This is a genomic window from Bradyrhizobium sp. UBA2491 (assembly GCF_002341725.1).
Lineage (GTDB): Bacteria > Pseudomonadota > Alphaproteobacteria > Rhizobiales > Xanthobacteraceae > Bradyrhizobium.
In genome coordinates, this window is sequence record NZ_DDOP01000015.1 from 156,709 (window position 1) to 211,823 (window position 55,115).

The window sequence follows — 55,115 nt, forward strand, 5'->3', positions numbered from 1 at the left end:
TCCCAAGGGAGAGGTGAACCTCCGACGCCGTTCCAGCTCAACCTAATTTCATCAGGCCTTAGCCTGGCGGCACGCCGTCGACGAAAATCAGCCGGCGGTCCAGTGCGGTCCGTCGATGCCTGAGCGCCTCGGCATATTCGGGTGACGCATACCATTCGCGCAGACGCGCCATCGACGGAAATTCGACGACGATGATGTTCTTGGGCGGTGGTCCGCCTTCGACCGCCTCAGCAGCACCGCCGCGCACCAGATAGCGCCCGCCATATTGCGCGATCGCCTTGGCGGCGATCGTGCGATAGGCCTCGAAACCTGCGGCATCCTTCACATCGACCTCTGAAATCACATAGGCTGACATGGCCACAACTCACGCGATCGTATTGACGATGCCGCCCTCGGCGCGCAAGGCGGCGCCGTTGGTGGCGGAGGCCTGCTTCGAGCAGGCATAGACCACGAGGTTGGCGATCTCCTCGGTGCTGGCGAAACGTTGCAGCAACGAGGTCGGCCGGTGCTGCTTGACGAAATTGGCAGCCGCCTCCTCGACCGACTGGCCGTTCTGCCTGGCGAGATCCTTGACGAAGGCCTCGACGCCCTCGGACATGGTTGGTCCGGGCAACACGGAATTGACGGTGACGGCGGTGCCCTTGGTCAGCTCCGCGAGCCCGCGCGCGATCGCAAGCTGCGCGGTCTTGGTCATGCCGTAATGGATCATCTCGGTCGGGATGTTGAGCCCGGATTCCGAGGAGATGAAAACGATGCGGCCCCAATTGCGCTTCAGCATGCCCTGCATGTAGCCGCGCGACAGGCGCACGCCCGACATCACGTTGACCTCGAAGAAGCGACTCCAGTCTTCGTCGGGAATGTCGAAGAAGCCCTTCGGCTCGAAGATGCCGGCATTGTTGACGAGGATGTCGACCTCGGGCAGCGCAGCGAGCAGCGCCCTGCAACCTTCCGCGCTCGATACGTCGGCGGCAATGCCGCGAACCTTCGCACCCGGTACTGCCTGCTCGATCGCGGCAACCGCTGCATCGACCTTGGCCTGACCGCGGCCGTTGACAACGACCTCGGCGCCGGTCGCGGCGAGCCCCTTTGCAATGGCATTGCCGATACCCGCGGTCGAGCCAGTCACCAGCGCAGTCTTTCCGGAAAGGTCGATCTTCATGAGATGTCTCCTGTCAGCCAATCGGTCATATTTCGATGCGCGCTCGTGGATGCAACCGGGGTTCGGGCAGGCACATGCGCAAATTGCAAGCAATGCAGACCGGCATCTCAGCACCTCTCGTGGCCGGCGGCAACCATGTCGCGCTGATGACGCGGCGGGCACAGTGCGCATTTTCGCCGCGAGTCAAATTGCCACGCGCGATCTTGGTTGATGCATCGTCTCGCCAGCCTTCATGCAATCTTCATATGAAACATCGCGCCCACGGCGATGGCTTTCACACATTGTCAATTCGCCGCCGATAAGCGTCCCGCGAAACGGCTCGTGCGAGTTCGAGCCGTTGTCTCGGCAACCGGACGCAGCCTTCCTCCGATAACGACGTCCGGAGCCAGCGCGACTGACAGGAATGCATCAGATGTTCGTCACTTCCAGGATCAAGCCGTTCGCTGCGCTTGTCCTGAAACGATTTCGTCCCAGCCTCAAAAGCCAGATCGCGATGCTCGGGATTGGCGGCGTCGCCATCGTCAGCGTCACCTGTCTCGGCGGCCTCGACTACGCGGCGCATGTCCAGCGTGAGTCGGATGACAGCATGCGCTTCAGGGCACAGCTGTCCGAACTCTCCGATGGCTTCCTGGAGACGCAGCAGATCGCGGCACGTTTCCTGAAGTCGCGTGACGACGCGCTGGCGAGGAATCTCGCCGGCCGCGTTGCCGAAGAAATCGCCCTGCTCGACAGGCTCGAAGCCTTCGCAGCCACCGCGCCGGAAGGCGATCCGATCCGGCAGGTCGCCTCGCTGCGAAGCGGAATCAACCTCTATGCGACCCGGTTCCAGAACATCGTCGGCGCCCAGCGCATCCTCGGCATGAACCCGAACGACGGCTTGCAGGGCAAGCTGCGCAGCGCGGTTCAACAGTTCGAAGCCAGGGTCGGACAGCTCGATCAGCCGCGTCTCACCGTCCTGCTGCTGACGATGCGCCGTCTCGAAAAGGACTTCGCGCTGAGCGGCGAAGAGCGATTTGGCGACCAGCTCAACGAGCGCGAGGCCGATTTCGAGACTGCGCTCGCGGCCGCCGCGCTCCCCGCGGATGTGAAGACCGAGCTGCTCGGTCTTGCCCGCGCCTACAAGCTTGCCTTCGCCGGCTTCCTGGTCTCGCGCCAGACACTCGACGATCAGCTCGACGACCTCTCGCAGATCTTCGATCGTACCCGGCCGGCGCTGATCAAGGTCGCGGATGCGGCCCACAGCCGCGCCGAACTCGCGCAGCGCAGGGCCGACGCCTTCAGGCAGACGTTCAGCTGGCTGATCGGGATCGTCGCATTCGCGCTGACGCTGTTCGCCATCCTGTTCGGCCGGCGGGTCGCAGGCCTGATCAGCCGGATGAGCGCGGCGATGCGGCAGCTCGCCGAAGGACAATTCGACGTCGTGCTGCCCGGCCTCGATCGGACCGACGAGATCGGCGGCATGGCGCGGGCCGTCGAAAGTTTCAAGACCAGGGCACAGCAGAAGGCACGCGCCGAGCTCGACGCTCGGCGCGAGGAAGACCGCCGGGCGGCGAATCGACACAAGGCCGAATTGGCCCGGCTCGCGGCGGCGTTCGAGGCGAGCGCCGGCAACGTCATCGCGACGGTGTCGGCGGCATCAGAAGAGCTCGCGGCCTCGGCACACGATCTGAGCGACACCGCCCATCACACGCAGGACCTGTCCGCCAATGTCGCGGCGGCGTCAGAAGAGGCCTCCGACAATGTCCGGCGGGTTGCCGCGGCGACCGAGCAGATGATCGTCTCGGCCTCCGAGATCGGACGCCAGGTCGGCGAATCGGCCAGCTTCGCCAGCGCCGCTGTCGCCCAGGCGCAGCAGACCGACGCGCGGATGGCGCAACTCGCCTCCGCCGCCGACCGCATCGGCAATGTGGTGCAGCTGATCGCTGCGATCGCACGGCAGACCAACCTGCTCTCGCTCAACGCGACGATCGAGGCGGCGCGAGCCGGCAAGACCGGCGCCGGCTTTGCCGTGGTCGCGCAGGAGGTGAAGACGCTCGCCAGGCAGACCGCGGAGGCGACCGAAGACATTCGCGCCCAGATCGCGGACATCCAGGCGGCAACACGGGAGTCTGCCGGCGCGATCAGCGACATCGCCGGGATCATCCAGCGGATCTCGCAGATCGCCTCTCACGTGGCCGGGGCGATCGAGGAGCAAGGCCGGGCGACGCGAAGCATCGCGGAGAACGTTCAGGTCGCCTCGGAGCGGACTTCGCAGGTGGCGGTCAGCATCGGACAGGTGGCAAGCGGCGCCTCCAGGACCGGCACCGCGTCGTCGCAGGTGCTGACCTCGTCGCGGCTGCTGTCGGACGGCAACGGCCGCCTGAAGCAGGAGCTCGACAATTTCATCGCCACGATCCGGGCGGGATGACGAAGTCAAGTCGAACCGCGAGCGCGCGACGGCACTGAGCCCCCTCGCCCCGTTGTTAAGGAGCGAGGTGCAGCGGAGCCCGCTTGCCCGGTTCGAAGTAAGTTCATCGTGCCCTGGCCGGACAAACAAAAACGGCGCCCGAAGGCGCCGCTTTCAAAACCTGGCTCGATACCGGCTTACGCCGCCTCGGCTTCCTTGTCCTGGACCGGACCGGAGTCCTGGCCCTTGGCATCGACGTCGCGATCGACGAACTCGATCACGGCCATCGCCGCGTTGTCGCCGTAGCGGAAGCCGGCCTTGATGATGCGGGTGTAGCCGCCCTGGCGGTCCTTGTAGCGGGTCGCCAGCGTGTCGAACAGCTTCTTGACCTGATCCTGGTCGCGCAGCTCGGAGATCGCCTGGCGGCGCAGGGCGAGGCCGCCCTTCTTGCCGAGGGTGACGAGCTTCTCGACGATCGGCCGCAGCTCCTTGGCCTTCGGCAGCGTGGTGACGATCTGCTCGTGCTTGATCAGGGCTGCCGCCATGTTGGCGAACATCGCACGCCGGTGTTCGGCGGTGCGATTGAGCTTCCGATGAACCTTGCCGTGACGCATTGTCTTATTCCTTCTTCAATTCTGTCGCGGTGGTTCAGCGACAAGTGCAGGTGGGCATCCTGCGTTCGCCCAACTAGCGAGTAGCGAATGGTGAATAGCGAATAGTCTTCCATTCGCTATTCGCTACTCCCTATTCGCTCAGTAGTGATCCTCGAAGCGCTTGGCGAGCTCGTCGATGTTCTCCGGCGGCCAGCCCGGCACTTCCATGCCGAGGTGCAGACCCATCTGGGCCAGCACTTCCTTGATCTCGTTCAGCGACTTGCGGCCGAAGTTCGGGGTGCGGAGCATTTCCGCTTCCGACTTCTGCACCAGGTCGCCGATGTAGACGATGTTGTCGTTCTTCAGGCAGTTTGCCGAACGCACCGACAGTTCGAGCTCGTCGACCTTCTTGAGGAACGCCGGGTTGAACGCCAGATCGGGGATGATCTCCTGCGTGACTTCCTTGCGCGGCTCTTCGAAGTTGACGAACACGTTGAGCTGATCCTGCAGGATGCGCGCGGCATAGGCCACGGCGTCCTCCGGCGTGATCGCGCCGTTGGTCTCGATCGTCATGGTCAGCTTGTCGTAATCGAGGATCTGGCCCTCACGGGTGTTCTCGACCTTGTAGGAGACCTTGCGGACCGGCGAGAACAGGCTGTCGACCGGGATCAGGCCGATCGGGGCGTCCTCGGGACGGTTGCGCTCGGCGGCGACATAGCCCTTGCCGGTGGTGACCGTGAACTCCATGCGGATCTCGGCGCCGTCGTCCAGCGTGCAGAGCTGCAAATCGGGGTTGAGCACGGTGACGTCGCCGACGGTCTGGATGTCGCCGGCGGTGACGGCACCCGGGCCCTGCTTCTTCACGACCATGCGCTTCGGGCCTTCGCCCTGCATCTTGATCGAGATGTCCTTGATGTTGAGCACGATGTCGGTGACGTCCTCGCGGACGCCAGCGATCGAGGAGAACTCATGCAGCACGCCGTCGATGTGCACCGACTGCACCGCGGCGCCCTGCAACGAGGACAGCAGGATGCGGCGCAGCGCGTTGCCGAGCGTCTGGCCGAAGCCGCGCTCGAGCGGCTCGGCGACGACGGTGGCGAACCGGCTCGCGTCCGAGCCCGGCGTGACCTGGAGCTTGTTCGGTCGAATGAGTTCTTGCCAATTTTTCTGGATCGTCACTTTTTCACCCTTTGCCGGTCACAGGGCCACACGAGAGGCCGTACCTGGCGTTGGAGATCGCGGAAGCGTCCGCGCGGTCAATTCCAAAAACCATCGCAGGGCGGCCAGGGGCCGCCCGCGACTTACAGATCAAACGCGCCGACGCTTGCGCGGACGGCAGCCATTGTGCGGGATCGTGGTCACGTCGCGGATCGAGGTGACGGTGAAGCCCGCGGCCTGCAGCGCGCGCAGCGCCGACTCACGGCCCGAACCCGGGCCAGCCACTTCGACCTCCAGCGTGCGCATGCCGTGTTCCTGCGCCTTCTTGGAGACGTCTTCCGCCGCGACCTGCGCGGCATAAGGGGTCGACTTGCGCGAACCCTTGAAGCCCATCGTGCCGGCCGACGACCAAGCGATGGTGTTGCCCTGCGCGTCGGTGATGGTGATGGTCGTGTTGTTGAACGACGAATTCACGTGCGCGATGCCGGAGGCGATGTTCTTGCGTTCGCGGCGACGTACGCGGGTGGCTTCCTTGCCCATTTCTAACCTTTCCTGTGATCTCAACGCCGCCGTAGTGCCAGCGGCTACACCTCAAAACGCAAATGGCGAGCAGCGAATGTCGATTCGCTGCTCCCCATCGGCAATTCGCAAAACTTACTTCTTCTTGCCGGCGATCGCCTTGGCCGGACCCTTGCGCGTGCGCGCATTGGTGTGGGTACGCTGGCCGCGCACCGGCAGACCGCGGCGATGACGCAGGCCGCGATAGCAGCCGAGGTCCATCAGACGCTTGATGTTGATGCCGACCTCGCGGCGGAGGTCGCCCTCGACCAGATAGTCGCGGTCGATGACTTCGCGGATCTGGAGGACCTCCTGGTCGGTCAACTGGTTGACGCGACGATCCACCGGGATCTTCACCTTCTCCATGATGTCGGCAGCGTTCTTCTGGCCGATGCCATGGATGTACTGAAGCGCGATCAGCACGCGCTTGTTGGTCGGAATGTTGACGCCGGCAATACGGGCCACGGACTTCTCTCCTGTCGCCGCTCCATCACGGATACGGGCTTCTCAAGTTCTTGCTACTTGCGGGCTTGTGTCCACAAACGCGAACACGACGCCCACCCCTCGTGTCCTTTGGGGCCCGGCATCGTCATAAAACTATCCAACTTGGATGCGGGGCTTATTAAAGGATTCATGTCGGTTTCGTCAACCGCTCCTAGCGCTTAGCTCGCTGTTTCGTGAGCTTTTTTGCCGCCTTTTTGGCGGTCTTTGCACCCTTCCGGGCATTGGCGGCGCGGGTTGCCTTCTTTCCGGCCTTCGCCGGCTTCCTGGCAGCCTTCTTCGTCGCCTTTTTGGCCTTGGCAACCGCCTTGGCGGCCTTTTTGGCCGATTTCACAGCGGTCTTGGCCGGCTTTTTGGCAGCCTTGGAGCTCTTTTTGGTGCCCTTGGACCCCTTCTTGGCAGCCTTTGAAGCCGCCTTGGGCTCCTCATGCTCCCTCGGCTCCAGCGCGCCGAGCGCGGCCAGGATCCGGTTGATGTCGCGGGTGACGTGCTCGATGGCCATCATGCCATCGACGGTCAGCAGCTTGCGCCGCTCCGAATAATAGTGAATCAGCGGTTCCGTCATCGAGCGGTACTGCGCCAGGCGCTTGGTCAGCACTTCCGGCGTGTCGTCCAGGCGCACGTCCTCGCCGCGCGCACGGGTCTCCTCGGCGCGCTTCTCAACGCGGGCGAGCAGCGCGCTCTCGTTGACGCGCAGCTCGACCACGGCGTCGATCTTGAGATGCCGCTTCCGGAGCAGCTCGTCGAGCGCCTCCGCCTGCGGCACGGTGCGCGGGAAGCCGTCGAGAATGAATCCCTTCTTGGCGTCGGGCTGCTCGATTCGGTCGGCGATGATGCCGACCACGACCTCGTCGGGAACCAGGCCGCCATTGGCCATGATCTCCTTGGCCTGCAAACCGATCGGCGTGCCCGCGGCAACCGCTGCGCGCAGCATCTCGCCGGTCGAGAGCTGCACGATGCCGTGCCTGTGCACCAGCCGCTGCGCCTGGGTTCCCTTGCCCGAGCCCGGCGGCCCCAAAAGGATCAATCTCATCGCTGTTTCGCCCCCCGGCTAGGTGGGCGAGGTCCGCACACCTGTGTTTTGACTTTGGAGCCGCGCCGCGATCAGCGGCGGCGGCCTCCCCTGAGCTTCGACTTCCTGATCAACCCTTCATATTGATGGGCGAGCAGATAGCCCTGCACTTGCGACACCGTATCCATCGTTACGCTGACGACGATCAGGAGCGAAGTGCCACCAAAGTAGAACGGGACCGAGGCGTAGGAAATCAGAATTTCAGGAATCAAGCAGACGATCGCCAGATAGATCGCGCCGAGCACCGTGATGCGCGACAGCACGTAGTCGATATATTCCGCCGTGCGCTCGCCGGGCCGGATGCCCGGGATGAAGCCGCCATGCTTCTTCAGATTGTCCGCGGTCTCGGTCGGGTTGAACACGATCGCGGTGTAGAAGAAGGCGAAGAACACGATCAGCGCCAGATAGAGCAGCAGGAACAGCGGCCGGCCGTGGCTGAGCTGGGTGGTGAGCCACTGGAACCACTCCGGGCCCTTGCCAGCGTTGAAATTCGCGACCGTGGTCGGCAGCAGCAGCAGCGACGAAGCGAAGATCGGCGGAATCACGCCCGAGGTGTTGAGCTTGAGCGGCAGATGCGAGGACTGGCCCTCGAACATCTTGTTGCCGACCTGGCGCTTCGGATACTGGATCAGGAGCCGGCGCTGCGCGCGCTCCATGAACACGATGAAGGCGATCACGGCGACCGCCATCACGATGACGATCAGGATCAGGCCGGTCGACATCGCACCCTGGCGGCCGAGTTCCAGCATGTTGGCGAGCGCCGACGGCAGCTCGGCGACGATGCCGGACAGGATGATCAGCGAGATACCGTTGCCGATGCCGCGCGAGGTGATCTGCTCGCCGAGCCACATCAGGAACATGGTGCCGCCGGTCAGCGTGATCGCGGTCGAGATCCGGAAGAACATGCCGGGGTCGCTGACGACGTTGCCGGCACCCTCGAGGCCGATCGCGATGCCGTAGGACTGGAACAGCGCCAGGATCACCGTCAGATAGCGGGTGTACTGGTTCAGCGTCTTGCGGCCCGCCTCACCTTCCTTCTTGAGCGCCTCGAGCTGCGGCGACACGGTGGTCAACAGCTGCACGATGATCGATGCCGAGATGTACGGCATGATGTTGAGCGCGAAGATCGCCATGCGGTGGATGCCGCCGCCGGCGAACATGTTGAACATGCCGAGGATGCCGCCGGACTGGCTGCGGAACACCTGCTCCCAGATGTTGGGATCGATGCCGGGCAGCGGGATGTAGGTGCCCAGCCGATAAACAAGCAGCGCACCCAGGGTGAACCAGATGCGCTTCTTCAGCTCGTCGGCTTTCGCCAGCTGTCCGAAATTGAGGTTTGCGGCAAGTTGTTCGGCTGCTGAGACCATGTTCGGCTTTCTCCCGGAGCCCGCTTCGCCGAAGCCCCCGAGATCAGTGCGCTCGGGGCGTTCGGCAGACACCGGACATTATCTGGTGCTCGGCCTCGATAAGTCCATCATTCGATCTGCGGATTGCCCGCGTGGCCGGCGGGCAATGACGCAGATGTTACGCCGCCTCGCCTTCGTCCTTGGCGGGGGCCAGGATCTTGACCGAGCCGCCGGCCTTCTCGACTGCGGCAATGGCCGACTTGGAAGCGCCGTGCGCCTCGATGGTCAGCTTGGCCTTGATCTCGCCACGGCCGAGCAGCCGCAGGCCGTCCTTGGCGCGACGCAGCACGCCGGCCTTGACCAGCGTCTCGACGGTCACCGTCGCGCTCGCATCGACCAGCTTGTTGTCGATCGCTTCCTGCAGACGGTCGAGATTGATCTCGGCGAAGTCGAGCCGGAAGATGTTGTTGAAGCCGCGCTTCGGCAGACGGCGATGCATCGGCATCTGGCCGCCTTCGAAACCCTTGATGCGGACGCCCGAACGCGCGGTCTGGCCCTTGCCGCCGCGGCCCGAGGTCTTGCCCTTGCCGGAACCGATGCCACGGCCGACACGCATGCGCTTCTTGCGCGAGCCGGCGTTGTCGGCGATATCGCTGAGCTTCATCGCCCTTCTCCTTATCTCTGCTTACTCGCCGACGACGCGGACGAGATGCTGAACCTTGCTGATCATGCCGCGAACTTCAGGGGTGTCCTGCAGCTCGGCAACCCGGCCGATCTTGTTGAGCTTGAGGCCGATCAGCGTCGAACGCTGCGAGTGATGGCGGCGGATCGCGCTGCCTGTCTGCTCGACCTTGATCGTCTTGCTGGCCTTGGCCATGACAGTAACTCCGAATGGCGCTTCGAGAAGCGCGCGTTGTTATTCCGCCACCACTTCGGCGTCGCCGCCGACGCGGCGCGACTGCAGGGTGGAGACCTTGATGTTGCGGCGGGCGGCCACCGAGCGCGGCGAATCCTGATGCTTCAGCGCGTCGAAGGTCGCGCGAACCATGTTGTAGGGATTCGACGAACCGATCGACTTCGCCACCACGTCCTGGATGCCGAGCGTCTCGAACACCGCGCGCATCGGGCCGCCGGCGATGATGCCGGTACCCGCCGGAGCGGTGCGCAGATAGACGCGACCGGCGCCGTGACGGCCGGCGACGTCGTGATGCAGCGTCCGGCCTTCCCGAAGCGCGACGCGCGTCAAATTGCGCTTCGCAGATTCGGTCGCCTTGCGGATCGCTTCCGGCACTTCGCGCGCCTTGCCGTGGCCGAAACCGACCCGGCCCTTCTGGTCGCCGATCACGACCAGCGCTGCGAAACCGAAGCGCTTGCCGCCCTTGACGACCTTCGCCACGCGATTGATGTGGACGAGCTTGTCGACGAACTCGCTGTCGCGCTCCTCGCGCTCCCTGCTCCGTTCGCGGCCGCCGCGTTCGCGTTCACCTGCCATGGTGTTTTCCAATCTCTAGGAGGCTTGCGCCTCTTTCCTCGTAATCGTTCAAATTCGGTTAGAAGCTGAGCCCGCCTTCGCGCGCCGCATCCGCGAGCGCCTTGACGCGCCCGTGATAGATGTAGGCGCCGCGATCGAACACGACTTCCTTGACGCCCTTCTGCGCCGCGCGTTCCGCCAGCAGCTTGCCGACGGCCTTGGCAGCATCGATGTCGGCGCCGGTCTTGCCGGCGTCGCGCATGGTCTTCTCCAGCGACGAGGCGGACGCCAGCGTCTCGCCCTTCTGGTCGTCGATGACCTGGGCGTAGATGTGCTTGGACGAGCGGAACACCGACAGCCGCGGACGGCCGCCTGCCGAGCGGCGAAGCGCAAGGCGCACGCGCTGCTTGCGCCGGGCATTCGTAACCTTGAGTGACATGACCGGCTCCGTTACTTCTTCTTGCCTTCCTTGCGGAAGATGAATTCGTTGGCGTACTTCACGCCCTTGCCCTTGTAGGGCTCCGGCGGACGGTAGGCGCGGATCTCGGCGGCGACCTGGCCGACGCGCTGCGGATCGTTGCCGGTGATCGTGATCTCGGTCGGCTTCGGCACCGCGATGGTGATGCCTTCCGGGATCGCGTAGACCACGTCGTGGCTGTAGCCGAGCGCGAGTTGCAGGTTCTTGCCCTGCATCGCGGCGCGGTAGCCGACGCCGGTGATCTCGAGCTTCTTCTCGAAGCCCTTGGTGACGCCCTCGACGAGGTTGGCGACCTGCGCGCGCGCGGTGCCGTACATCGCCTGCGCGCGGTTGGTCTTGACGCGCGGAGCGACCTTGACCTGGCCGTTCTCGAACTTCACCTCGACGTCGTCATGCACGACGAACTGAAGCTGGCCCTTCGGCCCCTTCACCTTCACCGTCTGGCCCTCGACGGTCGCCGTCACACCCGACGGGATCGCCACCGGCCGCTTGCCGATACGTGACATCGTAAAATCCTTCCTCAGAACACCGTGAAGAGAACTTCGCCGCCCACGTTGGCGTCGCGCGCCTGGTGGTCAGCCATGATTCCCTTCGGCGTCGACAACACCGAAATGCCGAGACCGTTGTTCACGCGCGGCAGGTTCTTCACCGAGGCGTAAACGCGGCGGCCCGGCTTCGACACCCGCTCGATCTCGCGGATGACGGGCTCGCCGTCGAAATACTTCAGCTCGATCTCGAGCTCGCTGCGGCCCGAGGCGTGCTCGACGCTGGCGTAGCCGCGGATGTAACCCTCGGACTTCAGCACTTCGAGCACGTTGGCGCGCATCTTGGAGCCCGGGGTCGAGACCTTGGACTTCGAACGCATCTGCGCATTGCGGATGCGGGTGATCAGATCGGAAATCGGATCGTGCGTAGACATGGTTCCGACCCTCCTTACCAGCTCGACTTCACGAGCCCGGGAACCAGGCCCTTGGAGCCGAGTTCACGCAGCGCGATGCGCGACAGCTTGTTCTTGCGATAGTTCGAGCGCGGACGCCCGGTCAGCTCGCAGCGGTTGCGGATGCGCGTCGCCGACGAGTTGCGCGGCATCTCGGCAAGCTTCAACGTCGCCGCGAAGCGCTCTTCCATCGGCTTGGTCTTGTCGGCGATGATCGCCTTCAGCTTCGCGCGCTGCGGAGCGGCGTTCTTCGTCATCCGCTTGCGCCGGTTGTTCTTCTCGACTGAACTCTTCTTTGCCATGCTTGGCTCCTGGGTATCCGCGTTTGAGTGGCTTTGGCTCAGCTACTCACTGCCGGAACGGGAAATTGAAAGCGGTCAACAAGGCACGCGCCTCGTCGTCGGTCTTGGCGGTGGTGCAGACCGTGATGTCCATGCCACGCGCTTCCGAGACCTTGTCGAAGTCGATCTCGGGGAAAATGATGTGCTCCTTGATGCCGAGCGAATAGTTGCCGCGGCCGTCGAAGCTCTTCGGGTTCAGGCCGCGGAAGTCACGGACGCGGGGCAGCGCCACGTTCACCAGGCGGTCGATGAACTCGTACATATGGGTCTTGCGCAGCGTGACCTTGCAGCCGATCGGCTGGTTCTCACGCAGCTTGAAGGTCGCGATCGCGATCCGCGAATAGGTCACGATCGCCTTCTGGCCGGCGATCTGGGTCAGCTCGGCAGCGGCGGTCTCGGCCTTCTTGCGGTCGTTGACGGAATCGCCCACGCCCATGTTGAGCACGACCTTGTCGAGGCGCGGCACCTGCATCACGTTGGCATAACCGAACTTCTCGGTCATCATGCCGCGGATCTTCTTGTCATACTCCGTGCGCAGGCGCGGAATGTAAGCGGTATCAGCCATCGATCTCTGCTCCCGAGCTCTTGGCAACACGAACCTTCTTGCCATCGGCCTGAATCTTGAACCCGATGCGGGTCGGCTTGCCGTCCTTGCCGACATACGCGACGTTGGAAAGGTCGATCGGCATCTCCTTGGAGATGATGCCGCCTTCCTGGGTCTGGGTCTGCTTCTGGTGACGCTTCACCATGTTGACGCCACGGACGAGAGCCTTGTTCTCATCCGGACGCACCTCGAACACCTCGCCGGTGCGACCCTTGTCGCGGCCGGTGAGCACGATCACCTTGTCGCCCTTGCGGATCTTGGCAGCCATCACAGCACCTCCGGCGCGAGCGAAATGATCTTCATGTGGTTCTTGGCGCGCAGCTCGCGCGGCACCGGCCCGAAGATACGGGTGCCGACCGGCTCGGACTGATTGTTGATCAGTACGGCGGCGTTGCGGTCGAAACGGATGACCGAACCGTCGGCGCGGCGGATGTCCTTGCGGACTCGCACCACGACGGCCTTCATCACGTCGCCCTTCTTCACCTTACCACGCGGGATGGCTTCCTTGATCGACACAACGATAACGTCGCCCACGGTGGCATAGCGGCGCTTGGAACCTCCAAGAACCTTGATGCACATGACACGGCGTGCGCCAGAATTATCGGCCACGTCGAGGTTGGTCTGCATCTGAATCATTGATGCACCTCGTCCTCTTTCTGCGCTTTAGCGCGCTCAAAATTTCCCTGAATGTCTTCGGCCAGGCCGAAGTAATCAGGCCGTTTTCTTGTGTTCGCCCCGGACCACGGTCCAGCGCTTCAGCTTCGAGATCGGCTTCGATTCCTCGATCCAGACCATGTCGCCCGGCTTGAACTGGTTGTTCTCGTCGTGCGCGTGGTAGTTCTTGGAACGGCGGATCGTCTTCTTGTAGATCGGGTGGGTGAAGCGGCGATCGACGCGCACCACGATGGTCTTGGCTTGCTTGTCGCTGACGACCACGCCCTGCAGAGTACGTTTCGGCATGAGCTAGCCCCTTACTTCTTCTTCGCGCGCTGCTGCGCGGCGATGGTCTTGATACGAGCGATATCGCGGCGGGCTTCCCGCATCCGCGAGGTGTTCTCCAGCTGCCCGGTGGCGCGCTGGAAACGCAGGTTGAAGCGTTCCTTCTTCAGGTTCAGGACCGCGTCTTCCCGCTGGTCGTCGCTCATCGCGCGAATGTCTTCAACTTTCATCTCGGCCATGGCGATTACTCCGCAATGCGCGCGACAAAGCGCGTCTTGATCGGCAGCTTGGCGGCGGCAAGCGACAGCGCCTCCTTGGCGGTCTGCACCGGCACGCCGTCGATTTCGAACATCACGCGGCCCGGCTTGATCCGGACCACCCACAATTCCGGCGCGCCCTTGCCGGAGCCCATGCGGACTTCGGCGGGCTTCTTCGACACCGGCACGTCCGGGAACACCCGGATCCAGACGCGGCCGGCACGCTTCATGTGACGGGTCAGCGCGCGGCGGGCGGCTTCGATCTGACGGGCGGTGACGCGCTCAGGCTCCATCGCCTTCAGGCCGAACTGGCCGAACGCCAACGTCGCGCCAGAGGTCGCAACGCCGTGGATACGGCCCTTATGCGCCTTCCGGAACTTCGTTTTCTTAGGTTGCATCATGGCTTTAAGCCCTCAAATTCCTGCTTTGCCTCAAGCGGCGTCGCGGCGCGAACGCGGCGTGTTGTCGCCCTCGGCCATCTTCTTGTCCTGGGCCATCGGATCGTGCTCGAGGATCTCGCCCTTGAAGATCCAGACCTTGACGCCGCAGGTGCCGAAGGTCGTGAACGCGGTGGCGACGCCGTAGTCGACGTCGGCGCGCAGCGTGTGCAGCGGCACGCGACCTTCGCGATACCACTCCATGCGCGCGATTTCGGCGCCGCCGAGACGGCCCGAGCAGTTGATGCGGATACCGCCGGCGCCGAGACGCATCGCCGACTGCACGGCACGCTTCATGGCGCGACGGAACGCGACGCGGCGCTCGAGCTGCTGGGCGATCGATTCAGCGACCAGGGTCGCGTCGAGCTCCGGCTTGCGGATTTCGACGATGTTGATCACGACGTCCGACGAGGTGATGTCGGCGACCTTCTTGCGCAGCTTGTCGATGTCGGCGCCCTTCTTGCCGATCACGACGCCCGGACGGGCCGAATGGATCGTCACGCGGCACTTCTTGTGCGGACGCTCGATCACGATGCGGGCGACGGCCGCCTGCTTGAGCTCCTTGTGCAGGATCTCGCGGATCTTGACGTCCTCGTGCAGGAGCTTGCCGTATTCCTGCTTGCCAGCGAACCAACGGGAGTCCCAGGTCCGGTTGATGCCGAGACGCAGCCCGATTGGATTGATCTTTTGACCCATCGTCTTCTCCTGCGCCCTTCTTAAGCGCTTGCCTCGGCCTCGACCTGACGAACCACGATGGTCAGGTGCGAGAACGGTTTGAACACACGGCCCGAACGACCACGGCCGCGCGGAGCAAAACGCTTCATCACGATGCCATTGCCGACATGCGCCTCGGCGACGACGAGATCGTCGACTTCGAGGTCATGGTTGTTCTCGGCGTTCGCGATCGCCGATTCCAGGCACTTCTTGACGTCGACCGCGATCCGCTTGCGCGAGAACTGCAAGTCGGCGAGCGCAGCCGACGCCTTGCGGCCGCGGATCAGCTGCGCCACCAGGTTCAGCTTCTGCGGGCTGACGCGCAGCATGCGGGCGACGGCCTTGGCCTCATTGTCCGCGAGGCTACGTTCGCGCTTTGGTTTGCTCATCGGTTAATCCTCAAGCCTTCTTGGCTTTCTTGTCGCCCGAATGGCCGTGGAAGGTACGGGTCGGCGAGAACTCGCCGAACTTGTGACCCACCATTTCTTCGTTGATGGCCACCGGCACGTGCTTGTGGCCGTTATAGACGCCGAACGTCAGGCCGACGAACTGCGGCAGGATGGTCGAGCGGCGGCTCCAGATCTTGATGACGTCGTGACGGCCGGACGCGCGCGCGGCATCTGCCTTCTTGAGCAGAGAGCCTTCGACGAACGGGCCTTTCCAGACTGAACGAACCATGTCCGGCGTTCCTTACTTCTTCCGCTTGTGGCGGCTGAGGAGAATGAATTTGTTGGTCGACTTGTTGGTGCGGGTCTTCTTGCCCTTGGTCGGCTTGCCCCACGGAGTAACCGGGTGGCGACCGCCCGAGGTACGACCTTCACCACCGCCGTGCGGGTGATCGATCGGGTTCATGACGACGCCGCGGTTGTGCGGACGCCAGCCGAGCCAGCGGGTACGACCGGCCTTGCCGATCGAGATGTTCATGTGATCGGGGTTCGAGACCGCGCCGATCGTGCCGCGGCAACGGCCGTGCACGAGACGCTGCTCGCCCGAGTTCAGACGGACGATCACGTAGTCCTGGTCGCGGCCGACGATCTGGGCATAGGTACCGGCCGAACGCGCCAGCTGGCCGCCCTTGCCGATCTTCAGCTCGATGTTGTGCACGATCGTGCCGACCGGCATGTTGCCGAGCGGCATGACGTTGCCCGGCTTGACGTCGACATAGTTGCCGGCGACGACGGTGTCGCCCGCCGCCAGACGCTGCGGCGCCAGGATGTAGGCGAGTTCACCGTCCTGATACTTGATCAGCGCGATGAAGGCGGTGCGGTTCGGATCGTACTCCAGCCGCTCCACCACTGCCGGCATGTCCACCTTGTCGCGGCGGAAGTCGACGGTGCGGTAGGCCTTCTTGTGGCCGCCGCCGCGGAAACGCACGGTGATGCGACCGGTGTTGTTGCGACCGCCATTGCCGAGCTTGCCCTCGGTCAGGGTCTTCACCGGCTTGCCCTTGTAGAGCGCCGAACGATCGACCATGACCAGCTGGCGCTGGCCCGGCGTCGTGGGATTAAAGGTTTTCAATGCCATCGTCGTTGCGCCTTATAGTCCGGTAGTCACGTCGATGCGGTGGCCCTCTTCCAGGGTCACGATCGCGCGCTTGGTATCCGACTGCGAGCCGAGATTGCCGCGGAACACCTTGGTCTTGCCCTTGCGGACGAGGGTGTTGACGCTCTTCACCTTGACGTCGAACAGCTTCTCGACCGCTTCCTTGATCTGCGGCTTGGTCGCCTTGCCGGCGACCTTGAACAGCACCTTGTTGTGCTCGGAGGCGAGCGTCGCCTTTTCCGTCACGACAGGCGAGATGATGACGTCGTAGTGGCGCGGGTCGATGTTCTTCATTTGAAGCGCGCCTCCAGCGCATCAACCGCAGCCTTGGTCAGCACCAGCTTGTGGCGGCGGAGAATGTCATAGACGTTGATGCCCTGGATCGGCAGCACGTCGATGTTGGGGATGTTGCGAGCCGCGGTCGCGAAACCGTTGTTCAGCTCGGCACCGTCGATGATCAGCGCGTTGGTCAGGCCGAGGCCCGAGAAGTGCCCGATCAGAGCCTTGGTCTTGGCTTCCTTGACCGCGGCGCTGTCGATCACGATCAGCCCGCCGTCCTTGGCCTTGGCCGACAGCGCATGCTTCAGCGCCAGCGCGCGCACCTTCTTCGGCAGATCGGTCGCATGGGAGCGAACGACCGGACCGAACGCACGGCCACCGCCGCGGAACTGCGGCACGCGAGCCGAGCCGTGACGGGCGCCGCCGGTGCCCTTCTGCTTGTACATCTTCTTGCCGGTGCGCCAGACGTCGGCGCGGCCCTGGGCCTTGTGCGTGCCGGCCTGGCGCTTGTTGAGCTGCCACTGCACGCAACGCTGGATGATGTCCTTGCGCGGCTCGAGACCGAAGATCTCGTCCGAGAGCTGGACCGATCCGGCTTCCTTGCCTTCAAGGGTGGTGACTTTCAGTTCCATCTCACACACCCTCCTTCTCGGCCGAAGCCTCGGCAGCTTCGCCGCCGGCAACCTTGAACTTGCCGGGCTTCGGAGCTTCCTTCGGCAGCGGCTTCTTGACCGCGTCGCGCACCGAGATCCAGCCGCCCTTGGAGCCGGGAACGGCGCCTTCGACGAGGATCAGGCCGCGCTCAACGTCGGTCTGCACCACGCGCAGATTGAGCGTGGTGATGCGGTCGACGCCCATGTGACCGGGCATCTTCTTGTTCTTGAAGGTCTTGCCGGGATCCTGACGGCCACCGGTCGAACCGATCGAACGATGCGAGATCGAGACACCGTGGGTGGCGCGCAGACCGCCGAAATTCCAGCGCTTCATGCCGCCGGCGAAGCCCTTACCGATCGAGGTGCCGGTGACGTCGACGAACTGGCCGACCACGAAATGGTCCGCCTGGATTTCCGCGCCGACCGGGATCAGCGCGTCCTCGGACACGCGGAACTCGGCGAGCTTGCGCTTCGGCTCGACCTTGGCGACTGCGAACTGGCCGCGTTCGGCCTTGGGCATGTACACGGTCTTGCGGGCGCCCGAGCCGAGCTGAAGAGCGACATAGCCGTTCTTCTCGGTCGTGCGGTGGCCCAGCACCTGGCAGTTGCCCAACTTCAGCACGGTCACAGGGATATGCTCGCCGGTCTCCGTAAAGACCCGCGTCATCCCGACCTTCTGTGCGATCACTCCGGAGCGCATCGGCGTGCTTCCTGTCTTTCTGTCCGCAAGCGGCGGACGTAAAAATCCAAAACCTTAGAGCTTGATCTCGACGTCGACACCGGCGGCCAGGTCGAGCTTCATCAGCGCATCGACGGTCTGCGGGGTCGGGTCGACAATGTCGAGGAGGCGCTTGTGGGTGCGCATCTCGAATTGCTCGCGGCTCTTCTTGTCAACGTGCGGCGAACGGTTGACGGTGAACTTCTCGATGCGGGTCGGCAGCGGAATCGGTCCGCGAACCTGCGCACCGGTGCGCTTCGCCGTGTTCACGATCTCGCGGGTCGACGTATCGAGGATACGATGGTCGAACGCCTTGAGACGGATGCGAATATTTTGGCCGTTCATTGCCGTATTCTTTCTTTAGTGAGTGGCGAGTAGCGAATAGCGAATGGTGACCCACCCGCTACTCGCCATTCCCTATTCGCGTAATTACTCGATGATGGCGGCGACGACGCCGGCACCGACGGTGCGGCCACCTTCGCGGATCGCGAAGCGCAGCTTTTCTTCCATCGCGATCGGCACGATCAGGTGCACTTCCATCGCGATGTTGTCGCCCGGCATCACCATCTCGGTGCCTTCCGGCAGGTGCACGACACCGGTCACGTCGGTGGTGCGGAAGTAGAACTGCGGACGGTAGTTGGTGAAGAACGGGGTGTGGCGACCGCCCTCTTCCTTGGTGAGGATGTAGGCCTCGGCCTTGAACTTGGTGTGCGGCTTGACCGAACCGGGCTTGCACAGCACCTGGCCACGCTCGACTTCCTCGCGCTTGGTGCCGCGGAGCAGCGCACCGATGTTGTCGCCGGCCTGGCCCTGATCGAGCAGCTTGCGGAACATTTCGACGCCGGTGACGATGGTCTTCTGGGTGTCGCGGATACCGACGATTTCGATTTCCTCGCCGACCTTGATCACGCCGCGCTCGACACGGCCGGTGACGACGGTGCCGCGGCCCGAGATCGAGAACACGTCTTCAACCGGCATCAGGAACGGCTGGTCGATCGGACGCTCCGGCTGCGGGATGTATTCGTCGACGTTGCGCATCAGCTCGAGGATGGCGTCGTGGCCGAGCTTCTTGTCCTTGTCTTCGAGGGCGGCGAGCGCCGAGCCCTTGATGATCGGAATGTCGTCGCCCGGGAATTCGTACTTCGAGAGCAGTTCGCGAACTTCCATCTCGACGAGCTCGAGCAGCTCCGGATCATCGACCATGTCGCACTTGTTGAGGAACACGACGAGCGCCGGCACGCCGACCTGGCGGGCGAGCAGGATGTGCTCGCGGGTCTGCGGCATCGGGCCGTCGGCAGCCGACACGACCAGGATCGCGCCGTCCATCTGGGCCGCGCCGGTGATCATGTTCTTGACGTAGTCGGCGTGGCCGGGGCAGTCGACGTGGGCGTAGTGGCGGTTCTGCGTCTCGTACTCGACGTGAGCGGTCGAGATCGTGATGCCGCGGGCCTTCTCTTCCGGCGCCTTGTCGATCTGGTCGTAGGCGGTGAACGTCGCGCCGCCGGTTTCTGCGAGCACCTTGGTGATCGCTGCGGTCAGCGAGGTCTTGCCATGGTCGACGTGACCGATGGTGCCGATGTTGCAGTGGGGCTTGTTACGTTCGAATTTAGCTTTGGCCATTTGACTCTCCGTTCAATCGTTGACTGCCGTCAACGACAATCAGGCAAACTTCTTCTGGACTTCAGCCGACACGTTCGCCGGAGCTTCGGCGTAGTGATCGAACTGCATGGTGAAGGTCGCGCGACCCTGGCTCATCGAGCGCAGGTTGTTCACGTAACCGAACATGTTCATGAGCGGCACCATCGCGTTGATGACGTTGGCGTTGCCGCGCATGTCTTGGCCCTGGATCTGGCCGCGCCGGGAATTCAGGTCGCCGATGACCGAACCGGTGTAGTCTTCCGGGGTCACCACCTCGACCTTCATGATCGGCTCGAGCAGAACCGACTTGCCCTTCGTCAGCGCCTCGCGGAACGCGGCCCGCGATGCGATTTCGAACGCCAGCGCCGACGAGTCGACGTCGTGATACTTGCCGTCGACCAGCTGCACCTTGACGTCCACCACCGGGAAGCCGGCCACGACGCCGGAGCCCATCACGCTGTTGAGGCCCTTTTCGACGCCGGGGATGTATTCCTTCGGCACCGCGCCGCCGACGATCTTCGATTCGAACTCATAGCCCTTGCCGGGCTCGTTCGGCTCGACGACGATCGACACTTCGGCAAACTGACCGGTACCACCGGTCTGCTTCTTGTGCGTGTACTTGACTTCGGCCTTCTTGGTCACCCGCTCGCGGAACGCCACCTGCGGCGCGCCGATGTTGGCGTCGACCTTGTAGGTCCGCTTGAGGATGTCGACCTTGATGTCGAGATGGAGTTCGCCCATGCCCTTGAGGATGGTCTGGCCGGACTCCTGGTCGGTCGACACGCGGAACGACGGATCTTCCGCCGCGAGCTTGGCCAGCGCGACGCCGAGCTTTTCCTGGTCGGCCTTCGACTTCGGCTCGATCGCGATTTCGATCACCGGCTCCGGGAATTCCATCTTCTCGAGGATCACCGGCTTGTCGGGATCGCACAGCGTGTCACCGGTGCGCGCTTCCTTCAAGCCCGCCAGCGCGACGATGTCGCCGGCATAGGCTTCCTTGATGTCTTCGCGGTTGTTCGCATGCATCAGCAGCATGCGGCCGATGCGCTCCTTCTTCTCGCGGGTCGAGTTCACGACGCCGGTGCCGGACTGCAGCACGCCGGAATAGATCCGGCAGAAGGTGATGGTGCCGACGAACGGGTCGTCCATGATCTTGAACGCCAGCAGCGCCAGCGGCTCCTTGTCGTCCGCCTTGCGCACGACCTCGTTGCCGTCCTCATCGGTGCCCTTGATCGCGGGCACGTCGATCGGCGACGGCAGGTAGTCGACGACGGCGTCGAGCAGCGGCTGCACGCCCTTGTTCTTGAACGCGGAGCCGCACAGCACCGGATAGAACGCGCCGGTCAGCACGGCCTTGCGGATCAGGCGCTTCAGGGTCGCCTCGTCCGGCTCCTTGCCGTCGAGATAGGCGGCCATGGCGTCGTCGTCGAGCTCGACGGCGGCTTCCACCATCTTCTCGCGATATTCCTTGGCCTGCTCGACCAGGTCTTCCGGGATGTCGACATAGTCGAACTTGGCGCCGAGCGATTCATCGTTCCAGATCACGCCCTTCATCTTCACGAGGTCGACGAGACCCTTGAAGTTGTTCTCGGCGCCGATCGGCAGCTGGATCGCGATCGGCTTGGCGCCGAGGCGGTCGACGATGTCGGACAGGCACTTGAAGAAGTCGGCACCGGTCTTGTCCATCTTGTTGGCGAAGACGATGCGCGGAACCTTGTACTTGTCGCCCTGGCGCCAGACGGTCTCGGTCTGCGGCTCGACACCCTGGTTGGAGTCGAGCACGCAAACGGCGCCGTCGAGCACGCGCAGCGAACGCTCGACTTCGATGGTGAAGTCGACGTGGCCGGGGGTGTCGATGATGTTCAGGCGCTTGCCGTTCCAGAACGCGGTGGTCGCAGCCGAGGTGATCGTGATGCCACGCTCCTGCTCCTGCTCCATCCAGTCCATCGTCGCGGCACCTTCGTGCACTTCGCCGATCTTGTGGCTCTTGCCGGTGTAATACAGGATGCGCTCGGTGGTCGTGGTCTTGCCGGCGTCGATATGCGCCATGATACCGAAGTTTCGGTAGTCCTCGATGGCATGTTGGCGGGGCATGAGACTGTTCCTTAAATTCCGTTGTTCGCCTTACCAGCGATAGTGCGAGAAGGCGCGGTTGGCTTCCGCCATCCGGTGCACGTCTTCGCGCTTCTTGACGGCGTTGCCGCGGTTGTTCGACGCGTCGAGCAATTCCGCCGACAGGCGCTCCGTCATGGTCTTCTCGTTGCGCTCGCGCGCGGCCGAGATCAGCCAGCGGATGCCGAGCGCCTGACGGCGCACCGAACGGACTTCGACCGGCACCTGGTAGGTCGCGCCGCCGACGCGGCGGGAGCGAACCTCGATGGTCGGCATCACGTTCTCGAGCGCCTGCTCGAACACGCCGAGCGGCGGCTGCTTGGTCTTGGCCTCGATCATGCCGAGCGCACCGTAGACGATGTTTTCGGCGACCGACTTCTTCCCGGCGTACATCACCGAGTTCATGAACTTCGTAATGATGATGTTCCCGAACTTCGGATCCGGAAGAACTTCACGCTTCTCAGCAGAATGGCGACGCGACATCTGATCGTTTCCCGCTTACTTCGGACGCTTTGCGCCGTACTTCGAACGACGCTGCTTACGGTTCTTGACGCCCTGGGTATCCAGCACGCCGCGAAGGATGTGGTAGCGCACGCCGGGCAAGTCCTTGACGCGGCCGCCGCGGATCATGACCACCGAGTGCTCCTGAAGGTTATGGCCTTCACCCGGGATGTAGCCGATCACCTCGAAGCCGTTGGTCAGGCGCACCTTGGCGACCTTACGAAGCGCCGAGTTCGGCTTCTTCGGGGTCGTGGTGTAGACGCGCGTGCACACGCCGCGCTTCTGCGGCGACTGCTGCAGCGCCGGCACCTTCTTACGCGACTTCTGCACTTCACGCGGATTTGCGATCAGCTGGTTGATCGTCGGCATGTAGCCTTCACCCTTTAGTTCGCGCGAAGCCTTGAATGGCCCCGCCAATTCTTCTCGGGAAAAGCCGTCCCGTACGGCCCGCTCGACGCGAATCAAATACCCGCGCAAAGCGAAATCGCGCCAACCACTCATCGCTGAGCGGAAAGCGCTTCGACGCCACAGAGGACCGCGATCCCGGACCGTTCAGCGTTCGCTGTTCAGTCCGCCACCGAGGTCATGCATCCGAATTAACTCTCAAGAGACCTGCTCAAGAGAACCAAAATCGTCCTGGCATTGCCTAGCTATCATCGACAGCGTTTGAGCGGCATTCGTCGAGGTTGGTGCCCGTCCGGCGCCTGAAAAAGGGCCTTCGGGTGTTCCGTTCCGACGCTGGCGTAGCTCACCGCCTGTCGTTAAGTGGGCGCCTTGTATAATCGAGAGATAGTGAAGTCAAGTAAAACGACAAGCAAAGAAACGCCTCTGGCAGTTGCGTATTTCGCATTTCGCCGGTGCCGCGCCCGCGGTGGATTGTGACAGCTTCCGCGCCTCGCCCGACTCGATGGTGCCCCGGCGGAATCATATTATACCCGGATAAAATATGAATAGAAACAACTCTCCCCAACTTAGACCCGAAGGCAAAGCTCGGAACTAAGCCTTTATTTGCCAATCGCAGCGCAAAAATTGCGGTCTACGGCCACGGAATCTCTCATGCGGTATACCGACATCGCGATCATCGGCGGAGGTCTTGCGGGCTCGACCGCAGCCGCCATGCTCGGCCGTGCCGGGATACCGAGCGTCCTGATCGACCCCCATCAGGTCTATCCGTTCGATTTCCGCGTCGAAAAGATCGGCGGCGACCTCCAGCTCGCGCGATTCGCCAGCACCGGCCTCGCCGAATCCGTGCTCCGTTCGGCGACGCTGGACGGCGAGAACTGGATCGCGCGATTCGGCCGTCTGCTCGACCGGCAGCCGAGCCGGCAATACGGCATCATGTACGACGCGCTGATTGGCGCGGTTCGGAATGAAATCGCGGGATCGGCGGAATTCGTCTGCGACAAGGTCGTCAATGTCGCGACCAGTTTCGAGCGGCAGCGGATCGTGCTCGCCAGCGGCGAGGAGATCTCGGCCCGCCTCGTCGTGCTCGCCAACGGCCTCAATGTCGGGCTGCGCCGGATGCTCGGCATCGAGCGGCTGGTCACCAGCGCCTGTCATTCGATCTCGATCGGTTTCGACTTCGTGCCGGTGGGCCGTCCCGCCTTCCCGTTCCCGGCCATGACCTATTTCTCGGAGCGCCCGAGCGACCGGATTCCCTACATCACGCTGTTTCCGATCGGAAACCGGATGCGCGCCAACCTCTTCACCTACCGCCAGGCCGACGATCCCTGGCTGCGGGCGATCCGGCGTAGTCCGGTCGAGACGCTGAACGCCGCGCTGCCGCGGCTGCGCCGGCTCACCGGCGAATTCGAGGTCGCGGGCGACATCAAGGTCAGGCCGGCCGACATCTATGTCAGCACCGGCTATCGGCAGGCCGGCGTCGTGCTGGTCGGCGATGCCTTCGCCAGCACCTGCCCGGTCACCGGCACCGGGACCGACAAGGTGTTCACGGACGTCGCCCAGCTCTGCAACGTCCACATCCCGGCCTGGCTTGCGACCGACGGCATGGGCGAGGACAAGATCACCGCGTTCTACGACGACCCGGTCAAGACGGCCTGCGATGCCTGGTCGAACGCCAAGGCCTTCGACTTCCGCCGGGTCTCGATCGACAGCGGGCCATACTGGCAGGCGCAGCGCTGGGCGCGCTTTTTCAGCTATCTCGGCCGCGGCACGCTGCGCCGGCTGCGCAATCCGTCGGCGGCGCCGTCGGCGACCCGGCCGGCTGGTCATTTCAGGCAGCGTCCGCAGGCCGCGGACAGGGCTTGAGGCTCGGATCAGCGGACGCCGGGTCCGGGCATCAGCCGCGCAGCGGCGTCACGCCTCCTCGCCTTCATCCTCCTCATCATCATCTTCATCGTCCGCGTCGTCGTCATCATCATCCGCGTCGTGGTTGAGGTGCCCCTGGTCGTCCCACAGCTTGCGGTAGACGCCGTTCCGGGCCAGCAGTTCCTCGTGCGAGCCGCGTTCGATCGCCCGGCCGCCTGAGATCACGATGATCTCGTCCATCTCGACCACCGAGGTCAGGCGGTGGGTCGACCAGATCATGGTGCGGCCTCGGGCGACCTTCAGCAACGTACGGTTGATCGCCGCTTCCGTGGTCTGGTCGAGCGCCGAGGTCGCCTCGTCGAGCAGCAACACGGACGGATTGCGGATCAGCGCGCGCGCGATCGCGATGCGCTGGCGCTGCCCGCCCGACAGGGTATCGCCGCGCTCGCCGACCGGCGTGTCGTAACGCTGCGGCAGGCTCATGATGTAGCGATGGATCTCGGCCTTCCTCGCGGCGTCCTCGACCTCCGTGTCGGTCGCGCCTTCCTTGCCGAGCCGGATGTTCTCGCGGATCGACATGTTGAACAGCATGTTCTCCTGGAACACGACCGCCATGTTCGCCCGCAGCGACTCGCGCGTCACCCGGCGGATGTCGACGCCGTCGATCGCGACCCGGCCCTCGTCGGGCACGTAGAGCCGCAGGATCAGATTGATCAGCGTGCTCTTGCCGGAGCCGCTGGGGCCGACGATGGCGATGCTCTTGCCGGCATTGAGCTTGAGGCTGAGATTGTCGAGCACCGGCGTCTGCGCCCCCTCATACTGGAAGGTGACGCGGTCGAACGAAATGTCGTGGGTGATGCGCGGCAGATCCGGCGCACCGGGACGGTCGGCGCCACGGGTCGGCTCGTCCAGCAACTCCTGGATGTGCCGCACCGCCGCCGCCGACTGGATCGACACCGGGATGAAGTGCATCAGATGGGCGATGTTGTATGACACTTCCCAGAATGCGCTCTCGAAGGTCACGAAGGTGCCGACCGTGATCTGGCCCTTGGTGGCGAGATAGGCGCCGATCGCCAGCACCACGAGGTGCAACAACAGCACCGAGATGGTGACGGTTCGCTCCACCATGGTCGACAGGAACATCGCCGACGAGGCCTTGGCGCGGACGTCGCGGTTGCGCAACGTGAACCAGCCGAGCGCCCGGCGCTGCAGATTGAACGCCTTCACCACCGCTTGCGCGGCGACGTTCTCCTGCACCGTTCCGAGCAGCGCGGCCTCATTCTGCTTCTGCTCGTAATTGGCCTGCACCGCCTTCGGCGTCAGGATACGCGGCCCGATCAGCGTGATCGGAAACACCAGCAGGGCGACCGCGGCGAGCTGCCAGTTCAGGAACAGCATCAGGATGATGCCGGCGATCAACTCGAGGAACGGCAACGCCGCGCTGTTGGCGAAGGTCTTGACCGAGCCTTCGAAGGCCGACAGATCGATCGAGAAGCGCGACAGGATCTCGCCGCGCTTGGTGCGCGCGAAATAAGCCGACGGCAGGTTCTGGACATGCTCGAAGATGCGCGTCCGGACGTCGGCGATGATGCCCGCGGCGAGCCGCGCATCCCAGCGCTCGTACCAGACCGCGATGATCGAGGTGATGATCCCGGCGACCGCGAGCACGCCGAGGATCTTGTAGAGCGCCTGGAAGTCCTCCTCGCCGAGCGCGTCGTCGATCAGGAACTTCAGGCTGAGCGGCATGATGACGTTGAACAACGTCTCGACCAGCACGCCGAAGCTGACGAAGGCGAACGGCTTGCGGTAGTTGGCGAGCAGCGGCCGAACGAAGCCGAAGATCGTGGAGAGCGCGCCGGCGGCTTCCTTGGCGGTGAAGACGACGAGATCCTCGTCGTCATCATCGTCATCGAGCTCGTCGTCCTCGTCCTCCTCCTCGTCATCGGCTTCGTCAGCCGGCGCCGCGGCGGGCTTCGCGGTGCCTGCCGGCACGGGCGGACCGGACGCGGCGACGGGCTTCTTCTTCAGCTCGGGATCGTCGGCATCGGACCGGCTCGGATCGTCTGATGCAGGAGGTCTTGGCGCCATGAAACCAACCGATGCTCCACGGCCGGCATGACCGCAAATCGAAACCGCAGCGGCGAGCGCTGCGGCTGCGATCCTAAGCGATCAGGATGAATTCGGCAAAGCGTTTGGGCCGGCCGACGCGTTGCCGCGGTGGTCCCTGGATCGGACATCGGCGCGACAGTTTGTCGACGCAGGGCCTGCGCCCTGCGCCCGTTGTCGCTAGTCGAGGTCGGCCTCGACCTTGTCGAAGAACGAATAGCGCAGGCTGTCGGAGTCGGTGTACCACTGCCCCGGCCCCTTGTTGGCGGCCAGCGTCAGCGCCCACAGCGCGTCGGTGCAGTCGCGGCGGTGCATCGACAGGTCGAAGCCGTTGCCGAAGAACAATTCCGACCATTCCCACCAGGTGCCGAGCTTCTTCACTCCGCGCAACAGGTCGTAGCGATCGATCACCGCCGGCGCCATGTCCGAGGTCACCGACGCGAAGATCAGGCCGGTCTTGACCACGCGGTTGAGCTCGCGCACCGCGCGCGGGACCTGCTTCTCGCCGAGATGGCACAGCGAGGTCTCGAACACGAAGTCGAACTCGTTGGCCTTGAACGGCATGTCGGCGATCGAGCCGAGCTTGTTGTACTTCTTCAGCGCCTTCGGCGTCTTGCCGTGGATGTAGCGGTTGTTCTCGATGCCCCAGGCATCGATGCCGCGGTCGCGCAGCGCGCCGACCAGTTCGCCGCTGGCCGAGCCCGCCACCAGCAGCTTGTAGCCCTTCGCCCTGCCCCAGACCGTCTTGATCAGGTCGGTCAGATAGGCCGGGTCGGTGAAGTTGCGCCAGACTTCGCTGTAGGGGCCGGCGCCGCGATAGTTCTCGAAATAGCTGCGGTCGATCTTGTCGGACAGCTCGGCGCCTTGCTGGGCGCGGGCGCGGCGCAGCCGCATCATCTCGGTGACGACGATGTCGGTCGCGGCATCGGAGGAATCGAGCAACCCGTTCAGCGTCGAATCGAACAGATAGTCGCCGACCACCACGATGCCGGGGTGGTCCTTCGGCTCGGGACGGTGATTGGTCATGACGTCGCGCACCGGCAGGCCGCCGGGCAGCGCGTTGACCGACGACAGCCAGCGATGGATCTTGCCCTCGAGGAAGTGCTCGCGGGCATTGCCGAGCGAGGCCGGCAGCGACTTCAGCGCGGCATCGATCAGTTCCTGGTCAGAGAGATTGGCGAAGGCGAGCGCGTCGGAGCCCGCGATCAGCCAGTTCAGCACACCGTGCTTGCCGACGTCGTGGCGCGCGCCCTCATTGTAGACGCAGCAGCCGCCGAACGCTTCCGACATGAACCAGGCGCCCGGGATCTTCTCGCCCCAGAACGGCTCGTCGAACAGCACCGAGACGCGCAGATAGTGCGCCGGGCGATCGAAATAGGCGACGTGCTTGACCATCGACCGGCGCAGCTCCTCGCCGTCCCAGCGCATGGTCGCAAGCCATGAGTGCGGCAGGCAGACCAGCACGAGGTCGAAGTCGCGGGTCTCCGGCCCCTTGCCGTTCATCATGTTGAGCTGGTAGCGGCCGGCCGCGGTCTTGCCGACCTTGAGGACGCGGTGGTTGAGCTGGATGTCGGCATCGACCTCCGAGCGCAGGCAATCGATCAGCTGCTCGTTGCCGTTCTGGATCGAATACAGCCCGATATAGCCGTCGACATCCATCACGTAGTTCTTCAGCGCGTTGAGGCCGTTGGTGTTGTGGCTCTCGGTCGCGAGATCGGAGCGCGCCATCACCTTGAAGAACCGCTTGGCGGTCACGTCCTCGACCTCTTCATCGAGGATCTGCTCGGCGGTCTTGTAGGCCCACGGGTGCTCGTTGTCGTGAGCGCCGACGCCCTCGTAATATTCGATCGGCGACACCAGATCGCTGCAACGCTTGCGGAATGCCTCGATCGCGGCCGCGGTCTTCGGCCCGTATTTGCGGCGCATGCCGGGGACGTCGGCGAGCAGCTCGCCGTCGAGATGGACCTGCTCGGCGTCCATCGGGATGGTTTGCAGGCCGAAATGCTGGATCAGCTCGCGCAGCGGGTCGGGTCCCGTCATCGAGTAGTCATAGATCTCGGCGACGCCCGCTTCATACATCGCGGGTGCGGTGTCGAATTTGCGCGTGACGATTTTGCCGCCGAGACGGTTCGACGCCTCGAAGATGGTGACGCGGCAGAGGTCGCCGAGTTTACGCTTCAAGTACCAGGCGCTCATCAGCCCCCCGGGGCCGCCGCCTACGATAGCCAAGTCGAGCATTATGAATTCCGTCGTCTCCGGCACTGCCGAGCAGCCGGTCTAAGTCACCCTAGCAAAGGCACTTTTTAGCCTGAAGGAAAGATGAACAAACTGCGTCCCTGCACCGCAGCAAGCAAAGAAAGCAGCAAAAAGGCCGGCAGAACGCCGGCCTTCTCGTTGGCTACCGTAGTCTTGCGGATGCCTATTCCGCGGGCGGCAGTGCCAGCGGCTCCGCTTCCGGGGCCGTCGGCACGATCGCCGCCTGCTGCTTCTCGCGCTCGTCGAGGATCAGCTTGTCGCGCTTGACCGCGACTTCGCGGATCCGCGCCATCGAGGCGCCGGTGCCGGCCGGGATCAGGCGGCCGACAATGACGTTCTCCTTGAGGCCTTCGAGCGGGTCGATCTTGCCGTTGACCGCCGCCTCGGTGAGCACGCGCGTGGTCTCCTGGAACGACGCCGCCGAGAAGAACGAGCGGGTCTGCAAGCTCGCCTTGGTGATGCCGAGCAGAACCGGCGTCCCCGTGGCGGGCTTCTTGCCCTCCTCCTTGGCCTTGGTGTTGAGCGCGTCGAACTCGATCTTGTCGACCTGCTCGCCCGAGATCATGTCGGTGTCGCCCTGGTCGGTGACCTCGACCTTCTGCAGCATCTGACGGACAATCACCTCGATGTGCTTGTCGTTGATGAGCACGCCCTGCAACCGGTAGACCTCCTGGATTTCGTTGACCAGATAGGCAGCGAGTTCCTCGATGCCCTTGATCGCCAGGATGTCGTGCGGCGCCGGATTGCCTTCGACGATGAAATCGCCCTTTTCGACGATGTCGCCGTCCTGAAGGTGGATGTGCTTGCCCTTCGGGATCAGGTACTCGCGCGGCTCCTCGGTCTTGTCCATCGGCTCGATCGAGATGCGACGCTTGTTCTTGTAGTCGCGGCCGAAGCGGATCGTGCCCGCGGTCTCCGCGATGATCGCCGCATCCTTCGGCTTGCGAGCCTCGAACAGTTCCGCCACCCGCGGCAGACCGCCGGTGATGTCACGCGTCTTGGCGCTCTCGGTCGAGATACGCGCCAGGATGTCGCCGGGCATCACCTTCGCACCGATGTCGACCGACAGAATGGCGTCGACCGACAGCATGTAGCGGGCATCGCCGCCACGCGCGAGCTTCAGCACCTTGCCGTCCTTGCCCTTGACCACGATGGCCGGACGCAGGTCCGAGCCGCCGCGCGTCGTGCGCCAGTCGATGACCACGCGCTTGGCGATACCGGTCGATTCGTCGAGCGTTTCCGAGATCGACTGGCCTTCGACCAGATCCTCGAAACCGATCGTACCCTCGACTTCGGTGAGCACCGGGCGGGTATAGGGGTCCCACTCGGCGATGCGCTGGCCGCGCTTGACCATGTCGCCTTCGCCGACGTGCATCTTCGAACCGTACTGAATACGGTGGGTGGCACGCTCGGCGCCGTCGGCATCGACGATCGCAACGACCATGTTGCGCACCATCGCGATCAGGCTGCCCTCGCTGTTGCGGGCGATCGCCTTGTTCCGGATCACGATCTTGCCGTCGAAGTTGGATTCGACGAACGACTGCTCGTTGAGCTGCGCGGCGCCGCCGATGTGGAACGTGCGCATCGTCAGCTGCGTGCCGGGCTCACCGATCGACTGCGCCGCGATGACGCCGACGGCCTCACCGTGGTTGACCGGGGTGCCGCGGGCCAGATCGCGGCCGTAGCACTTGGCGCAGATGCCGTTGATCAGCTCGCAGGTCAGTGCGGAGCGGATCTTCACCTCCTGGATGCCGGCCTGCTGGATCGCGTCGACATGACTCTCCTCCATCAAGGTGTCGCGCTTGATGACGACCTCGTTGGTGGCGGGATCACGCACGTCATCGCAGGCCGTGCGGCCCAGGATACGCGAACCGAGCGAGGCGACCACGGTGCCGGCGTCGACGATGGCGCGCATCTTGATGCCGAGCTTGGTGCCGCAATCGGTCTGCGTGATGATGCAGTCTTGCGCGACGTCGACCAGACGACGGGTCAGGTAGCCCGAGTTCGCGGTCTTCAACGCGGTGTCCGCGAGGCCCTTGCGGGCGCCGTGGGTCGAGTTGAAGTACTCGAGAACCGACAGACCTTCCTTGAAGTTGGAAATGATCGGCGTCTCGATGATCTCGCCCGACGGCTTGGCCATCAGGCCGCGCATGCCGGCGAGCTGGCGCATCTGGGCCGGCGAACCACGCGCACCGGAGTGCGCCATCATGTAGATCGAGTTGATGTCGGCATCCGCGCCCGCCGCCGTCTTCTTGGTGGACGAGATCTCCTTCATCATCGCCTTGGCGACTTCTTCACCGGCCTTCGACCAGGCGTCGACGACCTTGTTGTACTTCTCGCCATGGGTGATCAGGCCGTCATTGTACTGCTGCTCGAAATCCTTCGCCAGCGTACGGGTCTGGTCCACGATCTTCCACTTCGACGCCGGCACGACCATGTCGTCCTTGCCGAACGAGATGCCCGCCTTGAAGGCGTTGTAGAAGCCGAGCGCCATGATGCGGTCGCAGAAGATCACCGTCTCCTTCTGACCGCAGTGACGGTAGACCTGGTCGATCACGCCGGAGATCTCGCGCTTGGTCATCAGCTTGTTGATGATGTCGTACGAGATCTTGGTGCTCTTCGGCAGCAGATTGCCGAGCATGACGCGACCGGCGGTGGTTTCGATCCACCGCTTCGACATCTTGCCTTCCTCGTCCATGCCTTCCCACCGGTACTTGATCTTGGTGTGGAGGTGGATGACCTTCGAATGCAGGGCATGCTCGAGCTCGGCCATGTCGCCGAAGATCTTGCCCTCGCCGGGCAGGCCTTCGCGCATGATCGAGACGTAGTAGAGGCCGAGCACGATGTCCTGCGACGGCACGATGATCGGCTGGCCGTTCGCCGGATGCAGGATGTTGTTGGTCGACATCATCAGCACGCGCGCTTCCAGCTGCGCTTCGAGCGACAGCGGAACGTGCACGGCCATCTGGTCGCCGTCGAAGTCGGCGTTGAAGGCGGCGCAGACCAGCGGATGCAGCTGGATCGCCTTGCCTTCGATCAGCACCGGCTCGAACGCCTGGATGCCCAGACGATGCAGCGTCGGCGCGCGGTTCAGCAGCACCGGATGCTCGCGGATCACCTCGTCGAGAATATCCCAGACCTCCGGACGCTCCTTCTCGACCAGCTTCTTGGCCTGCTTCACCGTGGTGGAGAGGCCCTTGGCGTCGAGCCGCGAGTAGATGAACGGCTTGAACAGCTCGAGCGCCATCTTCTTCGGCAGGCCGCACTGATGCAGGCGCAGTTCGGGACCGACCACGATCACCGAACGGCCCGAATAGTCGACGCGCTTGCCGAGCAGGTTCTGACGGAACCGGCCCTGCTTGCCCTTCAGCATGTCGGCGAGCGACTTCAATGGCCTCTTGTTGGCACCCGTGATGACGCGGCCACGGCGGCCGTTGTCGAACAGCGCGTCGACGGCCTCCTGCAGCATGCGCTTTTCGTTGCGGATGATGATGTCGGGCGCACGCAGCTCCATCAGCCGCTTCAAGCGGTTGTTGCGGTTGATGACGCGGCGATACAGGTCGTTGAGGTCCGAGGTCGCGAACCGGCCGCCGTCGAGCGGCACCAGCGGACGCAGGTCCGGCGGGATCACCGGCACCACCGTCATGATCATCCATTCCGGCTTGTTGCCGGAGACGCGGAACGCCTCGACGATCTTCAGACGCTTGGCAAGCTTCTTGTGCTTGATGTCGGAGTCGGTCTCCGCCATGTCGGCACGCAAGGTCGCCTCGAGCTTCTCGAGCTCGAGCCCCTTCAGCAGCTCGCGGATCGCCTCGGCGCCGATCATGGCGGTGAAGCTGTCCTGGCCGTACTCGTCCTGCGCCTTCAGATACTCGTCTTCCGACAGCAGCTGACGGTCCTTCAGCGCGGTCAGACCCGGCTCCAGCACGACGTAGTACTCGAAGTACAGGATCCGCTCGAGATCCTTCAGCGTCATGTCGAGCAGGAGGCCGATGCGCGACGGCAGCGACTTCAGGAACCAGATGTGGGCGACCGGCGCCGCCAGCTCGATGTGGCCCATGCGCTCGCGCCGAACGCGCGACAGCGTCACCTCGACCGAGCACTTCTCGCAGATGATGCCCTTGTACTTCATCCGCTTGTACTTGCCGCACAGGCACTCGTAGTCCTTGATCGGCCCGAAGATGCGGGCGCAGAACAGGCCGTCGCGCTCCGGCTTGAAGGTGCGGTAGTTGATGGTCTCTGGCTTCTTGATCTCGCCGTACGACCAGGACAGAATCTTCTCCGGAGACGCGATCGAAATCCGGATCTGGTCGAAGACCTGAGCCGGCGTCGTCGGATTGAAAAGATTCATAATCTCTTGATTCATGGTCTTCTCCTCGCGTGCCGATCGTCACCGGCAGCAAATTCGAAACTTTTAGTCAGCGCGCGCCCCACTCAACGTCCGGGCGGAGCGCGAAGGCCCGGCGCGAGAAACGCGCCGGGCATCGATCACAGCGTTACTCGGCGGCTTCCGACGTCGGCGCCGGTCCCACCTTGGAATTGTGCAGGTCGACGTTGAGGCCGAGCGAGCGCATTTCCTTGACCAGCACGTTGAACGATTCCGGAATGCCGGCCTCGAAGGTGTCGTCGCCGCGCACGATCGCCTCGTACACCTTGGTACGGCCGGCGACGTCGTCCGACTTCACGGTCAGCATCTCCTGCAGCGTGTAGGCGGCGCCGTAGGCTTCCAGCGCCCAGACCTCCATTTCGCCGAAGCGCTGGCCGCCGAACTGCGCCTTGCCGCCCAGCGGCTGCTGGGTGACGAGCGAGTACGGACCGATCGAACGCGCGTGGATCTTGTCGTCCACGAGATGGTGCAGCTTGAGCATGTAGATGTAGCCCATCGTCACCTTGCGATCGAACGCATCGCCGGTACGGCCGTCATAGACGGTCGACTGGCCGGAGGCGTCGAAGCCCGCGAGCTTCAGCATCTCCTCGATGTCGGCTTCCTTGGCGCCGTCGAACACCGGCGTTGCGATCGGCACGCCGTGGCTCAGGTTGCGGCCGAGTTCCAGCAGCTCGTTGTCGTTCAGCGACTTGATGGTTTCATCCTCGCCGTAGATCTTCTTCAGGGTCTCGCGCAGCGGCTTGAGATCCTGCCTCTGATAGTAGGCGTCGATGGTCTGGCCGATGCGCTTGCCGAGGCCGGCGCAGGCCCAACCGAGATGCGTCTCGAGGATCTGGCCGACGTTCATGCGCGAGGGCACGCCGAGCGGGTTGAGCACGATGTCCGCATGGGTACCGTCCTCGAGGAACGGCATGTCCTCGATCGGCACGATCTTCGACACCACGCCCTTGTTGCCGTGACGGCCGGCCATCTTGTCGCCGGGCTGGATCTTGCGCTTCACCGCGACGAAGACCTTGACCATCTTCATCACGCCGGGCGGCAATTCGTCACCACGCTGGAGCTTCTCGACCTTGTCGAGGAAGCGCTGCTCGAGGCCCTTCTTCGACTCGTCGTACTGCTTCCGCATGGCCTCGATCTCGGCCATCAGCTTGTCGTTCGGCGAGGCGAACAGCCACCACTGCGACTTCGGATACTCGTCGAGCACCGCGCGGGTGATCTTGGTATCCTTCTTGAAGCCCTTGGGGCCGGCGATGCCCTGGCGGTTCTCCAGCAGCTCGGCGAGGCGGTTGTAGACGTTGCGGTCCAGGATCGCCTGCTCGTCGTCGCGGTCCTTGGCCAGGCGCTCGATCTCTTCCCGCTCGATCGCCAGCGCACGCTCGTCCTTGTCGACGCCGTGGCGGTTGAACACGCGGACTTCCACGATGGTGCCCTGCACGCCCGGAGGCACGCGCAGCGAAGTATCGCGGACGTCGGAGGCCTTCTCGCCGAAGATGGCGCGCAAGAGCTTCTCTTCCGGCGTCATCGGGCTCTCGCCCTTCGGCGTGATCTTGCCGACCAGGATGTCGCCGGCGCGGACTTCCGCACCGATGTAGACGATACCGGCTTCGTCGAGGTTCTTCAGCGCTTCTTCCGAGACGTTCGGAATGTCGCGGGTGATTTCCTCAGGACCGAGCTTGGTGTCGCGGGCCATCACCTCGAACTCCTCGATGTGGATCGAGGTGAAGACGTCGTCCTTCACGATCCGCTCGGAGAGCAGGATCGAGTCTTCGAAGTTGTAGCCGTTCCACGGCATGAACGCGACCAGCACGTTGCGGCCGAGCGCGAGCTCGCCGAGATCGGTCGACGGACCGTCAGCGATGATGTCGCCCTTCTTGACGATGTCGCCGACCTTCACCAGCGGACGCTGGTTGATGCAGGTCGACTGGTTCGAGCGCTGGTACTTCATCAGCCGGTAGATATCGACGCCCGACTTGGTCGGATCGAGATCCTCGGTGGCGCGGATCACGACGCGGGTGGCGTCGATCTGGTCGATCACGCCCGAGCGGCGCGCGGCGATCGCCGCGCCCGAGTCACGGGCGACCACGCCTTCCATGCCGGTGCCGACGAACGGCGCCTCGGCGCGAACCAGCGGCACCGCCTGGCGCTGCATGTTCGAGCCCATCAGCGCGCGGTTGGCGTCGTCGTTCTCGAGGAACGGGATCAGCGCCGCGGCGACCGAAACCAGCTGCTTCGGCGACACGTCCATGTAGTCGACCTTGTCCGGCGTCACCGGCAGCACTTCGCCGGCGTGGCGGCAGACCACCAGATCGTCGGTGAAGCGGCCCTTGGCATCGAGCGGCACGTTGGCCTGCGCGACGCGGTAGCGCCCCTCTTCCATCGCCGACAGATAGACCACCTCGTCGGTGACCCGGCCGTCCTTGATCTTGCGATAGGGCGTCTCGACGAAGCCGTATTTGTTGACGCGCGCGAACGTCGCCAGCGAGTTGATCAGGCCGATGTTCGGACCTTCCGGCGTCTCGATCGGGCAGATCCGGCCGTAATGCGTCGGATGCACGTCGCGGACTTCGAAGCCGGCACGCTCGCGGGTCAGACCGCCCGGGCCAAGCGCCGACAGGCGTCGCTTGTGGGTGATCTCCGACAGCGGGTTGGTCTGGTCCATGAACTGCGACAGCTGCGACGAGCCGAAGAACTCGCGCACCGCGGCAGCCGCCGGCTTGGCGTTGATCAGGTCCTGCGGCATCACGGTGTCGATATCGACACTCGACATGCGCTCCTTGATCGCGCGCTCCATGCGGAGCAGGCCGATCCGGTACTGGTTCTCCATCAGCTCGCCGACCGAACGCACCCGGCGGTTGCCGAGGTGGTCGATGTCGTCGATCTCGCCCTTGCCGTCGCGCAGGTCGACCAGGGTCTTGATGACCGCCAGGATGTCTTCCTTGCGCAGCGTGCGATGGGTGTCGGGCGCATCGAGCTCGAGGCGCATGTTCATCTTGACGCGGCCGACCGCGGAAAGGTCGTAGCGCTCGGCATCGAAGAACAGCGACTGGAACATGGCCTGCGCCGAATCCAGCGTCGGCGGCTCGCCCGGACGCATCACGCGGTAGATGTCGAACAGCGCGTCCTCACGCGTCATGTTCTTGTCGGCCGAGAGCGTGTTGCGGATGTAGGCACCGACATTGACGTGGTCGATGTCGAGCAGCGGCAGGTCCTTGTAGCCCTGCTCGTTCAGCACCTTCATCGACTTCTCGGTGATCTCTTCGCCGGCTTCGGCGTAGATTTCACCGGTCTTCGGGTTGACGAGATCCTCGGCGAGATAGTTGCCGACGAGCTCCTCGTCCGACATGCGCAGCGCCTTGAGGCCCTTCTCCTGCATCTGACGTGCGGTGCGCACGGTCAGCTTCTTGCCGGCCTCGAGCACCACCTTGCCGGTGTCGGCGTCGATCAGGTCATTGATCGTCGAGTAGCCGCGGAAGCGGTTGGCGTCGAACGGCACGCGCCAGCCTTCCTTGGTCCGCTTGTAGGCGATCTTCTTGTAGAAGGTCGACAGGATCTGCTCGCCGTCGAGACCGAGCGCGTACATCAGCGAGGTCACGGGGATCTTGCGGCGGCGATCGATGCGCGCGAACACGATGTCCTTGGCGTCGAACTCGATGTCGAGCCAGGACCCGCGATACGGAATCACGCGCGCGGCAAACAGCAGCTTGCCGGACGAATGGGTCTTGCCCTTGTCGTGGTCGAAGAACACGCCGGGCGAACGGTGCATCTGCGAAACGATGACGCGCTCGGTGCCGTTGACCACGAAGGTGCCATTCATCGTCATGAGCGGGATATCGCCCATGTAGACGTCCTGCTCCTTGATGTCCTTCACCGACTTGGCGCCGGTTTCCTCGTCGATATCGAACACGATCAGGCGCAGCGTCACCTTGAGCGGCGCAGCGAAGGTCATGCCGCGCTGGCGGCACTCGTCGACGTCATATTTCGGCTGTTCGAACTCGTAGCGGACGAACTCGAGCATCGAGGTGCCGGAGAAGTCCGAGATCGGAAACACCGAGCGGAACACCGCCTGCAGGCCCTCGTCGAGGCGGCCGCCGGCCGGCTCGTCGACCATCAGGAACTGGTCATAGGACGCCTTCTGAACCTCGATGAGGTTCGGCATCTCGGCGACTTCCTTGATGTGACCGAAAAACTTGCGTACGCGTTTGCGACCGGTGAATGTCTGCTGCGCCATCGTGGCCTCTCATTTTCGTCGCCTTTGTCTGGCGAACCTTCCGGGACGCGACTGCCATCGGCCCCGGGTTGAATTTCGAATCGTCCCGAAGGAACGAAGCCAGCGCTCAGGAATTAAATCCCAGTCCCGGCTTCCATTGCCTTCAAAACGCAAAACGACGCGCGGGGCGCATCACTGCACCCGCTCGTCCAAACGCTCCGCTTCACGGACTGAAAAAGCCCGAAATCTGACTGTCTCCCAACGGCCTAGCCCGAGGACCCTGCCGTCCCCGCCACCGACCGTGTTTTTCCGCTGCCAACCCCATATGGGTAGGCAATAATGGAGATTCGAGGGTTAAGTCCACGGATCCCCACACTTTCTTGTGTCCGACGCGCCACGCGACAACCTGTCGCACGCCGTTTGCATGGCCCGGGAGCGCCCTGCGGCGCTCCCGGATCGCGCATTACTTGAGCTCGACCTTGGCGCCAGCCTTCTCGAGCTGAGCCTTGATCTTGTCGGCTTCGTCCTTGTTGACGCCTTCCTTGACCGGCTTCGGAGCGCCTTCGACGAGGTCCTTGGCTTCCTTCAGGCCCAGGCCGGTGATGGCGCGGACTTCCTTGATGACCTCGATCTTCTTGTCGCCGGCGGCAGCCAGCACGACGGTGAAGTCGGTCTTCTCTTCAGCCGGAGCAGCGGCACCGCCGCCAGCAGCCGGGCCGGCCACCGCAACGGCGGCAGCGGCGGAGACGCCCCACTTTTCTTCGAGGAGCTTGGCGAGTTCGGCGGCTTCGAGCACGGTGAGGCTCGAGAGGTCGTCGACGATTTTCTGCAAGTCAGCCATTGATCTGTTTCCTTAAACGTTTGGTTCGAACCAGGTTTGAGATTAGCGAAGGGTCAGGCCGCTTCGCCCTTTGAGGCATGAGCCTGGATGACGCGCGCGAGCTTGGCCGCGGGCGCGTTCGAGAGCTGAGCAAGCTTGGTCGCCGGCGCCACGATGAGGCCAACGATCTTGCCGCGCAGTTCGTCGAGCGACGGCAGTGAGGCGAGCGCCTTCACGCTGTCGACATTCAGGACGGTTTTACCCATCGAGCCGCCAAGGATGACGAACTTCTCGTTCGCCTTGGCGAATTCGACGGCAACCTTTGGCGCCGCAACCGGATCGTCCGAAGTAGCGATCACGGTCGGCCCCTTCAGCAGGGAGCCGATGGCAGCGACGTCAGTGCCTTCAAGAGCAATTTTGGCGAGACGGTTCTTCGAGACCTTCACCGACGCGCCCGCCTGCTTCATCTGCATGCGCAGCTTCTGCATCTGGGCCACGGTGAGGCCGGAATAGTGAGCAACGATCGCAACCGACGTGGCCTTGAAGACCCCGTTAAGTTGTTCGACCGACTCCTTTTTTGCCGCTCGTTCCACAGCAAGCTCTTTCCGGTTGGCGGCCTTTCCGCGAAGGCAGGACCGCCGGGTTGCACCCATCGTCCCGCCCTAAACCTGATCCGCTGGGGCGCTAAGACCCTTCGGACATGCCGGGCAAGACGACATCTAGTAGCCTGCCCTCCCAGAGCCTTGCGGCCATGGGCTGTCGAGGTTCGAACCAAACCAGCCTTCCAGCCGCGACCATGCCGCGACGTGAAGTGCAAAATCCGGTCTTCACCCGTCTATGCAGGCCATGCGATTAAGCCGTTGAAAACACGAAGTTCTCGTGGGCGCCTGCAGTCTTGGACAGGATCAAGGCACTTCAGCTAGCTGAAGGCCCCTGCTCTCACTCCACCAGAGGCGACGGGTCTCCTTCCTTTCGAGCATCCTTGCGGCATGCGGAAAGGAATGATCTCCTATCATCTCAGGTTTTCGGAATGCGAGCACGGACATGCCAGCAAGTGCCAGCACGCCCGGAAGGCGCTATGTAGCCGGTCCTGCCCGGCTTGCCAAGAGCAAATATTGGACCAGTTCCGACATAGGTGTGCGGAACTTGGTCATGCCTTCGAGGTCGGCCTCTCAGGCGCCCTTGACCGCATAGGGCAACGGCCGGCCGGCAAAGAACGCGTCGAGATTGGCCAGCACGCAGTCCTGCATCGCGACATGCGATTCCAAGGTATGGCCGCCGAGATGCGGCGACAGCACCACGTTCGGCAACGCGGTCAGCGCATCCGGCACATGAGGCTCCCTGGCGAACACGTCGAGGCCGGCGCCGGCGATGGTCCCATCGGTCAGCACCGCGACCAGCGCCGCCTCGTCGATGACGGAGCCGCGCGAGATGTTGACGACAATGCCGTCGCTGCCGAGCCGGCGCAGGATGTCGGCATTGACCACGCGCTCGGTCTCCGCACCGGCGCGCACGGCGACCATCAGCACGCTGCACCAGTCGCTGAGCGCCTCGAGGGTCGGAAAATACTGGTAGGGCACGTCGTGCCTCGAGCGGCTGAAATAGCCGACCTCGGTCTCGAAGCCGGCGACGCGGCTTGCGATCTTGCGGCCGATCTCGCCCATGCCGTAGACGCCGACCTTGCGGCCGAGCATGCCGGCCTGCGGCCGCATCATCGGCGACGGCTTGGCGCCGGCCCAGTCGCCGCTCCGGACATAATTGTCGGCCACCAGCAGACGGCGCACCGACGCCAGCATCAGGGTCAGCGCCGTGTCGGCAACCGACGCCGCATTCGCCCCCGGGCTGTGGCCGACCGCGATCCCGCGCCTGGCGGCCGCAGCGAGATCGACGCCATCATAGCCGGTGCCGTAGCAGATGATCGCGCCGAGCTTCGGCAGCAGGTCCATCGCATCGCCCCGGAGCGGCGTGCCGCCAGCGGTGATCATGGCGCGGATACCCGCGAGTTCCGCGGCCGGAAATGCTTCGTCCAGCCGCTTGCCAGCGGCGTTCAGCAGCTCGAAGCGCTCGCCGAAGCGGATCAGCTGGGCCTTGGGAAAACGCGAATAGACCAGAACCTTATCGGGCATTGTTATTGTTTCCTGCGAGAGGCTTCAGATCTTGTCTTGGCGCGCTTTCTTCATGCGAAACGGAAGTAGCTTCGCTCGAAAACGCTTTGGCAAAACAAAGGGCGGAATCGGTTGCCCGATCCCGCCCTCTCTATCTCGTTACGGCCAGAGATCTCAGCCGAGGATCGTGCCCGGCTCGACCTTCACGCCCGGGCCCATGGTGGAGGACACCGCCACGCGCTGGATGTAGGTGCCCTTGGAACCGGCGGGCTTCGCCTTGGAGACCGCGTCGGCGAGCGCCTTGACGTTCTCGACCAGCTTGTCCTCGGAGAACGAGGCCTTGCCGATGCCGGCCTGCACGATGCCGGCCTTCTCGACGCGGAACTCGACCGAACCGCCCTTGGCACCCTTCACGGCGTTGGTGACGTCCATGGTCACGGTGCCGATCTTCGGGTTCGGCATCATGCCGCGCGGACCGAGCACCTTACCGAGGCGGCCGACCAGCGGCATCATGTCGGGAGTGGCGATACAGCGATCGAAATCGATCGCACCGCCCTGCACCTTCTCGACCAGGTCCTCGGCACCGACGACGTCGGCACCAGCGGCCTTGGCTTCCTCGGCCTTCGCGCCACGCGCGAACACGCCGACGCGCAGCGTGCGGCCGGTGCCGTTCGGCAGGTTGACGACGCCGCGGACCATCTGGTCGGCGTGACGCGGGTCGACGCCGAGATTGATCGCGATCTCGATCGTCTCGTCGAACTTCGACTTGGCGCGCTCCTTGACCATCTTGATGGCATCCGCGAGCGGATAGAGCTTTTCGCGGTCGACACCCTCGCGGGCCTTCTGCAAACGCTTTCCGATTGACATGGCCCGTTACCCCGCAACTTCCAGACCCATCGAGCGGGCAGAGCCCTCGACCATCTTCATGGCCGATTCGATGGTGTCGCAATTCAGATCCTTCATCTTCTTCTCGGCGATCTCGCGCACCTGCGCCTTGGTCACCTTGCCGGCCTTGTCGCGGCCCGGCGCCTTCGAGCCGGACTGGATCTTGGCAGCCTGCTTGAGGAAGAAGGACATCGGGGGGGTCTTCATCTCGAAGGTGAACGAACGATCGGCGTAGATCGTGATCACCACCGGAATCGGCGTGTTCTTTTCTTCCTTCTGCGTCTGGGCGTTGAACGCCTTGCAGAATTCCATGATGTTGAGGCCGCGCTGACCAAGCGCGGGACCGATCGGGGGCGAGGGATTCGCCGCACCGGCCGGGACCTGAAGCTTCAGGTATCCGGTCACTTTCTTTGCCATTTAGTACTCCTGTTGTGCCGGCGATGCCGGCGGTTTCAGGTTCCGTGGTTCGGTTGAAGGGGCTGGCGACCGCCTCCTCCCTCCCACGGCCTTTGCTTGACGCGAGGCGTATACCCCACGCCGTCCGGTCAGACCACCTTTTCGACCTGACCGAATTCCAGTTCCACCGGGGTCGCGCGGCCGAAGATCGACACCGCGACCTTCACGCGCGAGCGCGCCTCGTCGATTTCTTCCACCACGCCGGAGAACGAGGCGAACGGGCCGTCGGCCACGCGCACGTTCTCGCCGATTTCGAACGACACCGACGCCTTCGGACGCTCCACGCCCTCCTGCACCTGGTGCAGGATCCGCATCGCCTCGGCTTCCGAGATCGGCATCGGCTTGTTTTCCGCACCGAGGAAGCCAGTCACCTTCGGGGTGTTCTTGATCAGATGGAACGCCTCGTCGGTCAGCTTCATCTTCACCAGCACATAGCCCGGGAAGAACTTGCGCTCGGCGTCGATCTTGCGGCCGCGGCGCACCTCGGTGACCTTCTCGGTCGGCACCAGGATCTGCTCGAACAGATCTTCCAGCCCGCGCTGCTTGGCCTGTTCGCGGATCGATTCCTGAACCTTCTTCTCGAAGTTGGAATAGGCGTGAACGATGTACCAGCGCTTGTCCATCAATTGAGTTCCAGTGCTCATCAGTGGATGCCCAGTATCAGGGTGATGAGATAGCGGATGATCTGATCCGCGGCGAAGAAGAAGATCGAGGCCAGCGCCACCATCACGAACACCATGATGGTGGTGATGGTCGTCTCGCGGCGCGTCGGCCAGGTGACCTTGGCGGTCTCCGAGCGTACTTCCTGCAGGAATTTGAACGGGCTGAAAGCCATCGTGAGATCCGCGTCCGTCTCCGGACGATTGCAACGTTTCAAGGAATCCGAACAGCCGACCTTGCGGACCCAGCCCTCGTTTGGAAGGTTGAGCCGATAAACGAGCTCGATTGTTCGGGGAATTAGGCCGCGCCGGATATCCGCCATCAAAGCGGGCCGGCTGCGAGTGCCGGGTATCTACTGCGAGAGGAGCCAAACGTCAAGATCAGCAGCGTCGCGCCCCACCCCGGCCGCAGCTGCGGCGAACCGGGACAGAGCCCCTCAAATCAAGCACTTAGGCGCACGGCTGGAGCTCAATTGGCCTCGCCCATCCACCGCCGCGGCCGGGTCGATCACCCGGCAAAGCTGTTCTGGACCGCCTGATCCAACGTCGAGCCGCCGACATAGCGCTGCCGCAGCTCGCGCTTGAGCAGCTTGCCGCTCGGGTTCTTCGGCAGGGCATCCACGAAGATCACCCGCTTCGGCACCTTGAAATGGGCCATCGACGCCGCGCAATGCTTGATGACGGTATCGGCATCGAGGCTCTCGCCGGCCTTGACCACGACGATCGCGGTCACCGCCTCGATCCAGCGCGGGTCGGGCAGCCCGACCACCGCGACCTCCGACACCGCCGGCAGCCGGTAGACCATCTCCTCGACCTCGCGGCTTGCGACATTCTCGCCGCCGCTCTTGATCATGTCCTTCACGCGATCGACCACGGTGATGTAGCCATCGGCGTCGACAACAGCGAGATCGCCGGAGTGAAACCAGCCGCCGGCAAACGCGGCCGCGGTCTTGACCGGATCGTTGTAGTAACCGGACAGCAGGTGCGGCGAGCGGTGCACGATCTCGCCGACCTCCCCGACGGCGACGTCGGTCATGTCGGGCTTGACCACACGGGTCTCGACATTGATCGCGGGCTTGCCGGCGGAGCCGGCCTTCGGCAGCTGGTCCTGCGGCGCGAGCACGGTCGCGAGCGGCGCGATCTCGGTCTGGCCGTAGAAATTCCAGAACTTCACGTCCGGCAGCCGGCGCTGCAATTCGAGCAGCACCTCGACCGGCATGATCGAGGCGCCGTAATAGCCCTTGCGCAGGGTCGACAGGTCGGTGCGATCGAACGCCGGCGAGCGCAGCATCGCGATCCAGATCGTCGGCGGAGCGAAGAACGAATTGATCCTGTGGGTCGCGATCAGCGCCAGGACGTTGTCGGGCACCGGCTTGCCGGTGATCAGGCTGGTGGCGCCGAGGTAGATCGCGGGTCCGAGGAAGACGTCGAGCTGCGCGCAGTGATAGAGCGGCAGCGCGTGCAGCACGGTGTCGTCGGTCGCCATGCCGCCGTCGATGATGCAGCTGACATACTGCCACATCACCGCTTCATGGGTGAGGATCGCGCCCTTCGGCAGCGATTCGGTGCCGCTGGTGTAAATGATCTGCGCGGGGTCGCGGCTGTCCACCGACACGTCCGGCGCCGACGCATCGCTGTGCAGCAAACTGTCGAATGTCGTGATGCCTTCAGGCGCGGTCGCGGCATCTTCACCGGGCAGCCAGATCAGGGTCTCGACCGCCGAGCCCTTGGCCGCCGCGGCATGCGCGGTCTCCACGAAGTCAGGGCCGACCGCGAGCAGCCTAGCGCCTGAATTGGCGAGGATGAAATTGATCTCGTCGGGATTGAGCATGAAGTTGATCGGCACCAGGATCGCACCGATCCGCGCCACCGCGAAGCGCAGCGCGGCGAAGCCGTGCGAATTGCGCGACAGCACCGCGACGCGGTCGCCCTTCGCGACGCCAAGGCCGATCAACCCGCGGCCGAGCCGGTTGCAGATCGCGTCCATCTCCGCGAAGGTCCAGCCCACCTCGCCGCAGATCAGCGCGGTCTTGTTTGGGTAGCGCTTCGCCGACCGGCGCAATAGATCGCCGATGCTGTGCTCACGCGCGCGCTGGATGGTCGCTGCGATGTCTTCGCTCATGTAGGCCCTCCCGAATGTGCTTGTTGTCGTTGTCCTGCCTTCGCCGCGCCGCCGCTATTGCCGAGCGGCGTAGGCGTGTTCCATGTAGGTGTGCTCGACCGAACGATCGAGCGAGGCGATCTTCTCGAAGCCGCGCCGCCAGTCCTGCAAGTGCCGTCGCGTCCACAGCACGCCGGCTTCCTTGTCGCGGCGCCTGATCGCGTCGAGCATATGGCCATGCGCCTCGACGAGGCGCGCGCCGCCCTCCGGCACGCCGCCGACGATCATCTCGGTGGTCGGAAAGAACAGCTGCGCGGCGGGCTCGCGGGCGAGCTGCAACACGCGGTTCTGCGAGGCCTTGGCCATCAGCACGTGGAATTCGGCGTCGAGCTCGGCGAGCTCGGCGGGATTACCGACCACATTGGCGCTGCGCTCGAGATTGCCGGCGAGCTCGGCGATGTTCTCATCGGTGGCACGCTCCACCGCGCCTTCGACGCTCGCGATCTCCAGCGTCATCGAGGCCTCGAACAATTCGCGGAACGTCACCTCATGCAGGATCAGCGCGCGCGACAGCCGCGTGGCGAGCTTGTTGTAGCGCGGCAGGCAGGCTTGCAGGCGGCGGCTGGAATCGCGGCGGATCAGCCCGCCCTCCTCCAGTACGCGGATGCCTTCGCGCACCGTCGAGCGATTGACGCCGAACTGCTCCACCAGCTGCTGCTCGGTGCCGATCGGCTCGCCCGGCTTGATCCGGCCGTTGATGATCTCGCGCTCGATCGCGTCGGCGACCTTCTGATAGGCCGGCGCGACGTCGATGCGCCGGAACAATGGCGTGGCGGGCACCCTGGGCTCCCGATTGTTGTTTGTCGGACAAAGCTAGAGGAAGGCCGATGAACCGTCAAATGCGTCCATACCGGCTGGATTGTCGCATCTGGCGGGCCAGAATTGACACTGGAACCGGGCAAATCTAACTTTGTCGGACAAACCGATAAGAACACCCCGGGAGGACGCATCACCATGAAATCCATCGCCACGAGTCTGTCCGCCGCCGGCCTCTTCGCCGCCGTGCTGGCGGGGCCTGCGCTCGCGCAGCAGACACCGCTCAAGATCGGCGTGCTGACCGATTTCCAGTCGGTCTATTCGGACATCGGCGGCGCCGGCAACGTCGAAGCCACCAAGATGGCGATCGAGGAGTTCGGCGGCTCGATGTTCGGCAAGCCGATCGAGCTCGTCACCGCCGATGCCCTCAACAAGGCCGACGTCGCCGCCACCATCACCCGGAAATGGTACGAGGCCGAAGGCGTCGACATGATCATCGACATGCCGACCTCGGCGACCGCGCTCGCCGGCATGGAGATGTCGAAGCAGTTCGAGAAGATTATGATCGTGACGGACGCGGCGAGCTCCGACATCACCGGCAAGTCCTGCTCGCCCTATACGCTGCACTGGACCTACGACACCTACGGCAACGCCCACACCGTCGGCAGCGCGATCGTGAAGAACGGCGGCGACACCTGGTTCTTCATCACCGCCGACTACGTGTTCGGCCATTCGATCGAGCGCGACACCGGTGACGTGGTCCGCGCCGCCGGCGGCAAGGTGCTCGGCAGCGCGCGGCATCCGCTCAACACGCCGGACTTCTCGTCCTTCCTGTTGCAGGCGCAGGCCTCGAAGGCCAAGATCGTCGGCCTCGCCAATGGCGGCGGCGACACCATCAACGCGATCAAGCAGGCGTCCGAATTCGGCATCGTCGCAGGCGGGCAGAATCTGGCCGGGATCGTGATGTTCATTTCCGACATCCACAGCCTCGGGCTGAAGCTCGCGCAGGGGCTGATCATCACCGAGGCGTATTATTGGGATCTCAACGATCGCACCCGCGCCTTCGGCAAGCGCTTCTTCGAGCGCACCAAGCGGATGCCGACGATGAACCAGGCCGCGACCTACAGCGCCACACTGCACTACCTCAATGCGGTCAAGGCCGCCGGCACCAAGGAGACCAAGCCGGTACTGGCCAAGATGCGCGCCACCCCGGTGCGCGACGCCTTCACCGACAACGGCGTGGTGCGCGAGGACGGCCGCATGGTGCACTCGATGTTCCTGTTCGAGGTCAAGAAGCCCGAAGAATCGAAGGCGCCGTGGGATTACTACAAGCTGCTCGCCGAGGTGCCCGGCGACCAGGCGTTCCGGCCGCTCAAGGACGGTGGCTGCCCGCTGGTCAAGTAGCCGGAAACGATCATGGCCGGGGTCCAGGACCTCGGCCAAAGTATTCAAATTGTTGGCTTAAAAGCTGGCAGGAGTGGCAGGGCTCGAACCTGCGACCCCCGGTTTTGGAGACCGGTGCTCTACCAATTGAGCTACACTCCTGCAGGGAACCGACGTCGCCGCCGGTTCGCGCCGTTTCAAGCACAGGGCATGGCCGGTTTGCAAGGGCTGAGCGCTGAAGCTTCTGTTCATTGCAAAACTTCTGCGTCAGACTTCCACCATCACGCCTCGTCGGCACCTCGCCGCAAGAATCAAGAGCCCGGGAGAGACCATGAACGCCCAAACCGCCACCAAGCATGCCGCCAGCCCGGCCACCCCGTCCCTGCCCTTGGCCAAACCCGAATCGATCGGACTGTCGGGCACGCGGCTACAGGCGCTGTCCGACACGTTCAAGCGCGAGGTCGACAAGGGAACTGCGCCCGGCTTCACCGTGCTGGTGGCGCGGCGCGGCCAGGTCGGCTGGTTCGACGCGATCGGCCGGCAGAGCCCGACCGCCGCGGCACCGATGACGCATGACACGGTCTTCCGCATCTTCTCGATGACCAAGCCGATCGTCTCGGTCGGCATCATGCAGCTGCTCGAGGACGGCCACTTCCTGCTCAACGATCCCGTCGCCAAGTTCATCCCCGAATTCGCCGAGACCAAGGTCGGCGTCGAACGCGACGGCAAGCTCGAGCTGGTCCCCGTGCAGCGGCAGATGACGATCCAGGATCTGCTGCGCCACACCTCGGGTTTAACCTATGACCACACCGGCAACGGCCCGGTGCAGGAGCTCTACAAGCAGTCGCGGCTGCGCAGCCGCAAGATCACCAATGCAGAGCACGCCACCATGCTCGCCAGCATGCCCTTGGTCTGCCAACCGGGCGCCGAATGGAATTACAGCCGCTCCACCGACATCCTCGGCCGCATCATCGAAGTCGTCAGCGGCAAGACGCTCGGCGAATTCCTCACCGAGCGCATCCTCGCGCCGTTGCAGATGAACGAGACCGCGTTCCACACGCCCGAAGCCAATGCCGGCCGGCTGGCCGAGGCATTTGGCAACGATCCCTGGACCAATGAGAAGGTGCAACTGTTCAACATGCTGGAGAAGCCGGCGATGGAATCCGGCGGTGGCGGACTGGTGTCGACCACGATGGACTATGCCCGCTTCGCGCAGATGCTGCTCAATGGCGGCTCGCTCGACGGCACCAGGATCATCGGCCGCAAGACGCTCGAATTCATGGCCTCCGATCACCTCGGCGCCGGCGTCAAGGTTCAGGGCACGCTGGTGTCGCCCGGCCACAGCTTCGGCCTCGGCTTCGCCGTGCGCATGCAGCAGGGCATCGCAGCGTTCTCCGGCTCGGTCGGCCAGTACTTCTGGAGCGGCATGGCCGGCACGTTCTTCTGGATCGACCCGCGCGAAGACCTGATCGCGGTCTTCATGATGCAGGGCCCGGGCCAGCGCGAATACACCCGCTCGCTGGTGAGGAACGGGGTGTACTCAGCAGTGGAGTGATCGCTGCCTCCCCTCATCAATGCTGTCATGCTCCGCGAAAGCGGGGCATCCAGCACGCCGCGGCGGTCGTGATGAATCGAGAGGCCTCGGCGTACTGGATCACCCGCTTTCGCCGGTGATGACGAGATGAATGCGTGGCACGCTCTGCGCACCAACGACGATCAGCTGATCGTCGCGCCGCCGTCGATCACCACGGTCTGGCCGGTCATGAAGTCACCGGCGCGCGAGCCCATCATCACCGCGCAGCCCGCGATCTCGTCCGGCACGCCGATGCGCAGCAGCGGCGAGCGCGCGGTCGAGGCCTTCAGATTGTCCGGATTGTCCCACAGCGCCTTGGCGAAGTCGGTCTTGATCAGGCCGGGCGCGATGCAGTTCACGCGGATATTGTGCTTGCCGTACTCACAAGCCAGGTTGCGCGCGAGCTGCATGTCGGCGGCCTTCGAGATCGCGTAGGCGCCGAGGATGGTCGAGCCCTTGAGGCCGCCGATCGAGGACACGATGATGACGGAGCCGTCCTTGCGCTCGATCATCTGCGGCACCACCATCGAGATCAGCCAGTTGTTGGCGACGATGTTGTTCTCGAGGATTTTTCTGAATTGATCGTCGGAGATGCCGGCGAGCGGGCCATAATAGGGATTGGACGCCGCGTTGCAGACCAGCACGTCGATCTTGCCGAAGGCGCGGTTGCTCTCGTCGACCAGGTTTTGCAGGTTTTCCTTCGAAGAGATGTTGGCCGCGATCGCAACCGCAGTGCCCTTGCCGTAGCTGTCGTTGATCTCCTTCGCCACCTGCTCGCAGACGTCGGCCTTGCGCGAGGAGATCACGACCTTGGCGCCGTGCTCGGCCATCCGCTCGGCGATCGCGCGCCCGATGCCGCGCGTCGAGCCGGTGATGACGGCGACTTTTCCCTTCATGTCGAACAAGGTCATGGTTCTCTCCCTGATGTAAGATGTTTGAGTTCTGCGTTTAGCTTAGGCAGTGATGCGGTGCTGCGATAGCAGCAATCACGCGAGCTTGCTCGCCGGCCGCACTTCGGGCCCGGACGGCTGATGCATCGCGGCGTGGCGCGGATCGGCGATCCAGGGCTGCTGGTTCACCATCGGCAGCCGCCAGGTCGACAGGCCGACACCCGCGATGTGATCGAGCCGCGTCACCGAGACGTTGTCGACGTCGAAGGACAATCCGCGATCCGGCTGGCCGCCGAGCGCAAGGCCGACCGCGGCACGGATCACGCCGCCATGGCCGACCGCGATGATGTTCCGGCCCGCTTCCGCAGCCGTGATCCGCACGATCGTGCGGCAGACCCGCGTGTAGAGGTCCATGAAACTCTCGCCGCCCGGTGCGGGCTCGTTGACGTCGGCAAACCAGCTCCGGCCGGGCGGCTGGCTGGCGAGCAGCGCGGCGCGGTTCATGCCCTGCCACCGGCCGAGATGCTGCTCGGCGAAATCCCGCTCCTGCGTCATGTTGGCCGGCTTCGGAAATCCAGCGGCCCAGATCGCTTCTGCGGTCTGGTGCGTGCGCTTGAGGTTGCTCGAATACCAGACCGCGTCGCGCGGCAGCATCTTGGCAACTGCCTCGAACACTTCGACGTCGCCGGTGTCGCAGTCGATGTCCTCTTGGCCGTAGATGTTGCCGCCGTCGCTGCGCACCGGCGCGTGGCGAATCCACCACCACCGCGTCACCGTCACGTTTGGCTTGTCTGGATTGGACATCGGATGAGCCCTTCAATACTGTCCCCCGTCGCTGTACGTCACGCCGCACACCGTCTCAAGTGCTTCGGACGTTTGAAATTTTGTTTGAATTCCGTCGCGCGGCAAAGGCGCCACGGACCACGTGAACAGGGAGAACCTCATGGGCCGCCTCGAAGGCAAATCCGTAATCATCACCGGCGCCGGCAGCGGCATCGGCCGCGCGGCGTCGCTGCTGTTCACCAGGGAAGGCGCGAGACTGATTGCGGTCGACCGTACCGATGGCGTCAACGAGACCGCGAAGCTGGTGCGCGATGCCGGCGGCACCGTCGAAGCCGTGACCGCCGATGCGGGATCGGAGAGCGACGTGAAGGCCTTCATCGAGAAGGCGGTTTCGAAGTACGGCAAGCTCGACGCGATCTGGGCCAATGCCGGCGTCAGCGGCGGCCTCGTTCCGCTCGCCGATCAGACCCCCGAGCATTGGCAGGAGGTGCTGCGCGTCAATTTGATCGGCCCGTTCCTCGCGATCAAGCATTCGATTCCGCACATGACCAAGCAGGGCTTTGGCTCGATCATCCTCACCGCGTCGGTCGCGGGCCTGAAGGCCGGCGCCAGCGGACATCCCTACGGCGCGAGCAAGGCCGGCGTCATCAGCCTGGTGCAGACCACCGCCTACTCGCTCTCCGGCACCGGCGTGCGCGTCAACGCGGTCTGCCCCGGCCTGATCGAGACCGGCATGACCAAGCCGGTGTTCGACCGCGCCAAGGAGCGCGGCACCCAGGACAAGATCGGCCAGCTCAATCCGCTGAAGCGCCCCGGCCAGCCGCACGAACTCGCCGCGATGGGGCTGTTCCTGGCCAGCGACGAAGCCTCCTACGTCAACGGCCAGGCCATCCCGGTCGACGGCGGCCTGACGGCATCGATGCCGTATACCGGCAAGCCGGTCTAACGACCGCGCACTTCATCGTGTCATCGTCGTCCCGGCGCAGGCCGGGACCCATACGCCGCAGCACGACTTGCAAGCGGGACTCGGTTCGCCGGCATCGTGCACCAATCTGCATTTGGGGTGATGGGTCCCGGCCTGCGCCGGGACGATGGCGAGGATGTTGCACGAGCTGTGAATCAGCTCCTTCGTTCTCGCGACATGAACCGTCCGGGACGCGTCCGCGCGCGCACAACACGTTCTTTTCCCTTTCGCAGTTTCGTTGCTATGGTCGGGCGATCCGTTCCCGTTCATGGCGCCATTCATGCAAACCCCACGTCCCGACCGTATCCGCAAAATGTTGGCCGACCTCGTCGCCTTCGACACGGTGAGCGATCGTTCCAACCTGCCGCTGATCGATTACATCGAGCGTTACCTTGCCTCGTTCGGCGTCAGCGGTGAGCGCGTCGTGGATGACACCGGGCAGAAGTCCTCGCTGTGGGTCACGATCGGCCCCCGGGACAAGGCGGGCCTGGTTCTGTCGGGGCATACCGACGTCGTGCCGGTCGCGGGGCAGGACTGGACCCACAACCCGTTCGAGCTCGTCGAGCGCGACGGCAAGCTGTACGGCCGCGGCACCACCGACATGAAGGGCTTCGTCGCAGTCTGTCTTGCCATGGTGCCGGAGATGGTCGATGCCGGCCTGAAGACGCCGATCCATCTTGCGATCTCCTACGACGAGGAGATCGGCTGCGTCGGCGTGCGGCCGATGCTGCGCGAGGTCGCGCGCAAGAGCGTGAAGCCGCTCGGCTGCTTCGTCGGCGAGCCGACCCGGATGCAGGTGATCATCGGCCACAAGGGCAAGCACGGCGTGCGTGCCACCTTCCGCGGGCTCGCGCGTCACTCCTCGATCGCGCCCGACGGCGTCAACGCCATCGAATACGCGGCCGACCTGATATCAGAGATTCGCCGCCGCGCCGCGCTGCTGGCCGCGGATGCCGAACAAGACAGTCTCTACGACGTCCCGCACTCGACGCTGCTCACCAGCATCGTCCACGGCGGCGCCGCGCTCAACATCGTGCCCGACCAGTGCGTGGTGGAGTTCGAATGCCGCGGCATTGGGATCACCGAGTCCAGACAGGTGACGGACGCGATCGTCGCCTGGGCCGAGGCGGAGATCGAGCCGAAGATGCGCGCACGGCATCCGGACTGCGGCATCGACTTCGCGGAGATCCTCGACTATCCCGCGCTCGATACCGCCGCCGACGCCCCGATCGTCACGCTCGCCAAGCAATTCGCCGGTCGCAACGACCACGCCAAGGTCGCCTTCGGTACCGAGGCCAGCCTGTTCACCAGCATGGCAGACGTGCCGTCGGTGGTGATCGGCCCCGGCGGAATCGCGCAGGCGCATACGCCGGACGAATTCGTCGAGATATCGCAGCTCGAGGCGTGCGGAGACTTCGTCGCGCGACTGATCGCGCATTGCGCGAAGTGAGACGGCATGTGTGGACGGATTGACGAGGCGTCGCCCGCCGTTTCTTGCGTCAGGCCGAAGTTCGCCCCAAGCCGTGGGCTCACGGATGCACAGCAAGGGCCGATTGGCACAGGCAGGGGCAGCCTATTCGGCGGAGCAGGATGATGGTCGAGAAGCGTCGGCGCGGCGCTGCCCTCGAGGATGCGATCCTCGACGCAGCCTGGCAGGAATTGCTCGATCGTGGTTATGGCGGCTTCACGATGGAGGCCGTCGCGAAACGGGCAGGCACCAGCCGGCCCGTTCTGGCGCGCCGGTGGGCAAGCCGATCCGATCTCGTCGTCGCCGCCATTGCGAACTACAACCAGAGCAACCCGGTTAGAACGCCGGATCTCGGGAACGTCAGGGACGAGCTGGTCTCCCTGCTCCAGAAGTTCTCGGACCGTGGAGCGCGGACGATGCTCCGGGTCCTGCTCAGCATGGGTGACTACTTCCTGGAGACCGACACCAATCTTGCCGATCTGCGTCGACGGCTCGTTGGCGACGGCAAGCTGAAAGAGGTTTTGCACCGAGGCGTTGGCGAGGTCCTTCAACGAGGCGTCGAGCGAGGCGAACTGGATCAAAGCAGGCTGACGCCGCGAATATCGACCCTGCCCATCGACCTGATTCGCCACGAGGTGCTCATGACGCACCGGCCCGTATCGAAGAAGGTGATCGAGGAGATCATCGATACGATCTTTCTGCCACTGGTGACGGCACGCCCGCGCCGGAACTGAATCACCTGACATTCGAGCGGCGCCTCGTCGGCATCTCAGGCCCGGCTTCCATACCAGCTCGCGGCCGGAGTTCGGCCGGGATGCGGCATCTGATCGGCTCGAGCACGTCACCCTCGCCACAAGATACATATGCGCATCTTATTGACAGCGCGCACCTGCTCCATTAGATGCATAATCGCATCTTATGCCACAGGGAGTGCAGTATGCCCGTCAAGCCGAGTTCCGAGGCGCGCGGCCGCAATGTCCTGATCTCCGGTGCGAGCATCGCCGGGCCGGCGACGGCATATTGGCTGAACCGATACGGCTTCGCCGTGACCGTGGTGGAGCGGGCTGCCACCATCCGAAGCGGCGGTTACCCGATCGATGTAAGGGGTACCGCGATCGACGTCGCGGAACGCATGGGCGTGTTGCCGCAACTCCGCACGGTCCATATCGATACGCGGAAGCTGACGTTCGTCGATGCCGGCGGACATCCGATCGCCGCGATCTCGCCCGAAGACCTGGCCGGCGGAATGACCAGCCGTCACGTCGAGCTGCCGCGCGGCGTGCTCGTTTCGATCTTGTATGATCTGACGCGGCACATGCAGGTCCGTTATCGGTTCAACGATTCGATCGACGCGATCGACGACGATGGGGCCGGTGTCGACGTCCGTTTCAGCAGCGGGGCGAAGCAGCGCTTCGATATCGTGATCGGCGCGGACGGCATGCATTCGAACACCCGCGCCCTGGCGTTCGGGCCGGAAGCACCGTTCCACCGCTATCTCGGTTTTTGCTTCAACCTGTTCTCGCTGCCGAACGAGCTTGGTCTGTCGCGCGAGGCCGTGATCTATTCCGCGCCGCGCCGCCTCGCCGGCGTGTATGCGGTTGGCGAGAGCCATCTGCTCCAGGCTTTCCTGAATTTCGCTGCCGACGAACCACCGTTTCGTTCGAATGCTGACGTCGACCAGCAACGCCGGCGGACGGAAGAACTTTTCCGTGATGGCGGTTGGGAGGTTCCTCGTCTGGTCGCGGCCATGCGACGCGCGGACGACCTGTTCTTCGACACAGTCGGCCAGATCCATCTGCCGCGCTGGTCGTCCGGCCGCGTGGCCCTCGTCGGCGACGCTGCTCACGCGCCCTCATTCCTGTCGGGACAAGGCACGAGCCTCGCGCTGGTTGGCGCCTACGTGCTTGCCGGAGAGCTGGCGGCGCATGGTGATCCCGCCGATGGCTTTGCGTCCTATGAGCGACTGGCACGGCCATTCATGGAGGCGAACCAGGCCCTCGCCCTGAACAATGGCGGGACCCTGCTCATGCCACGCACACAGGAGGAACTCGATGCCCGCAACGAAATACTTGCGACGATGCGAACGTCGGGCCCGGCCCCATCCTATGGCGAGCGCACCAGTCAGGTCCACAACTCGCTGAAGCTGCCCGACTACACGCACTTGATCGTCGGCTGAGCGGGGGTGTGGGCAAGGATCACAGACTGTTTGTCGCGCGGCCGACGGCGCATTGCGCGGAGCGAAAGCGGAAACAATTGCGCAGCCCGTATGAGCGAAGCCACAGGCCGGAACGATTTGCCGGGTATCGCTCCGCTCACCCAGGCTACGAAACTGCCTATGGCTTGTCGTACCGACCGTTCAGCATCAGCGCGAGCACTGGTGCGGCGCCCCGCTCCATGCGTCGATGGTTGACGAACGCGGAGCATTCGACGAGCGCATCGTATTGCTCGCGGCAACGCCGCTGAAAACCCGGCGCGTCGTCGATACGAAGAATGAGCACGCCACCCTTGGGAACTGATACACTCGTCATGCCGCTCGGAGGGTCATCGACGTATGTCATGCAGTCGATCCACGCGTCCATGTTGCGTCCATAGAA

General features: G+C 64.0%; 57 protein-coding genes and 1 tRNA gene (1 of these 58 running past the window's edge). 8 read left to right on the plus strand and 50 right to left on the minus strand.

The features are described from left to right. Positions 1–58 precede the first annotated feature (58 nt). A complete protein-coding gene (locus tag B2W55_RS04555; protein WP_024578589.1) occupies positions 59–355 on the minus strand; it encodes a DUF1330 domain-containing protein in 297 nt (98 codons plus the stop codon). Positions 356–364: 9 nt separating this feature from the next. Continuing rightward, entirely contained in the window at positions 365–1,159 is a 795-nt protein-coding gene (locus tag B2W55_RS04560; RefSeq protein ID WP_024578588.1) for an SDR family NAD(P)-dependent oxidoreductase, read from the minus strand. Positions 1,160–1,571: 412 nt separating this feature from the next. Here B2W55_RS04560 and B2W55_RS04565 point away from each other — a divergent pair, with 412 nt between their 5' ends. Further along, positions 1,572–3,566 (plus strand): methyl-accepting chemotaxis protein, encoded by a 1,995-nt coding sequence (locus B2W55_RS04565; protein WP_160306655.1) that lies wholly within the window; start codon positions 1,572–1,574, stop codon positions 3,564–3,566. Positions 3,567–3,742: 176 nt separating this feature from the next. Here B2W55_RS04565 and rplQ read toward each other — a convergent pair whose 3' ends face one another. The 31 genes from rplQ to rpsL form a co-directional block, all read right to left on the minus strand. After that, positions 3,743–4,159 (minus strand): 50S ribosomal protein L17, encoded by a 417-nt coding sequence (gene rplQ / locus B2W55_RS04570; protein WP_024578586.1) that lies wholly within the window; start codon positions 4,157–4,159, stop codon positions 3,743–3,745. A 138-nt stretch (positions 4,160–4,297) separates the two neighbouring features. After that, on the minus strand, positions 4,298–5,317 hold the full coding sequence (locus B2W55_RS04575; RefSeq protein ID WP_018272129.1) for a DNA-directed RNA polymerase subunit alpha: 1,020 nt from the start codon (positions 5,315–5,317) through the stop codon (positions 4,298–4,300). Between the two features lie 129 nt (positions 5,318–5,446). Continuing rightward, positions 5,447–5,836, minus strand: a complete 390-nt coding sequence (rpsK, locus tag B2W55_RS04580) for a 30S ribosomal protein S11 (protein WP_006021048.1) — start codon at positions 5,834–5,836, stop codon at positions 5,447–5,449. A 114-nt stretch (positions 5,837–5,950) separates the two neighbouring features. Further along, positions 5,951–6,319: a 30S ribosomal protein S13 gene (gene rpsM / locus B2W55_RS04585; protein ID WP_016843766.1), complete on the minus strand. Its 369-nt coding sequence runs from the start codon at positions 6,317–6,319 to the stop codon at positions 5,951–5,953. Between the two features lie 190 nt (positions 6,320–6,509). Beyond that, positions 6,510–7,388, minus strand: coding sequence for an adenylate kinase (locus B2W55_RS04590; protein ID WP_024578585.1), 879 nt, complete (start codon positions 7,386–7,388; stop codon positions 6,510–6,512). A gap of 71 nt (positions 7,389–7,459) precedes the next feature. Further along, positions 7,460–8,794 (minus strand): preprotein translocase subunit SecY, encoded by a 1,335-nt coding sequence (gene secY, locus B2W55_RS04595; protein WP_024578584.1) that lies wholly within the window; start codon positions 8,792–8,794, stop codon positions 7,460–7,462. Positions 8,795–8,951: 157 nt separating this feature from the next. Beyond that, a complete protein-coding gene (gene rplO, locus B2W55_RS04600; RefSeq protein WP_024578583.1) occupies positions 8,952–9,437 on the minus strand; it encodes a 50S ribosomal protein L15 in 486 nt (161 codons plus the stop codon). A gap of 21 nt (positions 9,438–9,458) precedes the next feature. Beyond that, positions 9,459–9,650, minus strand: coding sequence for a 50S ribosomal protein L30 (gene rpmD, locus B2W55_RS04605; protein WP_024578582.1), 192 nt, complete (start codon positions 9,648–9,650; stop codon positions 9,459–9,461). A 39-nt stretch (positions 9,651–9,689) separates the two neighbouring features. Then, on the minus strand, positions 9,690–10,265 hold the full coding sequence (gene rpsE, locus B2W55_RS04610) for a 30S ribosomal protein S5 (protein ID WP_021081649.1): 576 nt from the start codon (positions 10,263–10,265) through the stop codon (positions 9,690–9,692). A gap of 58 nt (positions 10,266–10,323) precedes the next feature. Further along, the gene (gene rplR / locus B2W55_RS04615; RefSeq protein ID WP_016843760.1) at positions 10,324–10,683 is read right to left on the minus strand and encodes a 50S ribosomal protein L18; all 360 of its coding nucleotides are present in this window, start codon (positions 10,681–10,683) and stop codon (positions 10,324–10,326) included. 11 nt (positions 10,684–10,694) lie between these two features. Then, positions 10,695–11,228, minus strand: a complete 534-nt coding sequence (gene rplF, locus B2W55_RS04620) for a 50S ribosomal protein L6 (protein ID WP_024578581.1) — start codon at positions 11,226–11,228, stop codon at positions 10,695–10,697. A 14-nt stretch (positions 11,229–11,242) separates the two neighbouring features. Beyond that, entirely contained in the window at positions 11,243–11,641 is a 399-nt protein-coding gene (gene rpsH, locus B2W55_RS04625; protein ID WP_024578580.1) for a 30S ribosomal protein S8, read from the minus strand. 14 nt (positions 11,642–11,655) lie between these two features. After that, entirely contained in the window at positions 11,656–11,961 is a 306-nt protein-coding gene (gene rpsN, locus B2W55_RS04630; protein ID WP_024578579.1) for a 30S ribosomal protein S14, read from the minus strand. A gap of 46 nt (positions 11,962–12,007) precedes the next feature. Continuing rightward, complete coding sequence (gene rplE / locus B2W55_RS04635) at positions 12,008–12,565, minus strand: 50S ribosomal protein L5 (protein ID WP_029878722.1); 558 nt, start codon at positions 12,563–12,565, stop codon at positions 12,008–12,010. Further along, complete coding sequence (gene rplX, locus B2W55_RS04640) at positions 12,558–12,872, minus strand: 50S ribosomal protein L24 (RefSeq protein WP_024578577.1); 315 nt, start codon at positions 12,870–12,872, stop codon at positions 12,558–12,560. The genes rplE and rplX overlap by 8 nt, the downstream gene beginning before the upstream one ends. After that, positions 12,872–13,240 carry a 50S ribosomal protein L14 gene (rplN, locus tag B2W55_RS04645; protein ID WP_011473865.1) on the minus strand — a complete coding sequence of 123 codons (369 nt, stop codon included), beginning with the start codon at positions 13,238–13,240 and terminating at the stop codon, positions 12,872–12,874. Before rplN ends, rplX begins: the two co-directional genes overlap by 1 nt. Positions 13,241–13,315: 75 nt before the next feature. Next, entirely contained in the window at positions 13,316–13,564 is a 249-nt protein-coding gene (gene rpsQ / locus B2W55_RS04650) for a 30S ribosomal protein S17 (RefSeq protein WP_016843754.1), read from the minus strand. An 11-nt stretch (positions 13,565–13,575) separates the two neighbouring features. Then, the gene (gene rpmC, locus B2W55_RS04655) at positions 13,576–13,782 is read right to left on the minus strand and encodes a 50S ribosomal protein L29 (RefSeq protein ID WP_024578576.1); all 207 of its coding nucleotides are present in this window, start codon (positions 13,780–13,782) and stop codon (positions 13,576–13,578) included. A 5-nt stretch (positions 13,783–13,787) separates the two neighbouring features. Then, entirely contained in the window at positions 13,788–14,201 is a 414-nt protein-coding gene (gene rplP, locus B2W55_RS04660; protein ID WP_016843752.1) for a 50S ribosomal protein L16, read from the minus strand. A 30-nt stretch (positions 14,202–14,231) separates the two neighbouring features. Continuing rightward, complete coding sequence (rpsC, locus tag B2W55_RS04665; RefSeq protein ID WP_024578575.1) at positions 14,232–14,933, minus strand: 30S ribosomal protein S3; 702 nt, start codon at positions 14,931–14,933, stop codon at positions 14,232–14,234. Between the two features lie 20 nt (positions 14,934–14,953). Then, on the minus strand, positions 14,954–15,340 hold the full coding sequence (rplV, locus tag B2W55_RS04670; protein ID WP_016843750.1) for a 50S ribosomal protein L22: 387 nt from the start codon (positions 15,338–15,340) through the stop codon (positions 14,954–14,956). Positions 15,341–15,350: 10 nt separating this feature from the next. After that, positions 15,351–15,629 (minus strand): 30S ribosomal protein S19, encoded by a 279-nt coding sequence (gene rpsS, locus B2W55_RS04675; RefSeq protein ID WP_024578574.1) that lies wholly within the window; start codon positions 15,627–15,629, stop codon positions 15,351–15,353. A gap of 12 nt (positions 15,630–15,641) precedes the next feature. After that, a complete protein-coding gene (gene rplB / locus B2W55_RS04680; protein WP_024578573.1) occupies positions 15,642–16,475 on the minus strand; it encodes a 50S ribosomal protein L2 in 834 nt (277 codons plus the stop codon). Positions 16,476–16,487: 12 nt separating this feature from the next. Then, complete coding sequence (locus B2W55_RS04685) at positions 16,488–16,787, minus strand: 50S ribosomal protein L23 (protein ID WP_016843746.1); 300 nt, start codon at positions 16,785–16,787, stop codon at positions 16,488–16,490. Continuing rightward, positions 16,784–17,404, minus strand: coding sequence for a 50S ribosomal protein L4 (gene rplD / locus B2W55_RS04690; protein ID WP_024578572.1), 621 nt, complete (start codon positions 17,402–17,404; stop codon positions 16,784–16,786). Before rplD ends, B2W55_RS04685 begins: the two co-directional genes overlap by 4 nt. Position 17,405: 1 nt before the next feature. Continuing rightward, positions 17,406–18,125, minus strand: a complete 720-nt coding sequence (gene rplC, locus B2W55_RS04695; protein WP_024578571.1) for a 50S ribosomal protein L3 — start codon at positions 18,123–18,125, stop codon at positions 17,406–17,408. A 54-nt stretch (positions 18,126–18,179) separates the two neighbouring features. Then, positions 18,180–18,488 carry a 30S ribosomal protein S10 gene (gene rpsJ, locus B2W55_RS04700; RefSeq protein ID WP_002712302.1) on the minus strand — a complete coding sequence of 103 codons (309 nt, stop codon included), beginning with the start codon at positions 18,486–18,488 and terminating at the stop codon, positions 18,180–18,182. Positions 18,489–18,572: 84 nt separating this feature from the next. After that, positions 18,573–19,763, minus strand: coding sequence for an elongation factor Tu (tuf, locus tag B2W55_RS04705; RefSeq protein WP_021081658.1), 1,191 nt, complete (start codon positions 19,761–19,763; stop codon positions 18,573–18,575). Between the two features lie 39 nt (positions 19,764–19,802). Then, positions 19,803–21,875, minus strand: coding sequence for an elongation factor G (gene fusA, locus B2W55_RS04710; RefSeq protein WP_024578570.1), 2,073 nt, complete (start codon positions 21,873–21,875; stop codon positions 19,803–19,805). Positions 21,876–21,905: 30 nt separating this feature from the next. Next, entirely contained in the window at positions 21,906–22,376 is a 471-nt protein-coding gene (gene rpsG / locus B2W55_RS04715) for a 30S ribosomal protein S7 (RefSeq protein ID WP_021081660.1), read from the minus strand. A 15-nt stretch (positions 22,377–22,391) separates the two neighbouring features. Beyond that, entirely contained in the window at positions 22,392–22,763 is a 372-nt protein-coding gene (gene rpsL, locus B2W55_RS04720) for a 30S ribosomal protein S12 (protein WP_006611834.1), read from the minus strand. A 687-nt stretch (positions 22,764–23,450) separates the two neighbouring features. Here rpsL and B2W55_RS04725 point away from each other — a divergent pair. Continuing rightward, positions 23,451–24,662, plus strand: a complete 1,212-nt coding sequence (locus B2W55_RS04725; protein ID WP_024578569.1) for an FAD-dependent oxidoreductase — start codon at positions 23,451–23,453, stop codon at positions 24,660–24,662. Between the two features lie 48 nt (positions 24,663–24,710). Here B2W55_RS04725 and B2W55_RS04730 read toward each other — a convergent pair whose 3' ends face one another. The 13 genes from B2W55_RS04730 to B2W55_RS04790 form a co-directional block, all read right to left on the minus strand. Beyond that, complete coding sequence (locus B2W55_RS04730; RefSeq protein WP_024578568.1) at positions 24,711–26,750, minus strand: ABC transporter ATP-binding protein; 2,040 nt, start codon at positions 26,748–26,750, stop codon at positions 24,711–24,713. A 198-nt stretch (positions 26,751–26,948) separates the two neighbouring features. Then, positions 26,949–29,006 carry an FAD-dependent oxidoreductase gene (locus B2W55_RS04735; RefSeq protein WP_024578567.1) on the minus strand — a complete coding sequence of 686 codons (2,058 nt, stop codon included), beginning with the start codon at positions 29,004–29,006 and terminating at the stop codon, positions 26,949–26,951. Positions 29,007–29,187: 181 nt separating this feature from the next. Then, positions 29,188–33,390, minus strand: coding sequence for a DNA-directed RNA polymerase subunit beta' (gene rpoC / locus B2W55_RS04740; RefSeq protein WP_024578566.1), 4,203 nt, complete (start codon positions 33,388–33,390; stop codon positions 29,188–29,190). Between the two features lie 130 nt (positions 33,391–33,520). Beyond that, entirely contained in the window at positions 33,521–37,639 is a 4,119-nt protein-coding gene (gene rpoB / locus B2W55_RS04745) for a DNA-directed RNA polymerase subunit beta (RefSeq protein ID WP_024578565.1), read from the minus strand. Between the two features lie 442 nt (positions 37,640–38,081). Then, positions 38,082–38,459 carry a 50S ribosomal protein L7/L12 gene (gene rplL, locus B2W55_RS04750; protein WP_024578564.1) on the minus strand — a complete coding sequence of 126 codons (378 nt, stop codon included), beginning with the start codon at positions 38,457–38,459 and terminating at the stop codon, positions 38,082–38,084. A gap of 53 nt (positions 38,460–38,512) precedes the next feature. Continuing rightward, the gene (gene rplJ, locus B2W55_RS04755) at positions 38,513–39,031 is read right to left on the minus strand and encodes a 50S ribosomal protein L10 (RefSeq protein ID WP_024578563.1); all 519 of its coding nucleotides are present in this window, start codon (positions 39,029–39,031) and stop codon (positions 38,513–38,515) included. Positions 39,032–39,610: 579 nt separating this feature from the next. Further along, entirely contained in the window at positions 39,611–40,564 is a 954-nt protein-coding gene (locus tag B2W55_RS04760) for a 2-hydroxyacid dehydrogenase (RefSeq protein WP_024578562.1), read from the minus strand. Between the two features lie 153 nt (positions 40,565–40,717). Further along, positions 40,718–41,410: a 50S ribosomal protein L1 gene (gene rplA / locus B2W55_RS04765; RefSeq protein WP_024578561.1), complete on the minus strand. Its 693-nt coding sequence runs from the start codon at positions 41,408–41,410 to the stop codon at positions 40,718–40,720. 6 nt (positions 41,411–41,416) lie between these two features. Further along, positions 41,417–41,845, minus strand: coding sequence for a 50S ribosomal protein L11 (rplK, locus tag B2W55_RS04770; protein ID WP_008136439.1), 429 nt, complete (start codon positions 41,843–41,845; stop codon positions 41,417–41,419). Between the two features lie 128 nt (positions 41,846–41,973). Continuing rightward, complete coding sequence (gene nusG, locus B2W55_RS04775; RefSeq protein ID WP_024578560.1) at positions 41,974–42,507, minus strand: transcription termination/antitermination protein NusG; 534 nt, start codon at positions 42,505–42,507, stop codon at positions 41,974–41,976. Positions 42,508–42,527: 20 nt separating this feature from the next. Continuing rightward, a complete protein-coding gene (gene secE / locus B2W55_RS04780) occupies positions 42,528–42,719 on the minus strand; it encodes a preprotein translocase subunit SecE (RefSeq protein WP_016840554.1) in 192 nt (63 codons plus the stop codon). A gap of 332 nt (positions 42,720–43,051) precedes the next feature. After that, positions 43,052–44,665, minus strand: a complete 1,614-nt coding sequence (locus tag B2W55_RS04785; RefSeq protein WP_024578559.1) for an acyl-CoA synthetase — start codon at positions 44,663–44,665, stop codon at positions 43,052–43,054. Between the two features lie 54 nt (positions 44,666–44,719). Next, positions 44,720–45,484 carry a FadR/GntR family transcriptional regulator gene (locus tag B2W55_RS04790; protein ID WP_024578558.1) on the minus strand — a complete coding sequence of 255 codons (765 nt, stop codon included), beginning with the start codon at positions 45,482–45,484 and terminating at the stop codon, positions 44,720–44,722. 174 nt (positions 45,485–45,658) lie between these two features. On the opposite strand from B2W55_RS04790, the gene B2W55_RS04795 reads away from it, so the two are divergent. Further along, on the plus strand, positions 45,659–46,864 hold the full coding sequence (locus B2W55_RS04795) for an ABC transporter substrate-binding protein (protein WP_024578557.1): 1,206 nt from the start codon (positions 45,659–45,661) through the stop codon (positions 46,862–46,864). Between the two features lie 65 nt (positions 46,865–46,929). Here the strand turns inward: B2W55_RS04795 and B2W55_RS04800 are convergent. Then, positions 46,930–47,005, minus strand: a tRNA-Trp gene (locus B2W55_RS04800). A 169-nt stretch (positions 47,006–47,174) separates the two neighbouring features. Between B2W55_RS04800 and B2W55_RS04805 the strand changes: the two genes are divergently transcribed. Then, entirely contained in the window at positions 47,175–48,398 is a 1,224-nt protein-coding gene (locus B2W55_RS04805; protein ID WP_024578556.1) for a serine hydrolase domain-containing protein, read from the plus strand. Between the two features lie 161 nt (positions 48,399–48,559). Here B2W55_RS04805 and B2W55_RS04810 read toward each other — a convergent pair whose 3' ends face one another. Together B2W55_RS04810 and B2W55_RS04815 are read right to left on the minus strand one after the other, a co-directional pair. Further along, positions 48,560–49,327 carry an SDR family NAD(P)-dependent oxidoreductase gene (locus B2W55_RS04810; protein ID WP_024578555.1) on the minus strand — a complete coding sequence of 256 codons (768 nt, stop codon included), beginning with the start codon at positions 49,325–49,327 and terminating at the stop codon, positions 48,560–48,562. A 75-nt stretch (positions 49,328–49,402) separates the two neighbouring features. Then, on the minus strand, positions 49,403–50,110 hold the full coding sequence (locus tag B2W55_RS04815; protein WP_024578554.1) for a histidine phosphatase family protein: 708 nt from the start codon (positions 50,108–50,110) through the stop codon (positions 49,403–49,405). A 139-nt stretch (positions 50,111–50,249) separates the two neighbouring features. Between B2W55_RS04815 and B2W55_RS04820 the strand changes: the two genes are divergently transcribed. From B2W55_RS04820 to B2W55_RS04835, 4 genes are all read left to right on the plus strand, one after another. Next, on the plus strand, positions 50,250–51,035 hold the full coding sequence (locus B2W55_RS04820) for an SDR family NAD(P)-dependent oxidoreductase (RefSeq protein ID WP_024578553.1): 786 nt from the start codon (positions 50,250–50,252) through the stop codon (positions 51,033–51,035). Positions 51,036–51,333: 298 nt separating this feature from the next. After that, positions 51,334–52,503 (plus strand): acetylornithine deacetylase, encoded by a 1,170-nt coding sequence (argE, locus tag B2W55_RS04825; protein ID WP_024578552.1) that lies wholly within the window; start codon positions 51,334–51,336, stop codon positions 52,501–52,503. A 143-nt stretch (positions 52,504–52,646) separates the two neighbouring features. After that, the gene (locus B2W55_RS04830; RefSeq protein WP_200894380.1) at positions 52,647–53,255 is read left to right on the plus strand and encodes a TetR/AcrR family transcriptional regulator; all 609 of its coding nucleotides are present in this window, start codon (positions 52,647–52,649) and stop codon (positions 53,253–53,255) included. Positions 53,256–53,458: 203 nt separating this feature from the next. Continuing rightward, a complete protein-coding gene (locus B2W55_RS04835; protein ID WP_024578550.1) occupies positions 53,459–54,697 on the plus strand; it encodes an FAD-dependent monooxygenase in 1,239 nt (412 codons plus the stop codon). A 157-nt stretch (positions 54,698–54,854) separates the two neighbouring features. On the opposite strand, the gene B2W55_RS04840 is transcribed toward B2W55_RS04835, so the two are convergent. Then, positions 54,855–55,115: the 3' portion of a barstar family protein gene (locus tag B2W55_RS04840; protein ID WP_029878720.1), read on the minus strand. 84 nt of this gene lie beyond the right edge of the window; the window shows 261 of its 345 coding nt (coding positions 85–345); the start codon falls outside the window, past its right edge — the gene reads right to left on this strand; the stop codon is at positions 54,855–54,857.

Excerpts from the sequence above, each read along its gene's own strand:
- B2W55_RS04555 (WP_024578589.1), bottom strand. The coding sequence starts at position 355 with ATGTCAGCCTATGTGATTTCAGAGGTCGATGTGAAGGATGCCGCAGGT.
- B2W55_RS04560 (WP_024578588.1), bottom strand. The coding sequence starts at position 1,159 with ATGAAGATCGACCTTTCCGGAAAGACTGCGCTGGTGACTGGCTCGACC.
- B2W55_RS04565 (WP_160306655.1), top strand. The coding sequence starts at position 1,572 with ATGTTCGTCACTTCCAGGATCAAGCCGTTCGCTGCGCTTGTCCTGAAA.
- rplQ (WP_024578586.1), bottom strand. The coding sequence starts at position 4,159 with ATGCGTCACGGCAAGGTTCATCGGAAGCTCAATCGCACCGCCGAACAC.
- rpsK (WP_006021048.1), bottom strand. The coding sequence starts at position 5,836 with ATGGGCAAGGAAGCCACCCGCGTACGTCGCCGCGAACGCAAGAACATC.
- B2W55_RS04590 (WP_024578585.1), bottom strand. The coding sequence starts at position 7,388 with ATGAGATTGATCCTTTTGGGGCCGCCGGGCTCGGGCAAGGGAACCCAG.
- secY (WP_024578584.1), bottom strand. The coding sequence starts at position 8,794 with ATGGTCTCAGCAGCCGAACAACTTGCCGCAAACCTCAATTTCGGACAG.
- rplO (WP_024578583.1), bottom strand. The coding sequence starts at position 9,437 with ATGAAGCTCAGCGATATCGCCGACAACGCCGGCTCGCGCAAGAAGCGC.
- rpmD (WP_024578582.1), bottom strand. The coding sequence starts at position 9,650 with ATGGCCAAGGCCAGCAAGACGATCAAGGTCGAGCAGACAGGCAGCGCG.
- rpsE (WP_021081649.1), bottom strand. The coding sequence starts at position 10,265 with ATGGCAGGTGAACGCGAACGCGGCGGCCGCGAACGGAGCAGGGAGCGC.
- rplR (WP_016843760.1), bottom strand. The coding sequence starts at position 10,683 with ATGTCACTCAAGGTTACGAATGCCCGGCGCAAGCAGCGCGTGCGCCTT.
- rplF (WP_024578581.1), bottom strand. The coding sequence starts at position 11,228 with ATGTCACGTATCGGCAAGCGGCCGGTGGCGATCCCGTCGGGTGTGACG.
- rpsH (WP_024578580.1), bottom strand. The coding sequence starts at position 11,641 with ATGTCTACGCACGATCCGATTTCCGATCTGATCACCCGCATCCGCAAT.
- rpsN (WP_024578579.1), bottom strand. The coding sequence starts at position 11,961 with ATGGCAAAGAAGAGTTCAGTCGAGAAGAACAACCGGCGCAAGCGGATG.
- rplE (WP_029878722.1), bottom strand. The coding sequence starts at position 12,565 with ATGGCTGATACCGCTTACATTCCGCGCCTGCGCACGGAGTATGACAAG.
- rplX (WP_024578577.1), bottom strand. The coding sequence starts at position 12,872 with ATGGCTGCCAAGATCCGCAAGGGCGACAAGGTGATCGTGCTCACCGGC.
- rplN (WP_011473865.1), bottom strand. The coding sequence starts at position 13,240 with ATGATTCAGATGCAGACCAACCTCGACGTGGCCGATAATTCTGGCGCA.
- rpsQ (WP_016843754.1), bottom strand. The coding sequence starts at position 13,564 with ATGCCGAAACGTACTCTGCAGGGCGTGGTCGTCAGCGACAAGCAAGCC.
- rpmC (WP_024578576.1), bottom strand. The coding sequence starts at position 13,782 with ATGGCCGAGATGAAAGTTGAAGACATTCGCGCGATGAGCGACGACCAG.
- rplP (WP_016843752.1), bottom strand. The coding sequence starts at position 14,201 with ATGATGCAACCTAAGAAAACGAAGTTCCGGAAGGCGCATAAGGGCCGT.
- rpsC (WP_024578575.1), bottom strand. The coding sequence starts at position 14,933 with ATGGGTCAAAAGATCAATCCAATCGGGCTGCGTCTCGGCATCAACCGG.
- rplV (WP_016843750.1), bottom strand. The coding sequence starts at position 15,340 with ATGAGCAAACCAAAGCGCGAACGTAGCCTCGCGGACAATGAGGCCAAG.
- rpsS (WP_024578574.1), bottom strand. The coding sequence starts at position 15,629 with ATGGTTCGTTCAGTCTGGAAAGGCCCGTTCGTCGAAGGCTCTCTGCTC.
- rplB (WP_024578573.1), bottom strand. The coding sequence starts at position 16,475 with ATGGCATTGAAAACCTTTAATCCCACGACGCCGGGCCAGCGCCAGCTG.
- B2W55_RS04685 (WP_016843746.1), bottom strand. The coding sequence starts at position 16,787 with ATGAAGAACATCGACCCGCGCCACTACGACGTCATCATCTCGCCTGTC.
- rplD (WP_024578572.1), bottom strand. The coding sequence starts at position 17,404 with ATGGAACTGAAAGTCACCACCCTTGAAGGCAAGGAAGCCGGATCGGTC.
- rplC (WP_024578571.1), bottom strand. The coding sequence starts at position 18,125 with ATGCGCTCCGGAGTGATCGCACAGAAGGTCGGGATGACGCGGGTCTTT.
- rpsJ (WP_002712302.1), bottom strand. The coding sequence starts at position 18,488 with ATGAACGGCCAAAATATTCGCATCCGTCTCAAGGCGTTCGACCATCGT.
- tuf (WP_021081658.1), bottom strand. The coding sequence starts at position 19,763 with ATGGCCAAAGCTAAATTCGAACGTAACAAGCCCCACTGCAACATCGGC.
- fusA (WP_024578570.1), bottom strand. The coding sequence starts at position 21,875 with ATGCCCCGCCAACATGCCATCGAGGACTACCGAAACTTCGGTATCATG.
- rpsG (WP_021081660.1), bottom strand. The coding sequence starts at position 22,376 with ATGTCGCGTCGCCATTCTGCTGAGAAGCGTGAAGTTCTTCCGGATCCG.
- rpsL (WP_006611834.1), bottom strand. The coding sequence starts at position 22,763 with ATGCCGACGATCAACCAGCTGATCGCAAATCCGCGTGAAGTGCAGAAG.
- B2W55_RS04725 (WP_024578569.1), top strand. The coding sequence starts at position 23,451 with ATGCGGTATACCGACATCGCGATCATCGGCGGAGGTCTTGCGGGCTCG.
- B2W55_RS04730 (WP_024578568.1), bottom strand. The coding sequence starts at position 26,750 with ATGGCGCCAAGACCTCCTGCATCAGACGATCCGAGCCGGTCCGATGCC.
- B2W55_RS04735 (WP_024578567.1), bottom strand. The coding sequence starts at position 29,006 with ATGCTCGACTTGGCTATCGTAGGCGGCGGCCCCGGGGGGCTGATGAGC.
- rpoC (WP_024578566.1), bottom strand. The coding sequence starts at position 33,390 with ATGAATCAAGAGATTATGAATCTTTTCAATCCGACGACGCCGGCTCAG.
- rpoB (WP_024578565.1), bottom strand. The coding sequence starts at position 37,639 with ATGGCGCAGCAGACATTCACCGGTCGCAAACGCGTACGCAAGTTTTTC.
- rplL (WP_024578564.1), bottom strand. The coding sequence starts at position 38,459 with ATGGCTGACTTGCAGAAAATCGTCGACGACCTCTCGAGCCTCACCGTG.
- B2W55_RS04760 (WP_024578562.1), bottom strand. The coding sequence starts at position 40,564 with ATGCCCGATAAGGTTCTGGTCTATTCGCGTTTTCCCAAGGCCCAGCTG.
- rplA (WP_024578561.1), bottom strand. The coding sequence starts at position 41,410 with ATGTCAATCGGAAAGCGTTTGCAGAAGGCCCGCGAGGGTGTCGACCGC.
- rplK (WP_008136439.1), bottom strand. The coding sequence starts at position 41,845 with ATGGCAAAGAAAGTGACCGGATACCTGAAGCTTCAGGTCCCGGCCGGT.
- nusG (WP_024578560.1), bottom strand. The coding sequence starts at position 42,507 with ATGGACAAGCGCTGGTACATCGTTCACGCCTATTCCAACTTCGAGAAG.
- secE (WP_016840554.1), bottom strand. The coding sequence starts at position 42,719 with ATGGCTTTCAGCCCGTTCAAATTCCTGCAGGAAGTACGCTCGGAGACC.
- B2W55_RS04785 (WP_024578559.1), bottom strand. The coding sequence starts at position 44,665 with ATGAGCGAAGACATCGCAGCGACCATCCAGCGCGCGCGTGAGCACAGC.
- B2W55_RS04795 (WP_024578557.1), top strand. The coding sequence starts at position 45,659 with ATGAAATCCATCGCCACGAGTCTGTCCGCCGCCGGCCTCTTCGCCGCC.
- B2W55_RS04805 (WP_024578556.1), top strand. The coding sequence starts at position 47,175 with ATGAACGCCCAAACCGCCACCAAGCATGCCGCCAGCCCGGCCACCCCG.
- B2W55_RS04810 (WP_024578555.1), bottom strand. The coding sequence starts at position 49,327 with ATGACCTTGTTCGACATGAAGGGAAAAGTCGCCGTCATCACCGGCTCG.
- B2W55_RS04815 (WP_024578554.1), bottom strand. The coding sequence starts at position 50,110 with ATGTCCAATCCAGACAAGCCAAACGTGACGGTGACGCGGTGGTGGTGG.
- B2W55_RS04820 (WP_024578553.1), top strand. The coding sequence starts at position 50,250 with ATGGGCCGCCTCGAAGGCAAATCCGTAATCATCACCGGCGCCGGCAGC.
- argE (WP_024578552.1), top strand. The coding sequence starts at position 51,334 with ATGCAAACCCCACGTCCCGACCGTATCCGCAAAATGTTGGCCGACCTC.
- B2W55_RS04830 (WP_200894380.1), top strand. The coding sequence starts at position 52,647 with ATGGTCGAGAAGCGTCGGCGCGGCGCTGCCCTCGAGGATGCGATCCTC.
- B2W55_RS04835 (WP_024578550.1), top strand. The coding sequence starts at position 53,459 with ATGCCCGTCAAGCCGAGTTCCGAGGCGCGCGGCCGCAATGTCCTGATC.